47 protein-coding genes (2 of these 47 running past the window's edge) are annotated in these 57671 nt (G+C 59.1%); 24 read left to right on the top strand and 23 right to left on the bottom strand.

The features are described from left to right. From R2940_12535 to R2940_12505, 7 genes are all read left to right on the top strand, one after another. Positions 1 to 218: the 3' portion of a hypothetical protein gene (locus R2940_12535; protein MEZ4600607.1), read on the top strand. 316 nt of this gene lie to the left of the window's left edge; only the last 218 of its 534 coding nucleotides appear in the window; its start codon lies off the left edge, out of view; the stop codon is at positions 216 to 218. 15 nt (positions 219 to 233) lie between these two features. Next, a complete protein-coding gene (locus tag R2940_12530) occupies positions 234 to 3782 on the top strand; it encodes a DUF4815 domain-containing protein (protein MEZ4600606.1) in 3549 nt (1182 codons plus the stop codon). A gap of 12 nt (positions 3783 to 3794) precedes the next feature. Continuing rightward, positions 3795 to 4052 carry a VrlD gene (locus R2940_12525; GenBank protein MEZ4600605.1) on the top strand — a complete coding sequence of 86 codons (258 nt, stop codon included), beginning with the start codon at positions 3795 to 3797 and terminating at the stop codon, positions 4050 to 4052. A gap of 249 nt (positions 4053 to 4301) precedes the next feature. Further along, on the top strand, positions 4302 to 5264 hold the full coding sequence (locus tag R2940_12520) for an amidoligase family protein (GenBank protein MEZ4600604.1): 963 nt from the start codon (positions 4302 to 4304) through the stop codon (positions 5262 to 5264). Positions 5265 to 5275: 11 nt separating this feature from the next. After that, positions 5276 to 5797, top strand: a complete 522-nt coding sequence (locus R2940_12515) for a DUF5049 domain-containing protein (GenBank protein ID MEZ4600603.1) — start codon at positions 5276 to 5278, stop codon at positions 5795 to 5797. Then, the gene (locus R2940_12510; GenBank protein ID MEZ4600602.1) at positions 5782 to 6579 is read left to right on the top strand and encodes a glucosamine 6-phosphate synthetase; all 798 of its coding nucleotides are present in this window, start codon (positions 5782 to 5784) and stop codon (positions 6577 to 6579) included. The genes R2940_12515 and R2940_12510 overlap by 16 nt, the downstream gene beginning before the upstream one ends. Next, positions 6576 to 7094, top strand: a complete 519-nt coding sequence (locus tag R2940_12505; protein ID MEZ4600601.1) for a gamma-glutamylcyclotransferase family protein — start codon at positions 6576 to 6578, stop codon at positions 7092 to 7094. Before R2940_12510 ends, R2940_12505 begins: the two co-directional genes overlap by 4 nt. Here R2940_12505 and R2940_12500 read toward each other — a convergent pair. Next, entirely contained in the window at positions 7091 to 7441 is a 351-nt protein-coding gene (locus R2940_12500) for a helix-turn-helix transcriptional regulator (GenBank protein MEZ4600600.1), read from the bottom strand. The genes R2940_12505 and R2940_12500 overlap by 4 nt on opposite strands. Positions 7442 to 7738: 297 nt before the next feature. Here R2940_12500 and R2940_12495 point away from each other — a divergent pair, with 297 nt between their 5' ends. The 6 genes from R2940_12495 (at position 7739) to R2940_12470 (ending at position 18895) form a co-directional block, all read left to right on the top strand. Beyond that, complete coding sequence (locus R2940_12495) at positions 7739 to 8770, top strand: aldo/keto reductase (GenBank protein MEZ4600599.1); 1032 nt, start codon at positions 7739 to 7741, stop codon at positions 8768 to 8770. Between the two features lie 755 nt (positions 8771 to 9525). Next, positions 9526 to 11661 carry a class I SAM-dependent DNA methyltransferase gene (locus R2940_12490; protein ID MEZ4600598.1) on the top strand — a complete coding sequence of 712 codons (2136 nt, stop codon included), beginning with the start codon at positions 9526 to 9528 and terminating at the stop codon, positions 11659 to 11661. Then, the gene (locus R2940_12485) at positions 11658 to 12689 is read left to right on the top strand and encodes a hypothetical protein (protein MEZ4600597.1); all 1032 of its coding nucleotides are present in this window, start codon (positions 11658 to 11660) and stop codon (positions 12687 to 12689) included. The genes R2940_12490 and R2940_12485 overlap by 4 nt, the downstream gene beginning before the upstream one ends. Next, positions 12689 to 14827 (top strand): NADAR domain-containing protein, encoded by a 2139-nt coding sequence (locus tag R2940_12480; GenBank protein ID MEZ4600596.1) that lies wholly within the window; start codon positions 12689 to 12691, stop codon positions 14825 to 14827. The genes R2940_12485 and R2940_12480 overlap by 1 nt, the downstream gene beginning before the upstream one ends. Beyond that, positions 14814 to 15857: a PDDEXK nuclease domain-containing protein gene (locus tag R2940_12475; protein MEZ4600595.1), complete on the top strand. Its 1044-nt coding sequence runs from the start codon at positions 14814 to 14816 to the stop codon at positions 15855 to 15857. Before R2940_12480 ends, R2940_12475 begins: the two co-directional genes overlap by 14 nt. Beyond that, a complete protein-coding gene (locus tag R2940_12470) occupies positions 15854 to 18895 on the top strand; it encodes a type I restriction endonuclease subunit R (GenBank protein ID MEZ4600594.1) in 3042 nt (1013 codons plus the stop codon). The genes R2940_12475 and R2940_12470 overlap by 4 nt, the downstream gene beginning before the upstream one ends. Positions 18896 to 19097: 202 nt before the next feature. Here R2940_12470 and R2940_12465 read toward each other — a convergent pair whose 3' ends face one another. The 11 genes from R2940_12465 to R2940_12415 form a co-directional block, all read right to left on the bottom strand. After that, on the bottom strand, positions 19098 to 20075 hold the full coding sequence (locus tag R2940_12465; GenBank protein ID MEZ4600593.1) for a lipid A deacylase LpxR family protein: 978 nt from the start codon (positions 20073 to 20075) through the stop codon (positions 19098 to 19100). Positions 20076 to 20134: 59 nt separating this feature from the next. After that, positions 20135 to 21256: an ABC transporter permease gene (locus R2940_12460; protein ID MEZ4600592.1), complete on the bottom strand. Its 1122-nt coding sequence runs from the start codon at positions 21254 to 21256 to the stop codon at positions 20135 to 20137. 3 nt (positions 21257 to 21259) lie between these two features. Next, positions 21260 to 24031, bottom strand: coding sequence for a ribosome-associated ATPase/putative transporter RbbA (gene rbbA / locus R2940_12455; GenBank protein MEZ4600591.1), 2772 nt, complete (start codon positions 24029 to 24031; stop codon positions 21260 to 21262). Positions 24032 to 24048: 17 nt separating this feature from the next. Then, complete coding sequence (locus R2940_12450; protein MEZ4600590.1) at positions 24049 to 25134, bottom strand: HlyD family efflux transporter periplasmic adaptor subunit; 1086 nt, start codon at positions 25132 to 25134, stop codon at positions 24049 to 24051. Positions 25135 to 25165: 31 nt separating this feature from the next. Next, positions 25166 to 25786 carry an NAD(P)H:quinone oxidoreductase gene (gene wrbA / locus R2940_12445; GenBank protein ID MEZ4600589.1) on the bottom strand — a complete coding sequence of 207 codons (621 nt, stop codon included), beginning with the start codon at positions 25784 to 25786 and terminating at the stop codon, positions 25166 to 25168. A 47-nt stretch (positions 25787 to 25833) separates the two neighbouring features. Further along, positions 25834 to 26508: a TetR family transcriptional regulator gene (locus R2940_12440; GenBank protein ID MEZ4600588.1), complete on the bottom strand. Its 675-nt coding sequence runs from the start codon at positions 26506 to 26508 to the stop codon at positions 25834 to 25836. Between the two features lie 107 nt (positions 26509 to 26615). Next, positions 26616 to 27224 carry a TetR/AcrR family transcriptional regulator gene (locus R2940_12435; protein ID MEZ4600587.1) on the bottom strand — a complete coding sequence of 203 codons (609 nt, stop codon included), beginning with the start codon at positions 27222 to 27224 and terminating at the stop codon, positions 26616 to 26618. 26 nt (positions 27225 to 27250) lie between these two features. Continuing rightward, positions 27251 to 27889, bottom strand: coding sequence for a methyltransferase domain-containing protein (locus tag R2940_12430; GenBank protein MEZ4600586.1), 639 nt, complete (start codon positions 27887 to 27889; stop codon positions 27251 to 27253). Continuing rightward, positions 27876 to 29342 (bottom strand): efflux transporter outer membrane subunit, encoded by a 1467-nt coding sequence (locus tag R2940_12425; GenBank protein ID MEZ4600585.1) that lies wholly within the window; start codon positions 29340 to 29342, stop codon positions 27876 to 27878. Before R2940_12425 ends, R2940_12430 begins: the two co-directional genes overlap by 14 nt. Next, on the bottom strand, positions 29339 to 32518 hold the full coding sequence (locus tag R2940_12420) for an efflux RND transporter permease subunit (protein MEZ4600584.1): 3180 nt from the start codon (positions 32516 to 32518) through the stop codon (positions 29339 to 29341). The genes R2940_12425 and R2940_12420 overlap by 4 nt, the downstream gene beginning before the upstream one ends. Next, positions 32518 to 33690 carry an efflux RND transporter periplasmic adaptor subunit gene (locus tag R2940_12415; GenBank protein MEZ4600583.1) on the bottom strand — a complete coding sequence of 391 codons (1173 nt, stop codon included), beginning with the start codon at positions 33688 to 33690 and terminating at the stop codon, positions 32518 to 32520. Before R2940_12415 ends, R2940_12420 begins: the two co-directional genes overlap by 1 nt. Before the next feature lie 1149 nt (positions 33691 to 34839). Here R2940_12415 and R2940_12410 point away from each other — a divergent pair. From R2940_12410 to R2940_12370, 9 genes are all read left to right on the top strand, one after another. Continuing rightward, a complete protein-coding gene (locus R2940_12410) occupies positions 34840 to 36057 on the top strand; it encodes an integrase arm-type DNA-binding domain-containing protein (protein ID MEZ4600582.1) in 1218 nt (405 codons plus the stop codon). Positions 36058 to 36806: 749 nt separating this feature from the next. After that, a complete protein-coding gene (locus R2940_12405; protein MEZ4600581.1) occupies positions 36807 to 37319 on the top strand; it encodes a hypothetical protein in 513 nt (170 codons plus the stop codon). Positions 37320 to 37613: 294 nt separating this feature from the next. Continuing rightward, positions 37614 to 38003, top strand: a complete 390-nt coding sequence (locus R2940_12400; protein ID MEZ4600580.1) for a hypothetical protein — start codon at positions 37614 to 37616, stop codon at positions 38001 to 38003. A gap of 35 nt (positions 38004 to 38038) precedes the next feature. Then, positions 38039 to 38464, top strand: a complete 426-nt coding sequence (locus R2940_12395; GenBank protein ID MEZ4600579.1) for a hypothetical protein — start codon at positions 38039 to 38041, stop codon at positions 38462 to 38464. 224 nt (positions 38465 to 38688) lie between these two features. Further along, positions 38689 to 38877 (top strand): hypothetical protein, encoded by a 189-nt coding sequence (locus tag R2940_12390; protein ID MEZ4600578.1) that lies wholly within the window; start codon positions 38689 to 38691, stop codon positions 38875 to 38877. 159 nt (positions 38878 to 39036) lie between these two features. Beyond that, a complete protein-coding gene (locus tag R2940_12385) occupies positions 39037 to 39495 on the top strand; it encodes a hypothetical protein (protein ID MEZ4600577.1) in 459 nt (152 codons plus the stop codon). Positions 39496 to 39750: 255 nt separating this feature from the next. Beyond that, positions 39751 to 40986: an IS21 family transposase gene (istA, locus tag R2940_12380; GenBank protein MEZ4600576.1), complete on the top strand. Its 1236-nt coding sequence runs from the start codon at positions 39751 to 39753 to the stop codon at positions 40984 to 40986. Then, entirely contained in the window at positions 40974 to 41753 is a 780-nt protein-coding gene (gene istB / locus R2940_12375; GenBank protein MEZ4600575.1) for an IS21-like element helper ATPase IstB, read from the top strand. Before istA ends, istB begins: the two co-directional genes overlap by 13 nt. Positions 41754 to 42161: 408 nt before the next feature. After that, positions 42162 to 42353, top strand: coding sequence for a hypothetical protein (locus R2940_12370; protein ID MEZ4600574.1), 192 nt, complete (start codon positions 42162 to 42164; stop codon positions 42351 to 42353). 200 nt (positions 42354 to 42553) lie between these two features. On the opposite strand, the gene R2940_12365 is transcribed toward R2940_12370, so the two are convergent. Beyond that, positions 42554 to 42937 (bottom strand): type II toxin-antitoxin system death-on-curing family toxin, encoded by a 384-nt coding sequence (locus R2940_12365; GenBank protein MEZ4600573.1) that lies wholly within the window; start codon positions 42935 to 42937, stop codon positions 42554 to 42556. 3 nt (positions 42938 to 42940) lie between these two features. Then, complete coding sequence (locus R2940_12360) at positions 42941 to 43168, bottom strand: hypothetical protein (GenBank protein MEZ4600572.1); 228 nt, start codon at positions 43166 to 43168, stop codon at positions 42941 to 42943. A gap of 585 nt (positions 43169 to 43753) precedes the next feature. Here R2940_12360 and R2940_12355 point away from each other — a divergent pair. Further along, the gene (locus tag R2940_12355) at positions 43754 to 44821 is read left to right on the top strand and encodes a hypothetical protein (GenBank protein ID MEZ4600571.1); all 1068 of its coding nucleotides are present in this window, start codon (positions 43754 to 43756) and stop codon (positions 44819 to 44821) included. A gap of 77 nt (positions 44822 to 44898) precedes the next feature. Here the strand turns inward: R2940_12355 and smpB are convergent, their stop codons facing one another. The 9 genes from smpB to R2940_12310 form a co-directional block, all read right to left on the bottom strand. Next, positions 44899 to 45351, bottom strand: coding sequence for an SsrA-binding protein SmpB (gene smpB, locus R2940_12350; protein MEZ4600570.1), 453 nt, complete (start codon positions 45349 to 45351; stop codon positions 44899 to 44901). Then, complete coding sequence (locus R2940_12345; protein ID MEZ4600569.1) at positions 45341 to 45814, bottom strand: SoxR reducing system RseC family protein; 474 nt, start codon at positions 45812 to 45814, stop codon at positions 45341 to 45343. Before R2940_12345 ends, smpB begins: the two co-directional genes overlap by 11 nt. After that, positions 45811 to 46506, bottom strand: coding sequence for a DUF502 domain-containing protein (locus R2940_12340; protein MEZ4600568.1), 696 nt, complete (start codon positions 46504 to 46506; stop codon positions 45811 to 45813). The genes R2940_12345 and R2940_12340 overlap by 4 nt, the downstream gene beginning before the upstream one ends. 3 nt (positions 46507 to 46509) lie before the next feature. Further along, entirely contained in the window at positions 46510 to 47811 is a 1302-nt protein-coding gene (locus R2940_12335; protein ID MEZ4600567.1) for an amidohydrolase family protein, read from the bottom strand. 80 nt (positions 47812 to 47891) lie between these two features. Beyond that, on the bottom strand, positions 47892 to 48287 hold the full coding sequence (locus tag R2940_12330) for an aspartate 1-decarboxylase (protein ID MEZ4600566.1): 396 nt from the start codon (positions 48285 to 48287) through the stop codon (positions 47892 to 47894). Between the two features lie 2 nt (positions 48288 to 48289). Continuing rightward, a complete protein-coding gene (gene panC / locus R2940_12325) occupies positions 48290 to 49144 on the bottom strand; it encodes a pantoate--beta-alanine ligase (protein ID MEZ4600565.1) in 855 nt (284 codons plus the stop codon). A 1-nt stretch (position 49145) separates the two neighbouring features. Next, on the bottom strand, positions 49146 to 49949 hold the full coding sequence (panB, locus tag R2940_12320) for a 3-methyl-2-oxobutanoate hydroxymethyltransferase (GenBank protein MEZ4600564.1): 804 nt from the start codon (positions 49947 to 49949) through the stop codon (positions 49146 to 49148). A gap of 304 nt (positions 49950 to 50253) precedes the next feature. Continuing rightward, complete coding sequence (locus R2940_12315) at positions 50254 to 54993, bottom strand: NAD-glutamate dehydrogenase (protein MEZ4600563.1); 4740 nt, start codon at positions 54991 to 54993, stop codon at positions 50254 to 50256. 7 nt (positions 54994 to 55000) lie between these two features. After that, positions 55001 to 56545 carry a GGDEF domain-containing protein gene (locus R2940_12310; GenBank protein ID MEZ4600562.1) on the bottom strand — a complete coding sequence of 515 codons (1545 nt, stop codon included), beginning with the start codon at positions 56543 to 56545 and terminating at the stop codon, positions 55001 to 55003. Between the two features lie 271 nt (positions 56546 to 56816). On the opposite strand from R2940_12310, the gene R2940_12305 reads away from it, so the two are divergent. Continuing rightward, a protein-coding gene (locus R2940_12305; protein ID MEZ4600561.1) for a hypothetical protein crosses the window boundary here: on the top strand, positions 56817 to 57671 show its 5' portion. It continues 48 nt past the right edge of the window; only the first 855 of its 903 coding nucleotides appear in the window; it begins with the start codon at positions 56817 to 56819; its stop codon lies beyond the right edge, outside the window.

The following is a 57671-nucleotide window of genomic DNA, read 5'->3' as shown; positions in this document are numbered from 1 at the left end:
ACGGCATCACCATCCGCGAATACGGCTTCTTCGGCGGCGACGTGCAGTACGTGCAAAGCGTCACCGGGGATCTCGCCATGGGCGGCGTGTTCCATCAGGACACCAACCCGACCGGCGAGGTGCTGCGCCCGGGCTACCTGTACGAGGTGAAGAACATTCCCGACTTCAACAAGATTTCCGACACCCGCGTGGAGCTGGTCGGGATCATCAAGATCTAACTGGAGGATTCAAACATGAGCATCTCACGCGAGACATTCGACCCGACCAAGAACTACAAGCGCATCCGCTACCATCAGGATCGCGACCTGCTGGATTCCGAACTCAACGAGCAGCAGGACATCATCAACCTGGAGCGGCGCAAGATCGCCGACATCCTGTTCAAGGAAGGCTCCATCATCATGGGCCTCGAGGTCAGCGCGGCCGCCAACGTCCTGACCCTGGCCCCGGGCGTGGTCTACATCGACGGCCATCTGGAACAGGTGAGCGGCGCGACCCTGACCTATGACCCGGCCACCACCAGCGGGGCCGATTACGTTTACGTGGAGCTGCTGAAGTACAACTACGGCTACACCCAGGACCCGGCCCTGATCAATCCGGCCACCGGCGAGCCCACCGCCGAGCGGGAAAAATGGGTTCTCTCTCTCAAGGCGACGGATACCAGCGGCCAGACGCTGCCCAACAACGTGGCCGAGCGCCGGGTGATCCCGATCTACAAGTTCGACCGCGAGAGCGGCGACGTCACGCCCACGGTGCAGGAGAAGTCCAACCTCTACCTGCGGGATCTGCTGGGCACGCTGCCGGGCAGCCGGATCACCGTCTCCTCGATCACCGAGGACCAGCTCTCCTTCGCCGCCGCCGAGGGGCTCAATTCCCTGATTCAGAACCTGGCCGAGCGCACCTTCGACCAGGCCGGAAGCTATCTGGTGCGGGGCTTCGACACCTTCATCGGCGGCGTCGACGACGACAGCGTGGAGGCGATCACCAACGCCGGACGCGCCTACATCCAGGGCTTCCGGCATCAGCGCGATCTGCCCACCTCGACCCTGGTGCCCAAATCCATCGCCACCAAGTCGGTGCGCGGCGAGCAGAAGACCTTCGACATCAACAAGCGCCGCTATCCGGTCAACTCCACGCCGCTCAAGGAGACGACCCAGGTGGAGGCCATCGTCGAGATTACCCGCAACGTCACTCGCGGCTCGGTGGGCGGCGGCGAAGACCTGCTCGACCCCAATCCCGTCGTGGACATCCTCGAGGTCAGCCAGGGGGCGACCATCTTCCAGGAGGGCGTGGACTGGCAGCAGTCGGGCAACCATGTCGACTGGCTCGGCTCCGGTAACGAACCGGCCATCGGCACCACCTACACGGTGCGCTGGACCTACACCAAGCAGATGGTCAAGGGCACCGACTACGTGGACAGCGGCTGGTTCGGACAGGCCAACCATCCGGCGGCCGGAAACTATTTCTATCTGGTGACCGCCTACAACGCCACCGGCGAGACGGCCTTCAACGCCGCTGCGGTCATTGCCCGGGCCACCGCCGCCGGGGAGATGAACAAGCTCTCCTGGCTGCCGGTCAGCGGCGCGACCGGCTATCGCGTCTACCGGGCCGCCACCAACGGCGCACGCACCGACTACAAGCGCCTGATGGAACTGGGCAGCGAGGCGCTCTCCTACGTCGACGACGGCGTCGAGGAGATCGGCACCGCTTCGCCTCCGGCCACCAACACGGCCGGACTCACCATGTCGCCGGTGCAGCTCGAGCTGGGCAACCTCAACGTGATCAACTTCGGGCGCGGCAGCCTCGGCGACCAGCCGGTGAACGGTTCCAACTGCAGCCTGGACTACGACTATTACCTCGGCCGCCGCGACATCGTTTACGCCACCACCACCGAGATCAAGCGGCTGGAAGGGGCTCCGGCCGATTTCCCGAAGCTGCCCATCGTGCCGGAAAACGCCCTGGGGCTGTGCAGCATCGACTGCCCGCCCAACTCCACCGACATGGAGATCCGCAACTTCGGCCTGACCCGCATCACCATGGACCAGATCCACGACATCATTCAGGACGTCGAGGACCTGAAGTACAACGATGCCCAGTACCAGATGAACAACGAGCTGCAGAACCGGGACGCCCAGACCAAGAAAGGCATCTACTCGGACGACTTCTCGAACACCGCCCAGTCGGACATCTACCACGCCGAATGGGACGCCCGGGTGAACGAGATCGCCCGCTTCGTCGCGCCGGACCGCATTCCGCACTCCACCGTGCTCTCGGTCGATCAGGCGGGCAGCAACGCCAGCTTCTTCGGCAGCCTGGCGCTGCTGCCGGGCAACGAGACCGTGCTGGTGGAGCAGAACGACTGGTCCGAGGAGCGCAACATCAACCCCTACGCGGTGTTCGACAAGCCCCCGGCCATGCTGCAGATCACGCCCAACCTCGGGCGGCGCGGCCAGACCGGCATCGCCGTCACCGGCATCAACTTCACCCCGAGCAAGTCCGGCATCGTGCTGCGCTGCGACGGCCAGGTGATGGCCAGCAACCTGATCAGCGACGAGGCCGGTCGGGTCAGCGCCTCCTTCACCATTCCGACCAACGCCCGCAACGGCAACCGCATCGTGGAGATGGCCGACGGCGTCTACTCGGCCCGGGCCAGCCTGCAGATCAACGATCCGCTGGTCATCACCCGCATCGAGCGCATCATCGAGAACCGCATCATCCGCGTGCCCGTGGTGCAGGTGGTCTGGCGCACCCAGACCATCTTCGTGCCCCGTGACCCGCTGGCCCAGACCTTCAGCTTCACCCAAAACCAGGTGATCTCCAGCATCGGTCTGCAGTTCACCGCCAGGGACCCGAGCATCCCGGTCACGGTGCAGATTCGCGGCGTCACCACCGGTCTGCCCAACGGCGTGGTGTTCGCCGAGAAGGTGCTGGCCCCGAACGAGATCAGCCTGAGCGGCGAGACCCGCATTCGCTTCGACGACCCGTTCTACGCCGAGGCCAACACCAGCTATTCCGTGGTGCTGCTGACCAACAGCACCAACTACAAGGTGCGCACCGCCACCCTCGGCAAGATGGGCCGCTGGGGCATCATCACCCGCCAGACCTACATGGAAGGTGTGCTGCTGGAGAGCTCCAACGCCGAGACCTGGACGCCGCTCAACGGCTCCGACCTGGCGATGAAGATCTACGGCTACAACTTCCAGTCCGAGGGGATGATCCGCTTCCAGCCGATCACCGGCGTGCAGTTCTCCGACATCAACCTCGACGAATACTCGGCCATCCCCCAGGGCACCGGCCTCGACTGGGAATACTCCACCGACGGCGGTGTGACCTGGGACGCCATGGTTCCCGCCGAGGAGGAACGGCTGCCCAACCTCGCCACCCGGGTCCAGATCCGCGTGCGCCTGAGCAGCTCGCTTGCCAACGACACCCCGGCCATCAACTTCCGCGACGTCAACCTGGTGGGCTACCTCAACAAGACCACCGGGGCCTACCTGACCCGCGAGAACGAGCTGACCCAGGGGGTGGAATCGACCAAGGCCTATGTGCAGATGCAAATCCCCAGCGGCACCACCCTGCAATGGTTCGCCAGCAACGACGGCGGCCTGACCTGGGAGGCGATGACCATCCAGGACACCCGGCCCATCGACGAGAACTGGACCGAGTACACCCTGGTGCGCACCTTCACCGACAACACCGGCAACAAGGTCCGCTACAAGGCCGAGATGACCGGCACGCCGCTGATCTACCCGCGCATCCATTCGCTGGGCGCGACCCTGAGCTAAGGAGGCACGGCCATGATCGTTCGACGCAAAGGCGGCCTGACCGAGTTCATCCCCACGCCGCAGGAGAAGCGCGACGGCCTGATCCGCGACCACGCCCTGGGCCTGCTGGAGAATCTGCACCAGCGCCTGGCGCGGCTGGAACGGGCGTCAAAGCTCCCGACCGACGAAGCGGAGGCCTTCACGGCGCTGCTGGCGCGGATGCGGGCCGACGAGTCGCGCAACCTCGAGCTGCACGCCAGCCTGATCACCTCTGATACCGCTTCCGGCTGACCGGCTCACTGCCACCGCCAACCCAGAAACCCCGGATACGGCCAGCCCGTTCCGGGGTTTCTGCCGCCTGTGCGCCGCCCAATCCGGCCAAACTCGCAAGTCATTGAAAATAAACGTGTTAAATGTCGGCTTCGGCTGTTCTTCTACTTGATTTGTGTCCGGAAAGAAGCATTCATTCATGGTGTAAGCGGAGGCTGAAAAGCCTTGCCAGACAACGACTTAGAAGCGCCACGAACGACGGAGGCACGCATGAACCTGAAAGAGATCCACTACGGGATCGAGATCGAGACCGTAAAACGCACCCGGGAGCAGATCGCCTGGGCCATCCACTCGGTGGTGGGCGGCACGGTCCGCCATGTCGGCATCCCCAGCAGCTATGACCCCTGGGAGGTCGAGGACCTGCGCGGCCGCGTCTGGAAGGTGGTGGGGGACGCCTCCCTGACCAGCGTCCCGGCCCATCTGCGGGCCGAGGTGGTCAGCCCGGTGCTCGGCTACGACGACATCCCGCAACTGCAGGAGGCGGTCCGGGCCATCCGCCGCGCCGGAGGCAAGATCAACAGCCAGTGCGGCATTCACATCCATATCGACGCCGCGCCCTTCGACGGCAGACACCTGGGTAACCTGGCCAAGATCATCTACAAGCAGGAGCCGCTGATCCTCCACGCCCTCGGCATCAGCCGCGACCGGCTCAACCGCTACACCCGGCCGGTCAGCGACGAGCTGATCCAGCGCATCGAACAGCATCGCCCCCGCACCAAGGACCAGCTCAACCGCATCTGGTACGGCTACCACAACCGCCAGCCCCAGCACTACGACAACAGCCGCTACCACGGGGTCAACCTGCACAACGTCTGGTACCGGGGCACGGTGGAGTTCCGCTGGTTCGAGGCGACCCTCCACGCGGGGCGGATCAAGGCCTACCTGCAGTTCTGCCTCGCGGTCGCCGCCAAGGCGCTCAACGGCCGGGCCGCCTCCAGCCGCAAGCGGGATTTCGATCCCCAGAGCGCCAAGTACGACTTCCGGGTCTTCCTGCTCCACCTCGGCCTGATCGGCGACGAGTTCAAGACCGCCCGCAAGCATCTGATGGCCAACATGCCCGGCGACGCCGCCTTCAAGAACGGACGGCCCAAACCGGAGGACGTCCTTCCGGACGAAACCGAAACCACCACTCTCACCAACGAGGCCGGGCAAGTTCCCGGCCTCACTGTTTAAGGAGGTGCCCCATGAAGATTCTGATCCGCTCCACCACGCTGGACGGCGAACCGATCCCCGGCAGCGGGGAAACCATCCAGGCCGCCGACTGCCTCGAAGTTGTCGAGCTGATGCGCGGCCAGACGCCGTTTACCGCCAGCCGAGCGCCCCGGGACTACATGACCGAGGTGCTCTCCGGCATCGAAGGCGGGCCGACCCAGCCGTTGCCGGAGGACGCCGCCGCTGCGGCCGCCGAGTTTCTCACCCGCCTGGCCCGGCACGGCCTGATCGAGTTTCTGCCCGACGACAAGGCCAGCGATCCCTGGCCGGAACGCTTCCTCGAAGCCCTGGAGACGGTGCGGCTCTCCGGGCGCACCAACATGCTCGACCACCCGGAGGTGACCCGCCTGACCGCCGAGATGGGTTACCCGGAGGTGGCCGAGTGGCTGGCGGACCACCGGCGCGAATACGCGGCCTTCGTCCTCGAAGGGACGAGACCGCTCGGCAAGAACTTCGGCGGCAAGGAGGACCCGGCTCCATGTGCGGACAAGTAGGCATCATCTTCGGCCGCAAGCGCAGACGGCCCGACGAGCGGGATTACCTGCGCGAGCTCTTCATCCGCATGCTGCTGCACAGCGAGGAGCGCGGCCCGCACGCCTCCGGTCTGGCCTGGCTCAAGACCGACGGCAGCCACCGCATCTTCAAGCGGCCGATGCGGGCGCACGAGCTGGTCTACGAGAAGCCGTTCCAGGAGCTGCTCGGGCAGGTCGACAACGAGACCACCATCCTCATGGGCCACACCCGCTGGCGCACCCGGGGCAACGAGTTCAACAACCGCAACAACCATCCCATCCGGGCCGGGATCGTCATCGGCACCCACAACGGCACCATCTACAACGCCGATTATCTGTTCCGCCGTCTCGGTCTGCCGCGCTACGCCGAGGTGGATAGCGAGCTGATCTTCCGCCTGGCCGACCGCTTCGCGCCCGAAGGCCCCATCGACCAGGAGGGCCTGAAGAAGGCGCTTGCCCTTTGTCGCGGCCAGATGAGCGCCGTGCTGGCCTCGCGGCTCGACCCCGGCACCATCACCGTGCTCAAGGGCAACAAGCCGCTCTGCCTGCGCATCCACCGCCAGCACCGGGTGGTGCTTTACGCCTCGGAGGCCGCCTTCATCGACTTTGCCGTGGACTTTGATCCGGGCTGGCGCGAGCTGGAGGTGCCGCCCATGACCATGCTCACCATCCGCCACGAGGATGTGCGGGCCATCGAAAACAGCGAATTCCGCTTCATACCCCAGGAGCGCAAAGGGACACTGCCCGAAGGAGTGAATGCATGAACATTGGAGACACCGCGAAGCTGAACACAAACCCGGAAGACAGTCCCGAGACCATCCTCCGGCTCTTCGTCTACGGCACCCTGAAACGGGGCTACTGGAACCATCAACGCTTCTGCGCCCAGGCCCGCAGCATCGAACCGGCCGTGGTCTGGGGCAGGCTCTACCACCTCCATGCCGGGTTCCCGGCCCTCGAGGTGCCGGAAGGTCTGATCCTGGCCCGAGGCACCGCCGATCCGCTGGCCGACGCCCGCAGACAACAGGAGATCGGCATACCACGATTCGGCCGCCCGACCGGTGACTGGGATCTGATCCATGGGGAACTGGTGACCTTCACCGACCCGCAGCGCGACCTGCCGCCCATCGACCGGCTGGAAGGATTCCGGCCCGGCGGGCACAGCATGTATCAGCGGGTGATGGTGGCCGCTGGATGCCGGAACGCTTCAATTGCGGTGTGGATTTACAGGATGGCTCGGGTTACAAATGGGGAGCGAATTGACCGGGAGTGGCGGGGCTAATGGGTGTTGGCCTTGATGCTTTCGGCTGCCTGGATGAGGCTCTTGATCTCATCCTCGGTAAAGCTGGCTTCCTTGATGTAGCGAAGCAAATTCATGACTTCGGGTTGGTCATGAAGGTAGTCGACAACTTCCGGGTCCGTGGACGAGGACAAACGGAACAGCACGTCGGGATCGGCGGCCAGCACCTTGGCCAGCTCTTTGATTACCTCTGGCCTTGGCGGACGCTCCTTGCCACGCTCTATGCGGCTCAGGTAGGCGGGGGAGATGCCTGCCTTGGTCGCTGTCTCGCGCAGCCCGAGGTCTTGGGCGACTCGAAGGTCGCGGATGGTTTCACCAAAGTTTTTCATAGCGTCTAATATACCTCGCTGTTTAGTGTTTTGCAACACAAAATTCCTCTGGCAATCTTTGGCGTAATTTGGTATATTCTGGTTGATTTTTACTCAGAGGCAGGTAACTTACCCCTGTTCTGGCACTGTGCCTTGACGGCCAACAGCCCTGCAGGAGAGGCGACATGAGCAATGAAGAGGTTTTGAAACTAGATGATGTCGCTATTTATATTGCTGTGTGAAAAGAGTTGGAAGAGGTATAGTTTTGGATTAGCGACGGGTCTAACACGATTATTTTGATAAAAAAGGAGGTCAGTTATGCAGTATCGTCAATTGGGTCAATCCGGACTGTTGGTATCTGAATTGTGCTTCGGCACGATGACGTTCGGCGCCAAGGGCTACTGGGAAGTGGTCGGCGGCCTGGATCAGGCGGCGGCGCAGCGCCTGGTCGATATCGCCATCGACGGCGGCATCAATTTCTTTGACACGGCGGATGTCTATTCCCACGGCCTCTCGGAGGAGATTCTCGGCAAGACCCTGAAGGGCAAGCGTGATCAGGTGGTGCTGGCCACCAAGGTGCGTGGTCGCATGAGCGCCAACATCAACGACGTGGGTCTGAGCCGACACCACATCATCCAGAGCTGCGAGAACAGTCTGAAGCGTCTGGGCACCGATCATATCGATCTCTACATTGTCCACAGCTTCGATTTCATGACGCCGCTGGAGGAAACCCTCTCGGCGCTCGATCACCTGGTGCGACAGGGCAAGGTGCGCTATCTGGGCTGCTCCAATTACTTCGCCTGGCAGCTCATGAAGGCGCTGTCGATTTCCGAGCGCAAGCACCTGGAGAAGTTCGTCTCGCTGCAGGCCTACTACTCACTCGTTGCCCGCGACGTAGAATACGAATTGGTGCCCCTGTGCGAAGACCAGGGCTTGGGGCTGACGCCTTGGTCGCCGCTGGCCGGGGGTTTCCTGACTGGCAAGTACCCTCGGGGGAACCCGAAAGCGCAGGAAGGTCGCCGTAGCCGGGAAGAACAGAACTTCATCCAGTTCGACGAGGACCGCGCTTATGCCATTCTGGACGAAGTGCAGCGAATCGCCAGGGAGCGCGGCGTAAGCCCTGCCCAAGTGTCTCTCAACTACCTGCTGCGTAAGCCAGCGGTGAGTTCGGTGCTGATTGGCGCCACCAGGCCGGCGCAGCTCGAGGACAACCTCAATACCGTGGCTTGGTCACTGACGCCGGACGAAGTGGCCCGGCTCGATGCGGTCAGCGAGCCTCCGCGCATGTATCCCAAGTGGATGCTGGATTTCACCCGTCTCGATCGGGACGATCCGCAAATGATGCTTTGATCGTGAGGTCCACGGGGGCTGGCTGTGTAAACCCATGAGGTTGTACACGTTGAATCCCAAGCGGCTAACCGGGGGGTGGTGGTTCAGACGGGCATTCTTGTGGTTCTTTGTCCGGGCCTCTTGGAGGGCTGGCTTGGTCCGCACCTCCAGTTTTCCGGCTAGGTTCCGGACGAACAAACTACTGAGAGATCACAGATAGAGGCCCTCGTGAGAGCTGGTTCTGGTGTCGTCTTCAGCCTGCCCTTGAAGGACAGGCTGAAGCTGCCCCTCTCCGTGACGACTAAGGACCAGGTTGAGATCCTGCTTCCCTGACTGCCAGTGCCGCTGCGTACGGGAGGCGGTCGAAATCTATCGCCGCAAGGGCACCATCCCGGCCATCGAACGCGACTTTGACGTGCTCGGTTGGCAGGGGGAGCTCGAGGAAACCTTCCGCTTGGCTCTGCGTCTCAATGCCCGCTCCAGATCCAGCAAGTCTCGGCATCGACCCCGAGCAGTTCCAGGATCGGCTTCTCGATCACCAGCGCCAGGCTGTTGCCGTGCTTGGTCAGGGTTTTGATCACGGCTGCCTCCGTCATTGTTGGTTGCAACATCATCAGTAAAGACGAAGTCGACGAGTGGGTCAAGGCTGGCGGCGCGGCCGAGCCTGCGGACAAATCGCCGGGAGCGATTTTGGACGTCCGAAGGACGCCCGAAGGGTGAGCGCCACGGATGGCGCGAATCAAACCGACAAGAAGCGCAAGGAGTAACGACGGGCTATGAACCATGTGATCCACAACAGCATCGTGAATTTTATCTGGGGCATTGCCGACGACGTGTTGCGCGATGTCTACGTGCGCGGCAAGTACCGCGACGTGATCCTGCCAATGACGGTCATCCGCCGTCTCGACGCGCTTTTGGAGCCGAGCAAGGAAAAAGTCCTCGGCATGAAGAAGCAGCTCGACGGGGCCGGGATCGCCAACCAACACGCCGCGCTCTGCCAGGCCTCCGGCGAGGCCTTTTACAACGTCTCGCCCTTTACCCTGCGCGACCTGAAGAACCGCGCCAAACAGCAACAGCTCAAGGCCGATTTCGAAGCTTATCTGGACGGCTTTTCACCCAACGTCCAGGAGATCCTGGACAAGTTCAAGTTTCGCAACCAGATACCGACCTTGATCGAGGCCGACATCCTCGGTCACCTGATCGAGAAATTCCTCGACGGCCGCGTCAACCTGAGTCCCAAGCCGGTGCAGGACGTGGACGGCAACGAGCTGCTTCCCGCGCTCGACAACCACTCCATGGGCACCATCTTCGAGGAGCTGATCCGCCGCTTCAACGAAGAGAACAACGAAGAGGCCGGAGAGCACTTCACGCCCCGCGACGTGGTCAAGCTCATGGCCGACCTGATCTTCCTGCCGGTGGCCGACGACATCGAATCCGGAACTTATCTCGTCTATGACGGGGCCTGCGGCACCGGCGGCATGCTGACCGTGGCCGAGGAGCGTCTAGCCGAACTGGCCGAAAGCCACGGCAAGGATGTCTCCATTCACCTCTACGGCCAGGAGGTACAGCCGGAAACCTACGCCATCTCCAAGGCCGACCTGCTGCTCAAAGGCGAAGGGGCCGAGGCCGAGAACATGAAGTACGGCTCCACGCTCTCCAGCGATGCCTTCCCGTCGCAGGAATTCGACTTCATGCTCTCCAATCCGCCCTACGGCAAGAGTTGGAAAACCGACTTGGAGCGCCTGGGCGGTAAGGGGGACATCAAGGACCCGCGCTTTTTAACCCAGCACGCTGGCGACCCGGAATACAAGATGATCACCCGTTCCTCGGACGGGCAGCTCATGTTCCTGGTCAACAAGCTCTCCAAGATGAAGCACACCACCCGCCTCGGCAGCCGCATCGCCGAGGTTCACAACGGCTCGTCGCTCTTCACCGGCGACGCCGGTCAGGGCGAGAGCAATATCCGCCGCTGGATCATCGAGAACGACTGGCTGGAGGCCATCATCGCCCTGCCGGAGAACATGTTCTACAACACCGGCATCGCCACCTACATCTGGGTGCTCACCAACCGCAAGAGCGAAGAGCGTAAAGGCAAGGTTCAGCTCATCGACGCCACCGAATGGTACGTGCCGCTGCGCCGCAACCTCGGCAAGAAGAATTGCGAGTTCTCCGAAGAACATATCCGCACTATCTGCGACCTGGTGGTGAATCCGGTCGAAACCGAGAAATCCAAGATCTTCCCCAACGAGGCCTTCGGCTACTGGAAGGTGACGGTGGACCGTCCGCTGCGCCTCGCCGTCGACCTGAACCCGGCCCGGCTGGAACGGTTCGAGCGGGCCTGCGCCAAGGCCAAGGAAGAGCCGCTGGCGGGCCTTGCCCGCCGCGTGGCCGAGACCATCGGAGCCGGTACGCACCTGGACTTCAATGCCTTTATAGATGTCTGCGACGCCGATGCCGACAAACACGGCGTCAAGCTCACCGCCAAGCGCAAGAAGCTGCTGCAGAGCGACCTCTGCGACACCAGCGAGGACGCCGCGCCGGTGCTGAAGAAGGTTCACAAACCGGGCAAGGCCACGTCTGATCCCATCCACGGCCTGTTCGAAGCCGAGGTGGGCGGCAAGACCTGCGTGGTTGAATACGAGCCGGATACCGCCCTGCGCGACAGCGAACAGGTGCCGCTGCTGGAAGAAGGCGGTATCGAAGCGTTCTTCCGGCGCGAGGTGCTGCCCTACACCCCGGACGCATGGATCGACCCGGGCAAAACGCTGGTGGGCTACGAGATCTCCTTCACCCGCCATTTCTACCGGCCCGCGCCCATGCGCACCCTCGATGAGATCAAGGCCGATATCTACGCCCTGGAGCAGGAGACTGAAGGGTTACTCGATGATATTTTGATCGGAGGAAAACAATGACGGAACGACATCGCCTTCTCGATTCAATTACCTCGACAATTGCCGATTACCGTGAGGGAGACCTGCCCGCGCCAACTCCGGATCATGTTGAGCGATGGGTTCGTCAATTCGATGAGGAGGTCCGCGTTCCAATTCTTCGGGAGATGGATCACGTCCTCAAAATGACCTATTTTTCCAGGAAGGATACAAAGAAATTTCTTGCTGGCCTATTTCAAACTGAAAAGCTTGTTGGTGACGATCCTTGTGGTTTTTGGCAAGGCGTCAATTTCCTTGATATTCAAGGTGGGGGCGCGAGCCAGAAGGAAATGCTGGCGCTATTCAGCAAAATTCTGAAGAAGAAATGCGGTTTTGAAGTGGAGAACTGTGGCCGGTCACAAGATGTTTTCCTTTATATAGACGATGCCGTTTTTACCGGAAATCGGGTTCGCAGGGATTTGGAAGCCTGGATAGCCGAAGATGCGCCTTCGACGGCAAAATTGCATGTAGTTGTCATTGCAACCCACGAAGGATCTTACTACCACCGGAATAAAGTGAATGAAGCGGCAAAGGCCGCTGGAAAAACGATCAACATAACCTGGTGGCATGCTGTAAACCTTGAAGATCGAAAAAAATATACCGACACGTCGGATGTGCTTCGCCCCACGGTTATCCCGACTGAGCCAGGCGTAACCAGGTACGTCCAGGCCATGAACTACAAGCCGCAGCTTCGCAATGCCGGTCAGGTAGGTGAAAAAGGGGTTTTTTCCAGCGATGCCGGACGCCAACTTCTGGAACAAGAATTCTTGAAGGCGGGAGTTCGCATTCGCCAGATTTGTCCATACCTGAGTGAATCCCAGCGTCCGTTGGGGCACACTTCCCTTGAGTCATTGGGCTTCGGCTCCCTAATCGTGACATTTCGGAACTGTCCCAACAACGCTCCCCTTGCACTGTGGGTAGGTGATCCTTGGTATCCGTTGTTTCCACGGACGACCAATACAGATACATCGCTCAAGCGGTTTATGGCTATGTTGGCTAAGGATATTTTCTGATGAGTCAGGGTAATCAAATTCGAACCTATAGCCCATCAGCAGCCGCTGTCTTTCTGAAGACGAACGAAAAGTATGGTGGGCTATCCAACATGGCACCAGGCTTTCCGCTTTGTGTAAATGGGGTTCGAATCCGCACTTCTGAGGCTCTTTATCAAGCGTGCCGTTTCCCGCATCTGCCCGATATACAACGCCAGATCATTGATGAGCGAAGCCCAATGACGGCAAAGATGCGGATCAAGCCGCTAAAAAATAGGTCACGTCAGGACTGGGATTCTGTGCGCGTAAAAATCATGCGCTGGTGTCTCAGGGTCAAACTGGCGCAAAACTGGCGTACCTTTGGTGAATTGCTGCTATCGACAGGTGATCTGCCTATTGTTGAGCAGTCCCGTAAAGATGATTTTTGGGGTGCAAAAGTCTCCAAGGACGGTTCTTTGGTTGGCATGAACGTTTTGGGCCGCTTGTTAATGGAATTACGAGAGCAATTGAAATCGGGTGACATAGAAGGACTAAAACTCATAGAACCACCACCTATCACAAATTTTGTACTGTATCATCACCCAATTGAAGCGGTTCGTCCTGCTGAGACATCCTCCGACATGGACATTGGCGTCAAAAAGAGGGGCATCCCGCCAACGCAGATTAAACCTGTGCAGCCGTCTCTTTTTGCACCGTCAACAAGACCTCAAGTGCACAACAGCTCGACAAATGACTCCCCCAGAAATGGAGTGACGATAATAAAGGGTTATCCGGAATATAAGGATTCCGGGCAGCCGTTCCTGGGCGTAATTCCAGCTCACTGGAATCTGTTCAGGAACGGCCGCCTTTTCTCACAGCGCAACGAGACCGGGTTTGGAGAGTTACCCATTCTTGAGGTCTCCTTGAAAACCGGTGTCCGCGTGCGCGACATGGACAACCTGAAGCGCAAGCAGGTGATGTCCGACCGGGAAAAATACAAGCGAGCGGCTCAGGGGGATATTGCCTACAACATGATGCGCATGTGGCAGGGAGCCGTGGGCGTTGCCCCCGTGGACGGGCTGGTCAGTCCAGCTTATGTCGTTGTACGACCCTTTCCCGAGGTGGACTGCCGCTACTTCAGCTATCTGTTCCGCACCGCGTCCTATATGAACGAGGTGGACGCCTTTTCTCGGGGCATCGTGAAAGACCGTAACCGGCTTTACTGGCAGGATTTCAAGCGCATGACGTCGCCCGTTCCTTCGATTGAGGAGCAGCGGCACATCACCAGATTTCTTGATGCGGCCGGCAGTAAGGCTCAGCGGTTCATACGCAACAAGCGGCGGCTCATCGAACTGCTCAAGGAGCAGAAGCAGAACGTCATCAACCAGGCCGTGACCCGGGGGCTTGATCCCAAGGTCAAGTTCAAGCCCAGCGGCGTGGAATGGATCGGAGATATTCCGGAGCACTGGGATGCCACGAAGCTCAAACGCGTGGTTAGCTTCAATCCATCGAAATCTGAGACACGAGCGAATCCGGCGGATGAAGAAAAGGTTGTCTTTCTTCCCATGGAGAACATCTCCGTCAATGGGGATATCGATTGCTCCGAAAAACGCACGCTGTCCGAAGTCTGGAATGGCTTTACCTATTTCCGACGCGGGGATGTGGTTGTCGCGAAAATCACTCCCTGTTTTGAAAACGGCAAGGGAGCTTACCTCAAAGGGCTTGAGTCTGATTTCGGCTTTGGTACTACCGAGTTGATTGTTCTTCGCCCTTCAAAGGCCATCGACGGCGCTTTTCTCCGGTTCCTCACATCAACCAAACAGTTCCTGTTACTGGGCGAGCAATACATGACTGGCGCGGCTGGCCAGCAGCGGATTCCATCGGATTTTGTGAAAAATTATCCAATTGGTCTGCCACCAATTGAGGAGCAATTGGAAATTCTTGAACACATCCAGGAAAAGTCGGCCGAGATCGACCAGGCCATTTCTCGCGCCCAACGTGAGATCGAACTGATGCGCGAATACCGCACCCGGCTGATTTCCGATGTGGTCACAGGCCAGGTGGATGTGCGCGGCATCGAAGTGCCGGAGGTTGTCGAGGAAGAGCTGCTGTCTCTGGATGAGGACACCGGTGAAGCCGATGACGTGATCGATGACGAGGGGGACATGGATGAAACCGACTGACAAAACCCCAAAAAACAGCCTCGGCAAACCGCAGGACTACCCGCGCCTGCTGTCCGAGATCAAGGAGCGCATCCGCTCCGCCCAGTATGAAGCCCTCAAGGCGGTCAACAAGGAGTTGGTCGGTCTGTACTGGGACATCGGGCGGATGATCGTGGAGCGGCAGGATGTTGAAGGCTGGGGCAAGGCGGTGGTGGAACAGCTCGCCGCCGATCTGCGGACGGAGTTTCCCGGCGTGGGGGGCTTTTCGGCTTCCAACCTCTGGCGGATGAAGGCTTTTTTCGAGGCGTACACCGGCCTGGAAAAACTCGCACCACTGGTGCGAGAAATCGGCTGGAGCCACAACCTGGCCATCCTGGAGCGCTGCAAGGACCCGCTGGAGCGGGAGTTCTATCTGCGCATGACCCGCAAGTTCGGCTGGTCCAAGAACGTGCTCGTTCACCAGATCGATAACCAGAGCTATGAAAAATCCCTGCTGGGCCAGACCAATTTCGACCAGGCGCTCACACCGGAACTTCGCGCCCAGGCCAAGCTGGCGGTGAAGGACGAATACACCTTCGATTTTCTGGAACTGGGCGAGGAACACAGCGAGCGGGAGCTGGAGCGGGCGCTCATCGCCCGGATCGAGGATTTCCTCCGGGCCATGGGCGGCATGTTCGCCTTCATGGGCAGCCAATACCGGCTGGAGGTGGACGGCAAAGAGTTTTTCATCGACCTGCTGTTGTTTCACCGCCGTCTGCGCTGTCTTGTCGCCATTGAATTGAAAGTCGGCGAATTCCTGCCGGAGTTCGTCGGCAAGATGCAGTTTTATCTGGCGGCGCTGGACCGGCAGGTCCGCCAGGAGGACGAGAACCCCTCCATCGGCATCATCCTGTGCAAGGAGAAGAGCCGCACAATTGTGGAATACGCCCTGCACGACGCCCGCAAGCCCATCGGCGTGGCCACTTATGAAATCACCAAGACCCTGCCCAAGGCGCTGAAAGGCCAACTGCCGTCGCCGAAGGACATCGCCCATTTGCTGGAGGACCTATGAAACCGACCGACACCAGCGAAAAGGGCCTGGAATCAATCGTCGTCGCCTCCCTCGTGGAGGAGGCCGGATACGTTCAGAGCGACCCGCAGGACTATGACCGGGAACACGCCGTCGACCTGGCCAAGCTGTTGCAGTTCCTCGCCGCTACCCAGCCCGATAGCTATGAGGCTCTCGGCATCGACGAGGAAGGCCCCAAGCGTACCCAGTTCCTGCACCGCCTGCAGGGCGAGATCGCCAAGCGCGGCGTGGTAGACGTGCTGCGCGGCGGCATCAAGCACGGCCCGGCCCATGTGGACCTTTTCTACGGCACGCCGACGCCGGGCAACGTGAAGGCAGCGGAACGGTTCGCGGCCAACATCTTCAGCGTCACCCGCCAGCTCCGCTACAGCCGCAACGAGACCGCGCTCTCCCTCGACATGGCCGTGTTCATCAACGGCCTGCCCATCGCCACCTTCGAACTCAAGAACAAGCTCACCAAGCAGACGGTGCTCGATGCCGTGCAGCAGTACCAGCGTGACCGCGACCCGAAGGAGCTGCTGTTTCAGTTCGGCCGTTGCGTCGTTCATTTTGCCGTGGACGATCACGAGGTGCGTTTCTGCACCCACCTCAAGGGCAAGGGCTCGTGGTTTCTGCCCTTCAACAAGGGCTACAACGACGGCGCGGGCAATCCTCCGAACCCCGCCGGGCTCGCCACCGACTACCTGTGGAAGGAGTCCCTCTCCAAGGCAGGGTTGACCGACATCCTGGAAAACTACGCCCAAGTGGTGGAGGAAAAGGACGAGAAGACCGGTAAAAAGCGGTACAAACAAATCTTCCCCCGCTACCACCAGTTGAAGGTGGTGCGCATGCTGCTGGCCAATGCCGCCGAGAGCGGCGTCGGCAGGCGCTACCTGATCCAGCACTCGGCGGGCAGCGGCAAAAGTAACTCCATCGCCTGGCTGGCGCACCAGCTTATTGGAATTGTGAAGGGTGAAGCGGGAAGTGTGAAAAAAGAGAATTCACCCCTCACCCTTCAAACTTCAAACTTCGTCTTCGACTCGGTCATCGTGGTCACCGACCGACGGGTGCTCGACAAGCAGATCCGCGACACCATCAAGCAGTTCGCCCAGGTTTCCGCCACCGTCGGCCATGCCGAGCATTCCGGCGACCTGCGCCGCTTCCTCAAGGCCGGGAAGAAGATCATCATCACCACGGTGCAGAAGTTCCCGTTCATCCTCGATGAGATCGGCGATGAACACCGTAGAGCCAAGTTCGCCATCATCATCGACGAGGCCCATTCCAGCCAGGGCGGCAAGACCACTGCCGCGATGAATCGTGTGCTGGAAGAGACCGCGCCCTACGGCGGCTCTGATGACGAGGGGGAAGAGACGGTCGAGGACAAGATCAACAAGATCATGGAAGGCCGGAAGATGGTGAGCAACGCCAGCTACTTCGCCTTCACCGCGACCCCCAAGAACAAGACCCTGGAGATCTTCGGCGAGCCGGACCCTCAACCCGACGGCACCGTGAAGCACCACCCGTTCCACAGCTACACCATGAAACAGGCCATCCAGGAGGGCTTCATCCTCGATGTGCTGAAGAACTACACTCCGGTGGAGAGTTATTACCGTCTGGCCAAGACCGTGGAGGACGACCCGCTCTTCGACGCCAACAAGGCCCAGAAAAAGCTGCGCCGCTATGTGGAGTCCCATGAGCACGCCATCCGCGAGAAGACGGAGATTATGGTGGACCATTTCCACGCCCAGGTGATCGGCCACCGCAAGATCGGTGGCCAGGCCCGGGCGATGGTCATTACCAACGGCATCGTGCGGGCCATCCAGTATTTCCATGCCTTCAAGGATTACCTCAAGGAGCGCAAGAGCCCTTACGCGCCCATCGTGGCTTTTTCCGGGGAGCACGAGTACGGCGGAAAAAAGGTCACCGAAGCGACCCTGAACGGCTTCCCCAGCCGCCAGATCCCGGACAAGGTGCAACAGGACCCGTACCGCTTCCTGATCGTCGCCGACAAGTTCCAGACCGGCTACGACGAACCGCTGCTGCACACCATGTACGTGGACAAGGCGCTCTCCGGCATCAAGGCGGTGCAGACCCTCTCGCGGCTCAATCGCGCCCATCCGCAAAAGCACGACACCTTTGTGCTCGATTTCTACAACGACTCGGAGACCATCCAGAAGTCGTTCGAGCCCTATTACCGCACCACCATCCTCAGTGACGAGACCGACCCCAACAAGCTCCACGACCTCAAATCGGATCTGGACGGCTACCAGGTCTATTCGCAGGCGCAAATCGACGATCTGGTGGGGCTCTACCTGAACGGCGCGGACCGCGACAAGCTCGACCCGATCCTGGACGCCTGCGTGGCCACCTACAACGCCGATCTTGATGAGGACGGCCAGGTGAACTTCAAGGGCAAGGCCAAGGCCTTCGTCCGCACCTACGGCTTTCTGTCCTCGATCCTGGCGTACTCGAATGCCGACTGGGAAAAGCTGTCGATCTTTCTGAATTTCCTGATCCCGAAGCTCCCCGCGCCCAAGGAAGAGGACCTCTCCCGGGGCATCCTCGAGGCCATCGACATGGACAGCTACCGTGTCGAGGTGAAAACCAGCCTGAAGATAGGCCTTCCGGATCAGGATGCCGAAATCGGACCGGTGCCGACCAGCGGAGGTGGCCGCAAACCGGAACCGGAGCTGGACCAACTGAGCAACATCATCAAGGCGTTCAACGACCAGTTCGGCAACATCGATTGGAAGGACGGCGACAAGATCCGCAAGGTCATTGCCGAGGAGATCCCGGCCAAGGTCGCGGCGGACGCGGCCTACCAGAACGCCATGAAGAATAACGACAAGAAAACCGCCCGGATCGAGCACGACGCCGCGCTGCAACGCGTCATGATCGACCTCTTGTCCGACCACACCGAGCTGTTCAAGCAGTTCAGCGACAACCCGTCGTTCAAGAAATGGCTGGGCGACACCATCTTCGGCGTGACCTACCAGCAACAGGCCGGACAATCCGCAACGGGGGCGAGCCATGGACGTTAAAACGGCCGCCATTCAGGTTTTGCAGCAGGCCGGAACGGGCGCTACACGCCCAACACCTTTGAGGCAAGGTGGGCATCATGAGGCTTAGGTTCGTTTCTTCCCTATTGATTTTCCTGAGATGCTGGTCGGACGGAAACGCTGAACAAGTCAGTGCGAGAAGGCGCGAAGTCCGCAATAACTGTTGAGCGCATCGACGATTCCATCAAAACTGGATAGAAAGGCTGACAGCCCCGAACTCGCTGGTCTTGCCCTGGGTTTTGAACTCCCGGGTGCGCAGCACGTGGGTATAGCCGAGGCGCACGTCGCTCCAGGTCAGCGCGAAGCCGAACTGGAGGTCGCCGACCAGCGGCTCCTTGTCCACGCTGCGGCTGTCGCGGAAGGTGTTGCCATCGAGAAAGATGTTGCGGGCGACCGCTCTTCCCTCCACGCCGGCGAACAGATACCAGCCGAACCCGTTCTGCGGCACGAAGAAGCCCGAACCCGGCAGGCTGGGTTGGATGCGCGGCGGGCCGTAATCGTGCGGCAGGCGCCGGCCGAGGCGCAGCGTCAGGCCGGCATTGGCGTAAGTGAACACATTGCCAATGGCGCCGCCGGCGTGGGGCGTCATGTCGAAGGTGTTGCCAAGCGCCGTTTCCTCGATGAAGCGGCGCCAGTTGCGCTGGTAGGTGAGAGTAACACCTGGCTCATTCTTGAGCTGGGTGTCCCAGCCGCGCGGCTTCGCCGAGTCCGTGATCTCGTGGACGAACTTCTGGGTCTGCTCGGCAAGCGAGGCCGGTCCGACCATTCCGAGGGTCAGCTCCAGCTGGTCGAGGCGCCGGCCGGTCTCGGCGATCAGCCCGATTGAGCCGTAGAGCCAGCCGGCGTAGGGCTGGTCATCGCGTGGTGGATTCGGGATCTCGATGTCCTCGGGGGTGTACATGTTCTGTCCGATGGCGTAGCTGGTGCGCACGGTGCCGTCCTCGGGAAAAAAGGGGAACCGTCGGGCCGCCCGCAGCGCCCATTCAGGCGCTTTTTCCGGAGCCGACAACCAGGCGGCGCGCACGCCGTTGGTGTAGTTGCGGTCAGTGTTGTAGAAGAGGTCGTTTTCGAGTACGAGACTCAACGTACCGTTCCCGCTCTGCCCCGACGCCAGCGCCGGGAACAACCACAAACCCACCAGCGAGAGGATCAGAAGATTCATCCCGCGGAGAAACCCTCGCGCAGCCCTCCCGAGTGATCGTTTGCTTCTCGTCCGCATGTTCAGCCCATGGTGGCGATGGTACGGCGGAAGCGCAGGAGCGTGAGGCCGAACAGCGCCGACCCGATGACGGCGATGGCGAGGAACTGGGGCCAGACGACAGCCAGCCCGGCGCCCCGGTAGAGAATCGCCTGGGCCAGCATCACGAAGTGGGTGTTGGGCGCGGCCAGCATCACGAACTGGACAAACTCCGGCATGCTCTCGCGCGGCGTGGTGCCGCCGGAGAGCATCTGCAGCGGCAGCAGCACCAGCATGAGCAGCAGGGCGAACTGCGGCATGGAGCGGGCGACGGTGCCGAGGAAGATTCCCATGGAGGTGGTGGCGAACAGATGCAGCGCCGCCCCGACCAGAAACAGCGCCAGCGAGCCTTCGACCGGCACTGCGAGCCAACCCTGCACCACGACGATCAGGGCGACCGCCGTGGCGGCCAGCACCACCAGCCCCATCGACCACACCTTGCTGCTCATGATCTCGAAGGGGGTGACCGGCATGACCAGCAGGTGCTCCACTGTGCCGTGCTCGCGTTCGCGGATCAGCGCCGCGCCGGTGAGCACGATGGAGAGCATGGTCACGTTGTTGATGACCTCCATGATGGCGCCGAACCACGATTTGTTGAGTTGGGGATTGAAGCGCGCCCGCAGCGCCAGTTCGACCGGCAGCTCCGGCACGTCGCGATAGCGCTGCGCGAAGGCGCGCACCTCGTCGCCGACGATGGCCTGGATATAGCCGCTGCCGGTGAAGGCCTGGCTCATGCGCGTGGCATCGACGTTGAGCTGGATGGTCGGGCGCCGCCCGGCCAGCAGGTCGCGCTGGAAATTGGGCGGGATATCGAGGGCGAAGGTCGCGAGCCCGGCGTCCAGTCGCGCATCCATCTCGGCTTGATCGATCAGCTCGGGCGGCATGAAATAAGGCGGATAAAAAGCGCTGACGATACGCCATGACAGGGGTGACTGGTCTTCATTGACAATGGCGATCGGCGCCTTGTTGAGGGATTCCGGCATGGCCGTGGCCGCGGTGTAGACGCCGACTGTGAACGCATAAACGATCAGCACCAGCATGATCGGATCACGAACGAGACTGTAGAGTTCCTTGATGCCCAGATGGAAGACGTTGGTCACGCGCATGGTTTAGCGCTCCTGTTTCTTCAGCAGCACGGCAGCCAGCCCGAGCAGGATCGGTACGGCCAGCGCCAGCGGCATGAAGGCGGCCTTGAGGTCGGCAAAACCGAGCGCCTTCGAGAAGGTTCCGCGGGCGATGTTCAGGAAATGCGTGGTCGGATACAGCTCGCCGATCACGCGTCCCGCCCCTTCGAGCGATGACACCGGATCGATCATCCCGGAGAAGTTGACCGCCGGCAGGATGCTTAGCAGGGCGGTGCCGAAGAGCGCCGCGACCTGGCTGCGCGTGAAGGTCGATATCAACAGGCCGATGGCCGTGGCGGCGCCGACATAGAGCAGCGCGCCCGCGGCAAGCGTCGCGAAACTGCCCTTGAGCGGCACGCCGAAGACGGTGACCGCCAGCAGGGTCAGCAGGAGAAAGCTCAGGAAGGACAGGACCAGATAGGGAAACTGCTTGCCAAGCAGGAACTCCAGCCGCGTGGTGGGCGTGACGTAGAAGTTGGTGATCGAGCCAAGTTCCTTCTCGCGCACCACGCTGAGCGCGGCGAGCATGGCCGGGATCATCATCAGCAGCAGCGGGATCACCGCCGGCACCATGGCCACCAGGCTTTTCACGTCCGGGTTGTAGCGGAACCGGGTTTCGATGTTGGCGAGGCCCGCCAAAGCCTCGCCGTAGCCGGCCTCGCGCGCCTTGGTGGCCAGCCAGTGGGCGTGCATGCCCTGCACGTAGCCGCGCACGGTCTCGGCGCGGGTGGGCATGGCGCCGTCGATCCAGGCGCCGATCTCGACCGACCGGCCGCGGGCGAGGTCGCGGGCGAAGCCGGGTGGAATCTCGATGGCCAGGTTCAGTTCGCCCGAGCGCATGCGGCGGTCGAGTTCGGCGTAGTCGGCGATCGGCGGTCGCTCGATGAAGTACCGTGATCCGTCGAGATTGAGCGTGTAATCGCGGCTGACCGTGGTCTGGTCGCGGTCCAGCACCGCGAAGGTCAGGTCCTCGACATCGAGGCTGATGCCGTAGCCCATCACGAACATCAGGATGACGCTGCCGAGTAGCGCCAAGGTCAGGCGGATGGGATCGCGGCGCAGTTCCAGGGCTTCGCACAGAGCGTAGCTCGCCATGCGCCGCGGGTCGAAAAAGCGTCGCCAGCCCTGCGGCTCGGCATGGATTCGCGGCGCACCGTCGGTCACGGGCGCGGCGGGGAGGGCTCCCGTTTCGCCGTTTCCCCCGGGACCAGTCGCGGCCGCATCTTCGAGGGAGCGGATGAACGCGTCTTCCAGTGTGCGCACGCCCCGCTGCTCGGCAAGGGCGGCGGGGGCGCCGGTGACGAGCACGCGGCCGGCGTGCATCAGTGAAATGCGGTCGCAGCGCTCGGCCTCGTTCATAAAATGGGTGGAAATGAAGATGGTGACATTGTCGCGGCGCGAGAGTTCGACCAGGATGCGCCAGAAGGCGTCGCGCGCCACGGGATCCACGCCCGAGGTCGGCTCGTCCAGGATCAGCATCTCCGGTTTGTGGATCAAGGCCACCGCGAGCGACATGCGCTGGCGGTGGCCCAGCGGCAATCGGTCCGGCAGGCTGTCGATGACGGAAGCCAGATCGAAGCGCGCCACCATCTCCTCCACTCGCTGCGGAATCTCGGCGGCGGGCACATGGAACAGCCGCGCGTGCAGCGCCAGGTTCTGCCGCACCGTCAGCTCGGTGTAGAGCGAGAAGAACTGCGACATGTAGCCGACGCGCCGGCGGGTCGCCAGATCGTGCGGGTCCACTTCGTGTCCGAACAGCCAGGCCCGGCCTTCGCTCGGCGGCAGCAGGCCCGTGAGCATTTTCATGGTGGTGGTCTTGCCGCAGCCGTTGGAGCCGAGAAAACCGAAGATCTCGCCGCGGGTGATGCGCAGGCTCACATGGTCCACCGCGGTGAAATCGCCGAAGCGCATGGTCAGATCCCGCGCCTCGATGGCAACCTCGCCGTCGGCCCCGGCGGGGCGCGGCGGGATCTCCACTTCCCGATAGTCCCGGCGCTTGTCTTCCGGCAACAGGCGGATGAAAGCGGCTTCCAGAGAGGCGGCGCCGGTGCGTTCGAGCAGCGTCGGAGGGGCGCCGGTCCCCAGCACCCGCCCGCCATCCATCGCCGCCAGCCAGTCGAAGCGCGCCGCCTCCTCCATGTAAGCGGTGGCCACCAGCACGCTCATGCCGGGTTGGTTCGCGCGGATGGCGTCGATCAAATCCCAGAACTGCCGCCGCGAAAGCGGGTCGACGCCGGTGGTGGGCTCGTCCAGGATCAGCAGGTCGGGGTCGTGGATCAGCGCGCAGCACAGGCCGAGCTTCTGCTTCATGCCGCCGGAGAGCTTGCCGGCCAGGCGATCCAGAAACGGGAACAGGCCGGTGGCACGGGTCAGCGCCTCGATGCGCCGCCGGCGTTCGCCGCCGGCGTGGCCGAACAGCCGGGCGAAAAAATCGAGGTTTTCCCGCACCGACAGGGTGGGGTAGAGGTTGCGACCCAGTCCCTGCGGCATGTAGGCGATGCGCGGGCAGGTTGCGCGACGATGGCCGGCATCGGCCATGTCGCCGCCGAGCACCTCGACCCGGCCGGCCTGGATGGCGCGCGCGCCGGCGATGAGCGCCAGCAGGCTGGACTTGCCCACCCCGTCCGGGCCGATCAGCCCGGCCATGCAGCCGGCCGGGACGTCGAGGCTGACCTCGTCGAGCGCGCAGGTCTTGCCATAGCGCACGCCTACCTCGTGCAATCGCGCCACCGGCTGGGCTACCGGCCCGCTCTCCATTCCGCGCCGATTCGCGTTCATTGCGGCAGCCGGACCTGCAGTTCAGGGGGCCAGTCGGCCTGCGGGTCGAGCCGCACGTAGGCCATGCCCGGCAGGCCGGTCTTGACCTGGTGGAGATGCCGCTTGAGCAGGTCGGGGTCGATCCGCGCCTTGATGCGGAACATCAGCTTCTGGCGTTCTTCCGCCGTTTCCACCGTCTTGGGCGTGAACTGGGCGACGTCGGCGACGAAGGAGATTTTGGCCGGGATCACGTATTGCGGGGCGGCATCGAGCACGAGCCGTGCCTCGGCCCCGAGCGCTACCCTGCCGGCCTGTTGCGTCGGCAGGAAGAAAGTCATGTAGACCTCGGTGAGGTCGACCATATTCAATACCGTCCCCCCGGAGGCCATCACTTCGCCGGGCTGGGCCACACGGTATTGCACCCGCCCTTCCCGCGGCGATTTCAACACGCTGTCGTCAAGGTCCGCCTGGATCCGCTCAAGAATGGCCCTGGCTGCCTCGACATCGGCCCGTGCGCCATGCACCTGCGATCTGGCCGTGGCAATGGCTGCATCCGCCCTTGCGACATCGGCCTCACCGGCACGGAGCATGGCCTCGGCGCTGAGAAAAACGGCACGATCATCTTCGAATTTCTGCTGTGAGACCGCTTTGTCGGCGACCAGCGATTGCGAACGCTCCAACCGCTTCTTGGCAACCTCGACCTCGGCTTGGCGTTGCGCGACCACCGCCTGCGCGGCCTTTTTCTCGCTTTGGCGCTGCACGACCAGACTGTTGGCGATATGTACCGCGTTCTCCGCCTGCCGCAAGCGGGCCAACGTCTCTTTTTGCTGCGCTTCCAGAACGGCGGTGTCCATCTTGGCCAGAACTTTTCCGACCGGGACATAATCGCCTTCGTCCACAAAAATCTCCTTGATCTTTCCGGCCCTCGGCGTGGCGATATCGATTTCCACTGCCTCGATGCGGCCGTTGCCGCTGGCAATACGCTCATCCAGTCCGTCACCCTGGAAATGACGCCAAAGCAACAGGCCCGCTACCGCTGCCATGCCAACGAGCAACGCGCTCGTACCCCACTTTTTAAATTTTACGTTCAATGACATCTTCATCCATTCCTCATTCCTAAACGATCATGGATCATCAAGCGCCTTTTTTGAGTTTCCGTGCGATTCGCGCCACATGGGCGCCCTGAAAACGGGCGCCGTTCAGTTCATTGTCGCTGGGCATCCTCTCTCCCTGGCCTCCGGCGATGGTTGAAGCGCCATAGGGCGATCCGCCGCTGATTTCGGCGATACCCATTTGACCGGCGAAAGCATAAGGGAGACCGACCACCACCATGCCATGATGTAACAGCGTAACATGAAAGCTGAGGATGGTCGTCTCCTGACCGCCATGCTGCGTGGCGGAACTGGTAAAGACACTGCCAGGCTTGCCGATCAGGGATCCTTTCCGCCAGAGGCCGCCGCTGGCATCCAGGAATTGGCGCATTTGGCCGCACATATTGCCGAAGCGGGTCGGGGTGCCGAAGATAATCGCATCCGCCTCCTCAAGGTCATCCATCGTGGCCACCTGGATATGGGCCTGCCTCTTTTGGAACTCCACGGCGTCCATCATCTCCAGTACTTCTCTTGGGAGGGTTTCCGGAACCCGCCTGACCAATACTTCGCATCCTGCGACCTTTAAAACACCTTCCGAGACCGCTTCCGCCATTCTGAAAACGTGGCCGTGCAAACTGTAGTAAACGATCAATACCTTGCACATGGTTTGTTCCTCCCTTTTTCTCGCCTGGCATCAAAACCAGCTGGATTTCATTGTTTTTCCTCGCCGGGACAAGGGGCGCGCATACCGCTTGTTATGAAATCCAGTAACATATCCTTTACTGTCCCGAGATCGTTTCCCGGCTGGGAAATTTCGGAAGACGGCAAACCGGCGCTGCACAGGCGCATGCAATGCGTCATGGCGCCGATGGCAAAATGGAGCCGCCAGAACAGTGCATCCTCCGCCAGGTCGGGAAGGGCATCATGCAAGACCTCGAACAAAAGTTTGAAGGGCGCTTTAAACTGATTGATGAAAATGGTTCTGATGGCAGCATCCGGTTCGGAAAAGGCATGCGCCGCCAAGGCAAGAAAACATCTTTTCTCCCGCGTGAGCATGTCCGACGTAAAAGCCGGTTCGATAAAAGCGCGCAAGCATTCCCTGACCAAGAGCCCGGTGTCCTTCAGGACGGCGTTTGCCCTGATAGCCTCCAGTCTCTCGATGCGCTGTTGATTAATCGGCCGCCACCGGCGTTCAACGACCTTTTCGATCAAAGTCATCTTGGAGCCAAAATGATAATTGACCGCCGCCAGATTAACCTTTGCCTCGGAAGCAAGTCGCTTTATGGAAGTGCGGTGGAAGCCGTCGCGCGCGAAAAGGCGTTCCGCCGCGTCCAGAATGCGCAGCTTGGTGTCCGATTGAAGGCTTTCGCGTGACCTGTTCGTCATTACCTGTTCGTTCGTGAGGAGAGGGTCTTTTTGTTCATCGGCTCCATGGACATGTGCTTAATATCGCGACAAATAGCGATATCTCCCTGCTTCTTTTCTTCATACGGTCATTCAAATCGGATTTTCCCTTCCTTGACCCCTCCCAGCAGCAGGCGCACCACATGCGCAGCCACCTCTTCCGGGGAGTCATGATCCGGGGAGCTGCCCAACAGATGCCGCCGCAGGGGAGTTATCTGGTAGTGATAGGCCATCAGGCCAACTATGGAGATGGCCAGCATATGTGAGTCATAGCCGGGGGCGAGCTCACCGCAAAGGGAGAGGAGCGACGTGAAAAATTCATGAAAAACCTGGTCCGCCAGCAGTTGCAGGCGCTTGTTATCTTCCGCCAATATTTCCCGCTGGATCAACTTGTTGAAATCAGGCTCGTCATGGATGAGCCGGCAAAGAGCCTCGGCAAACTTTTTCAGCCGCTGCTCGGGGGGGGCATCCGCGCCCAGGGCCGCCGATAATGTCTCGGCCCTTCGGGCAAACGCATAAGACATGGCGGCCATGTAGAGAGTATGCTTGTCCTGAAAGTGATGATAGAGGGTTGCCGGATTCAGGCCGACTTCAGTGGCGAGGCTGCGCATGGAAACGCCATTGAAACCGGCTTCGGCAAAAAGGGGGATAGCGGCTTCCAGGATTTTGACTTTATTTTCCGGAAAGTTCGATTGCATTTATTGTCGCCTTCTCTCTTTTTCCTTTACTTGGTTGACAAGGGCACGAACAAAAACGGGCGGTACAGGCTGCCCCTTTCATTCGTGTTGCCGTCACCTTTTCGATAAAGAGACAGGTAATGATATGGCCCAATCTCGATTTCTTGTTTTATCGCTGGGATAAAGCCCGCGCAACGGAGTGTCTCATCAAGCTCACCCGGAGCGATACGGATTTTGACGGGGGGCCCGGGAGTGCCGACTATTTTTTTATACTCTATCACCGCCAAGGTTCCGCGAGGCTTCAAAACCCTCTTGATTTCGCGTAGCGCCTCCTGGTCGCTGCCTTGTGAAAACAAGTCATGGAAAACCTTGGTCAAGAGACACAAATCCATGGTTTCGCTGCCAAGAGGTAGCGAACCTGAAGTGACGACATTGGGGATGATGTTGGTGATGGCGCTATCCGAAATCTCCTCAATGAAACGTTCGAACCCTTCCTCCCGCAGATAAAAGACAAAGATCTTGCCGTGCGGGCAGAGCGATGCCATGGCAAAGGTATAGGCGCCAAAGCCGCCCGCCATGTCCAAGATGGCGCTGTCACTGCGAATCGGCAGGAAAGCAAGGAGTTTTTCAGGGTCTATCCTGTCAGAACCGCTTTTGCCATCAGTGACTGACTTATTGTTGTCCATCCTTTCTTCCTGTCTCCGAGGAATTCTCCGATACATCAGGTTCGTTATTTTTTTCCGATACTCCGCCTCCCAATACAGCGTAAAGCCGTACCCGGTTTGCGAGTTTGGCCAGGCGCAACGTCACCAGCCCCTGCTGGGCGGCAAAGTGAGATCGTTGCGCGTCAAGGACCCCGAGGTAACTGTCGATTCCATCCGTATAGCGTATGTCGGCGAGGCGATAGGTTGCCGCGGTCGCGGTGACCAGGGAGAGCTGGGCCGCGATCTGCTGATCGATTGTTCCCTGTAAGGCAAGAGAATCCGCTACTTCCCTGAAGGCGTTCTGAATGGCAAGCTCATACTGGGTCAAAACAATTTCCCGATCGGACTTGCTGACCCTGAGCGCTGCCCAGACTCGGGCGTCGAAAATCGGCGCCACGACCCGCGGCGTGAAACTCCAGGTGCCCGTTCCGGAACCGAAGAGACCGGAGAGGTCGTCACTGGCCGTCCCCACTGCGGTAGTCAGCGCAATCCGGGGGAAAAAGGCCGCCCGTGCCGCGCCGATAAAGGCGTATGCTCCCTTGAGCCGATGCTCCGCCGCCATGATGTCAGGCCTCTGCAAGAGGATTTCAGAGGACAGGCCCGCGGAAATTTCCGCGGGCGGGGTAACGCCTTCGAGGTCAATCGGCAGCAACTCATCGGGAACCGGTATGCCGGCGAGGAGATTCAAGGCGTTTTGATCCTGGGCCACCAGCTGTGTAAAAAGGGCGACGTCTCCCCGGGCCGTCTCCACCGGTATCTGTGCCCGCCGCAGATCCAGTTCGTTGGCGAGACCTGCGTCATACTGTTTTCGCACCAGACTGTAAGACGCCTGCTGCGTTTCCAGGGTGGACCGGGCCAGTTGCAGATTTTCCCGGTCCGCGGCAAGGGTCAGATACACGCGGGCGACCTCGCCAACCAACGCAATCTCGGCGCTCCGCCTGGCCTCCTCGGTTGCCAGATACTCCTCCAAGGCCTGATCCTTCAGGCTGCGGATCCGCCCGAAAAAATCGATCTCCCAGGATGCAACCCCCAGATCGAGGCTGTACTGTTCCCTCGTGCGGGTATCCCCCGGTTTCACAAGATCGGATGACAGGCCTTGCTTGCCTCCCTCGCCGCTTGCCTGAACCGCCGGAAACAGCTCGGCCCGTTGCACGCCATAGAGAGCCCGGGCCCGTAACACGTTCTGGGCGGCTAGCCGCAGTTCCCGATTATTTTCCAGGGCGATGCCGATGACTTTTTGCAGCTTCCCGTCGGTGAAAAACTCTTGCCGGTTCAGGTCCGGGGCAATCGGCGATTCGGGTATGGCCTGGTATGCCTCGCCCTTCGGCCACTCCGCCGGGATCGGCGCTTCCGGCCGCAGGTATTTGGGAGCAAGAGAACAACCTCCGGCAATAAGACCGATGCCGGTCAGCAAAATTGCTAATCGTCTGTTCATTTATTTCCCTCCGCCATGGCGCTTTCCTCAACATAGTCCATGGTTACTTCTTTTCGATGTTTGCCAAGCGCCTTGTAGATCATGACGTAAAAGAGCGGCGCGAACAGGATAACCAGTAAGGTTGAAGTAACCACGCCCCCGAGAACGCCGATGCCGATTGCCCGTTGCGCTCCCGATCCTGCTCCGGTGGCCAACGCCAGGGGCAGTACCCCGAAACCGAAGGCCAGCGATGTCATAATGATCGGCCTGAGCCGCAGTTTGGCGCCTTGGAGTGTCGCTTCGATCAAGCCCATGCCTTCATCGACCTTTGCCCTGGCGAATTGGACGATCAGGATGGCGTTCTTGGTGGTGAGCCCCAGGGTGATCAGCAGGCCGATCTGAAAATAGACGTCGTTGGGCATCCCGCCAGTGCTGGTGGCGATCACGCCGCCGATGGCGCCAAGGGGCATGGTCAGCAGGATGGCGATGGGGATGGGCCAGCTTTCGTAAAGGGCCGCCAGGCAGAGGAAGATGGCGAAAACCGAAAAAGCATAGAGCAGAGGGGCCATGGAACCGCCCTGCCGTTCCTGGTAGGAAAGTCCGGTCCAGTCGGCGGCGATTCCGGTCGGCAGTTTGGCGACAATCTCCTCGATGGCGGCCATGGCCTCGCCGGTGCTGTGGCCTGGAGCCGGCTCGCCCCAGATATTGATCGACGGAAAGGCGTTGAAACGCTCGAGCTGTGGCGAGCCGGTCGCCCAGCGCCCCTCGGCAAAGGATGAGACGGGGACCATTTTGCCGGAGGTGTTGCGCACATAGAGTTTTTCCAGGTCGTGCGGCAGCATGCGATAGGGCGCGTCCACCTGGGCATATACCTTTTTGACCCGGCCGGCCTGGATAAAATCGTTGACATAGGCGCTGCCGAAGGCGGCCGAGATGGTGTTATGAATGGAGTCGATGGGAATCCCCAGAGCGCCGGCCTTGTCCCAGTCAACATCGAGGTGGTATTCGGCCACATCATTCATTCCGTTGGGCCGGACCCTGATCAGGCGGGGGTCTTGGGCCGCCATGCCGAGGAGTTGGTTGCGCGCCTCCATGAGTTTATCGTGGCCCAAGCCTCCACGGTCCACGAGCTGCAGGTCGAAGCCGGTGCCCATCCCCAGTTCGATGACCGGGGGGGGCGGGAAAGCGAAGACCATGGCTTCATTTATCTGAGAAAATGCCCCCATGGCGCGGCCGGCAATGGCCTTGACTTTCAGGTCGGGCCGCTGGCGAAGCTCCCAGTCCCTGAGCTTGACAAAGCTCATGGCTATATTCTGGCCCTCGCCGCTGAAGCTCCTGCCCGCGATGGTAATGAGTGAATCCACCCCCTCCTTCTCGTTGGTCAGAAAATGATCCGTGACTTTGGCCATGACCGCTTCCGTCTGCTCGAGCGTCGAGCCGGAGGGGAGCATGGCCTGAACCAGGAGGATGCCTTGATCCTCATCCGGAATATAGGATGTGGGCATGCGCTGGAACAGATAGCCCATGGCCACGACAATCAGCACGAAGACAAACAGGTAGCGGAGTTTTTTCGCCAACACGTGGCCAACCAGCCGCACATAAAAATCCCTGGACCGGAAGAAGAACCGGTCGAACCAGCGGAAGAAAGGCCGAAGGAACCAAACGGCGCCCTCCGAGGGTTCATGCCCCTTGGGAATCGGCTTGAGCATGGTGGCGCAGAGCACCGGGGTCAGGACCAAGGCCACGACCACCGACAGGAGCATGGACGAAATGACGGTGATGGAGAATTGGCGATAGATGACCCCGGTGGAGCCGGGGAAAAAGGCCATGGGGCCGAATACCGCCGAAAGCACGAGACCGATGCCGATCAGGGCGCTGGTGATCTCGTCCATCGATTTGGCGGTGGCTTCGCGGGGGGAGAGCCCTTCCTCGGCCATGATCCGCTCGACGTTCTCCACCACCACGATGGCATCGTCGACCAGAAGACCAATGGCCAGCACCATGGCAAACATGGTCAGCATGTTGATGGAAAACCCGAAGAGCCCCAGGATGCCGAACGTGCCGAGCAGAACCACGGGCACCGCGATGGTGGGAATAAGAGTGGCTCGGAAAGTCCCCATGAAGATGTACATGATCACAAAGACCAGAAAGACCGCTTCAAAAAGGGTCTTGACCACCTCGTCGATCGCCACCTGGGTAAAAGGTGTCGTGTCGTAGGGGTAAACAACTTTCATTCCAGGGGGGAAATATCTGCTCATTTCCTCCAGTTTCAGTTTGACGGCATCGGCCGTTTCCAAGGCATTGGCGCCAGCGGCCTGGCGAATAGCCATGGCGGCGGACGGTTTGCCATTGTATTTTGAAACGCTGTCGTAACGTTCGCTTCCCAATTCAGTGTAACCAATGTCACTGACGCGCACCACGGAGCCGTCCGGATTGGTGCGGACAGGAATGGCCGCGAATTCCTCCGGCGTCTGGAGCAGGTGCTGCACAACGATGGATGCGTTCAGGCGCTGCCCATCGACGGCCGGCGCCCCGCCCAGCTGGCCGGCGGACACCTCGACATTGTAGGCCCTGAGCGCCCCGATGACATCCTCCATGGTCAGACTGTAACTGATCAGCTTGTCCGGATTGACCCAGACCCGCATGGCGTACTGGGAGCCGAAACTCATCACTTCGCCAACGCCGGGCACCCGGGAGAGCACTTTTTCCAGGTTGGATTGGGCATAATCCTCCAAATCACTGCTGTCCATGCTCCCGTCTTCGGAAGTAAGACCAACAATGATCAGGAAGTTTCTGGTGGATTTGCTGACCTTGACGCCCTGGCGCTGAACCACGTCGGGGAGGCTGGCCATGGCAAGCTGCAGCTTGTTCTGTACCTTGGACCAGGCTACATCCGGATCGGTTCCCGGCGCAAAGGTCAGCTCGACCCTGGCGGCTCCTGATGATGAGCTGGTGCCTGCGAGGTAGAGCATGTCGTCCAGACCGGTCATCTTCTGCTCGATGATCTGGGTGACGGTGTTTTCCACGGTTTCGGCCGAGGCGCCGGGAAAGAAGGCGTCTATGGCGATGGAGGGAGGCGCTATCGGCGGATACTGCGCCACCGGCAGGTTATAGATGGCCAGCCCGCCCGCCGTCATCATGATGATGGCGATAACCCAGGCGAAAACCGGACGGTCAAGGAAGAATTTTGACAGCATCACTTTCCTCCTTCACCGCGATTTTGCGATGGATTATCGGAACGGTTCGAGGGACCAGACCCGTCTGCGTTTTTTTGTTCGGCAGGGGAAGGTTCGAAAGGGACGGCATTTACCGGCGTACCCGGGCGCAGCATGGTCAATCCTTCCACGATCAACTTGTCGCCCGGAGAGAGGCCGGCCGAAACCAGCCATTTATCGCCGATGGCCCGGTCGAGAGTCAGCGGCCGAAATGCGGCTGTGCTTTCCGCGTCGACAACCAGGGCGTAGGGATTGCCCTTGGGATCGCGGGACACGCCCTGCTGGGGAACGAGGATCGCCCGTTCGTTGACGCCTTCCCTGACCACGGCCCTGACGAACATGCCGGGGAGCAGTATGCTCCTCGGATTGGGAACAACCGTTCGCAGGATGACCGAGCCCGTGGTCGGATCAACAGTGACATCACTGAATTCAAGGGTTCCTGCTTCCGGGTATGGAGTGCCGTTCTCCAGGATAATATCGACTGCATTGTGATCCGTTCCGTTTCGCGTAAGGCGGCCGTCTTCGAGGCGCTGCTTCAAACGCAGCAATTCGGTGGTCGATTGAGGCACATCCACAAATATCGGGTCGAGCTGCTGAATGGTCGCCAGGGCCAGAGGCTGGTATGCCGTGACAATGGCGCCGTCGGTCACGTTGGACTTGCCGATGCGTCCCGAGATGGGCGCGCTTATTTGGGTGTAATTCAGGTTGATGCGCGCTGTTTCCAACGCCGCCCGGTAAAATTCGATATCTGCCTCGACCTGGGCCAGGGCGGCGGCCGCGTCATCGTAAGCCTGCTGGCTGACGGCCTTGTCGGCCAGTGATTTTCTGTAACGCTCCGCCTTCGACCTGGTCGCGGGCAGATTCGCTTCGGATCGGCCAAGGGCGGCCTGTGCGTTATCGAGCGCGGCTTGAAACGGCGCGGGATCAATCTGGTAAAGTACCTGTCCGACTGTGACCAGGGAGCCTTCTTCAAACAATCGCTTCAGGATCAGGCCACTGACCTGGGGCCGGATTTCCGCGACCCGGAAGGGTGAGGTGCGGCCCGGTAATTCGGTTGACAATGTGATTTTCTCCGGCTGCATCGCCACAAATGAAACTTGTGGAGTCGGGTGAGGCGGCGGGCCCTGCTGCGCACGGTCGCAACCGCCGAGCACCAACCCGGAAAGCAGCAGCAAGAGCGGCAGGCCTGACAAAAAATGACGAAGACCAGGGTATGTGGTTTCCGGCCAGACCTCTCTCAGCGATGATCCTTTTCTTCGCGAATTTTGCCTCGTTGACATAAATCCTCCGTAACTACTCCTCGGTAATGTTATTTTCTTGGCAATCCGACTCATCAGCCCCGTTGAAGACAAAGTCCGCATGGTCACCTCAATTAATTTAAATCGTTAACCAATAGTCCAAGTGGACATACGGTTTCTTTCCCGATTATCCACGGGGAAAATCCTGCAAACCATCCCAAACAAACGTTTGATTAAACGTATCAGCGCAAAAAAAAATTGTCAACTGGTATCTGCTTGCCCAAAGCGGGGGGCGGTCAAATCTGGAGGCGATCTGATCAGGGGCGTTCGCTGTCGTGCAACCGGGTTGTTTGGGGGTGCAGAATGTCAGGAATAAAACGTTGCACAAGTCAGTGCGGGAAGCGGGCGCGAAGTCCACACGAACCGTTGTGCGCTACCTCGCGGAACAGGGCGTGGGGAAGAAATCAGGCGAACTGCCGAAGGAAACAGTCAGGTCGGCGGACAAGCTGTCGCTGGCCGCTAAGGGAACGAAGCAGGGGGGGCGGCCCAGTCCGGTTCGCGGCCGATTTCATCGACGCCGAAACGGATCAATGGCCGCTGCTTCTCCCGTAATAACGGCGTCCTTGATGCAATTCGATTCCGTTTTGGGAACCGAACCGGCGTCCGAAAACCGGATTTGAAGTTGTTGCGGCTCGACGCCAGGTATTCGATTTTACTGCAAACCCGTCACCCTCGTCCAGTGCCGGGAAATCAGGGGAGAAATTCGTTTCTCTGGTCGGGTTGTCGGGAAGTGGTTGTGCAAGATGACTTCGGCGTTTATTATCAAGGAGTTACGAGGAGCGCGGGCTTTGAGGCTGTTTTGCGGTAGGTCGTCGTTCCCTCCACCAATTCAAAATCCATAGTAAGCCAATATGGTCAGGAAGCCCGCTAAATCAGCGGGCTTTTTGTTTATCTAGTGTCCAGTAGTGCCCATTAAAATATATTGACATCCGGGGGTAACAGGGGTAACTTTTGGCAATAGTTACCCCGAGAGCGAAACTGTTACCCCCAAAAGGAGGACTTGCCATGCCCCTGACCGATGCAAAAATCCGCAACGCCAAACCCGGCGCAAAGCAGGTGAAGCTTTTTGATGGTGACGGGTTGTTTTTGCTGGTTGCTCCCAATGGGGGTAAGTGGTGGCGCTTCAAGTACCGCTTTGGGGGTAAGGAAAAATTGCTGTCCTTTGGCACTTACCCCGAAGTTAGCCTAGCCGACGCCAGAGAAAAGCGTTTTCAGGCCCGCAAGCAGGTAGCGGCGGGGATTGACCCTGGCGAAGTCAGAAAAGCGCAACAGGCGGCAAATGCCGAGCAAGAGGACACCTTTGAAGTCGTGGCCCGTGAATGGCACGGCAAGTATGCCCCTACCTGGTCCCCCAGTCACGGCAAAACCACTTTAAGGCGGTTAGAGGCTGACGTTTTCCCGGTCATGGGAACGCGGCCCATTGGCGAAATCAAGGCCCCTGAAGTTCTGAAAATGCTGCGGCGGATTGAATCAAGGGGGGCGCTTGAAACTGCCCACCGGATAAGAACCATATGCGGGCAGGTTTTCCGCTATGCGGTTGCCACCGGACGGGCCGAAAGGGATTGCACAGCCGACCTTAAAGGAGCACTGCCACCCTATAAAAAAGGCCACCTTGCGGCAATTACCGATCCGGCCAAGGTTGCCGAACTGCTGAAGGCCATTGACGGCTTTCAAGGCTCTTTCGTAGTCAAGAGCGCCATGCAATTAGCCCCGCTGGTTTTTGTCCGTCCTGGCGAATTGCGGCAAGCGGAATGGTCAGAAATCGACCTTGACGCGGCAGAATGGAACATTCCCGCCGAACGGATGAAGATGAAAGAGCCGCACCTTGTGCCCCTGTCGGCGCAAGCCGTGGAAATCCTGCGGGAACTGCAAGCCCTGACAGGCCGGAGCCGCTACCTTTTCCCCTCTGCCCGCTCAAATGCCCGGCCAATGAGCAACAACGCCATAAATGCGGCCTTACGGCGCATGGGCTTTGAAAAGGACGAAATGACCGGGCACGGTTTCCGGGCAATGGCCCGAACTATTCTTGATGAAGTGCTGCAATTCCGTCCTGATTTCATCGAGCATCAGTTAGCCCATGCCGTGAGAGACCCTAACGGGCGGGCATACAATCGGACAGCCCACCTTGCCGAGCGTAAGAAGATGATGCAGCTTTGGGCTGATTACCTGGACGGCTTGAAGGCAGGGGCGAAGGTGATTCCGATCAGTCGGGCAAGGGGGTAACTTCCCCTACCGGAAAAGGTGCAGTGTGTAGAAATTCTACACAAGGTAGCGGCAAGGGTACGGGGGGGACCTCGCCCCCCTTCGCCCCGTGGTCGTCGTTGTTGCTGTCAGTCCCCCCGCTCACCGTCATAATCACAAAAGGGGTTCTGGATCGGCCTGAACCTCTGATTTTCCACAAAATGCAGTAAAGGGCAGTCTAATTGAAGCTATCCACAAAAGGAGGGTAAGACCATGAAAGACGTTCTTTATGTAGTTGTCTGCAATTCCCCGGAGTGTGTTTACTCGGTCAATGGCAGTTGTCAAAAAGATTCTAGTTTTGAGGTTGGCGACATAAAAGTTGTTGACGGCAAGTGCCAGTCCTTCAAGAGGAAAAGCTAGTCTCTTCTTTACTACAACAGGAATCCCCTCCGGCAAAGCCGGGGGGGACGTGCTAAGGAGGGGAATCCAGTGAATATTATATTTGTTATTGGCATTGTGTTTATTCTGATTTTATTGATTGGTATTTATTCGGGTATATGTACCTTGATAACATTGATTGAAAAACACAACGAAAATAGAGGTATAGACGCAAGGAACATATTAGAGTTACTTGGAAAAATAGGGAGGACCTTGACTTAGTTTAGCAAATTGTTTGTTCCCCGCCTATCGGGACGCCGAGAAAAGCCGAATACCTTCAACGGCATGGCGGGGTTCTTTTTTAAAGGTTTGTTATGGAAAATATAGATTGCGAAAGGCAGGAAGAAAATTGTTTGAACAATGAGATTCGAAGCCTGAGACTCCGGGTCAAAAAGCTCGAATCGGAAAACCAACAGCTCAAAAAGCGCATTGAAGAGCTGTATGATGAGGCTGACGACGCCCAGGGAGTTATAACCATGTATTCGGGTATGGTCGCCGATTTGTTTTCCCAGATAGAGGGGTTTGTAAACGTGGCTCATAGGAGCAAAAAGCGCAATCGACAGCCCGGGCCGCTAGGGGTAGAGATTATCAACTTTCTCCAGAAAACATATGGTAAGCGCGAAAGCATGCCGGCTCTCTCAACTCTATTTGAGTTGTTTATGCAGCATGTTCAAGGGCTTTGTGAGCAAGGGCACGCGCATTTTCTTGACCTGGAAGAGAAAGACAGCGAAGAGAAAGACAACAAATTCGATCTGTACCTGCATGGGAGCGACACCCCAATTAAGGCTGATACCATTTATAAAAAATTAAGTCGCTACGTAAAACAACTCCAAAAGGAAGGCTTATTGCCGCCGTCAAGACGTTAAGAAGAAACAATATTCACGCTTATTCCTTTAAGTGTGAATCCCGCCTCGAAGATGGCCTCCGGTAGATCACTTTAGATTACAGGAGGCCATTAATGAAAAAGCAAATCCCTACCAACGAAAAACTGCTTCGATTGCCACAAGTTTTAGCGATCATCCCAGTTGGCCGGTCCACTTGGTGGAAATGGGTCGCAGAAGGTAAAGCGCCTCAGCCAGTGCGACTAGGTAGCCGCTGCACTTGCTGGCGTGAAAGCGATGTGCTCGCCCTTTGTGATTGATACCGAAAGGAGGTGAGCTATGACCGGAAGCGACATAGCCCAGCGCCAAGAAGCGCCCCAAAATCCCCAGACCGAAAAAGAACTAATCCCGCCCGGCATCTATCAAGCTGAACTGACGCGAGTGCTGAGGTATCAAACCCTCACAAGCAAACGGGTCGGCTTTGAGTTTACTATTCGGGGTGGACCGGCTGACGGCGCGGTGATTATTCAGAGTGCCGTTATCAACTACAACCCTAAAAGCAGGCTCACGGCGACAATCAAGGCACTATGCGGCAATGAGCAAGTTCGCCCGTCCAAGCTGCGCTACCTGGTCGGCACAAAACGGCCCGTCCTGGTCATTCAGGGCAAAAGTCGGCATGGAACGATCTTCAACTATATCGACAGGATTCTTCCCGCCGAAACGGTCTGAGGGCAACAGCATAGCGCTGAACGGGAGGCAATAAAGTGCCAAAGGGTACATTCATTGAATATGATTTGTTGGAATCTGCCGCCTATCGCCAACTGACAGCTACGGCAAGGGACGTATTTCACCGTTTCCTGAAAAAGCGGCAACTCAAAAAGCGGAAAGGGTCCAAAAAGAACGAATGGATTGTCGCAAATAACGGCGAAATTATTTTCCCCTATTCTGAGGCCGAAAAGATGGAAATTTCGCGGGCAACTTTTGCGCGTTGCTTGGACTCTCTTATTGAGTGCGGTTTTATCGACATTGAACACAGTGGCGGGGGCGGTCCGGGAAAAGATGTTTCACTATATGGCCTCAGCGAGCGATGGAGAAAACACGGCACTCCTGAATTTGAAAAGAGGGTTCGACCTAAGGATACCAGACAGGGGGAAGCGTTGGAAAGATACCACCGTGAAAAAAAACGTTAGTTTCAAAACTGAAACTTAGATCAGTTTCAATCCTGAAACATCATCCGGCACAATCAAGGGTGGTGGAGTTTCAAGAATGGTCTTGACCTTTTGCGCGGCAATCAAGCCAACCTATTAAATAATAAGCATTTATCATTCATCGTCAGAACGGACAATACTGAAGGAGTGATGTTTCAAGATTGAAACTATTCTATAGATTACCAGTATCCGGAGAAAGAAGAGGCTTGATCAAGGACAAAAAACAGAGTGAATGGCTATGGCTGGAAGGCTTTATTCTCTGGCGGGCGGCTTGCCGAATTACGGACATGAAAAGGGATCATTTTGTAGCCGCAAGCCATGACCTTTCCAAAAAGAGTTCTTCAAAAAATCGTGAGCAAGGCCCCTTATTTTTGACAAGGAGAAGGAAAAAATGAAGACAGGGTTAACCCCAATCAAAGCTATCAGGGCAAAGTGCTTATCCTGCTGTTGTGACTCGGTAAAAGAGGTCAGGGAATGCACCGTTAAGGATTGCCCGCTTTATCCTTACCGGATGGGCAAAAGACCAAAGCCCGAAGCTGAAAAAGGTGGTGATTATGGCCGCGAAGAGGAAAGAGAGACGAGGTAAGCCAAACCCTGCCAGCAAAAGCCAGTCAACCGGCAAATCGCTTAACCGAATTGCAAACCCAAATCAAAACAAAAAAATTGATCTGGCGGTTGCTGTGAAAATGTATTTGCAGGGGATAAGTCAAGCCGACATCGCCCGGTTCTTCAACGTTACTAAGGGCGCTGTTTCCCTGGCTCTGAAGCCGTTCAAGGTGCAAAACCCTGGAGCGGTCAAGGCATACGCTGAAAATAAAGCGGCGATGCTGGATAGTTTGGAAAATTCGGTCCTTGCTGCCCTAACTCCGGGGAAGCTAAAAAAGGCATCGGGCCGCGACCTGGCAATAATTTTCGGGACACTCTACGATAAAAACCGCTTGGAGCAAGGCAAGTCCACAGCCAATATAAACACGTTTTCACGGCTGATTGTCGAGGATGAGGACGACCTTTGAGGCAGAATTTAGAAGTCTCAGGGGTAATTTTGGGGGTATGGAGAAAATAAACAGTTTAAAAAAGTGCTAAAAAACAATTGGTTGTGAGGTTAGTTTGATAGACGCCACCCTTAAAAAGGGTCTGTCGCACTAGCTGTCACTGGTAAAGCAATAATGTACCAATCGCGGTAACGAAAAGTGTACCACCCTGGACCCCATGGTATCCCTTCTCTTAAGGGGAAAGGAGGGATGCCGATGATCTCCACGGAGGTGTACATGGACATTATTGCTCTCAAACGTCAAGGTCACAGTGTTCGCTGGATCGCCAAAAAACTCGGCATCCACCGCAAGACTGTAAAGAAGCATCTGGAAAACAATGCCTTCCCAGGTTACCACCGCCAGACCAGCAAGCCCACCATCCTCGAGCCGTATCACCAGGTTGTCCGGGATTTCCTCGATGAGGATGACTACCAGGCGACCTGGATCTTCGAGCGACTCAAGCGCATGGGCTACACCGGCAGTTACGACACCCTCAAGGTCTTTGTCCGCTCAATCAAGGAGCAAAAGTGCCGCATCGCCTATACCCGCTTCGAGACAGAGCCGGGTCTCCAGGCCCAGGTCGATTGGGGCGATTTCAAGATTGATGACGGGTCGGGAAAGACCACCACGATCTATGCCTTCGTCATGGTTCTGGGTTTCTCCCGCGCCATGTACGTCGAGTTCGTCGAACGCTGCACAATGGAGACCTTTATGGATTGCCACCTGCGCGCTTTCCGTTCTCTTCGTGGTGTGTCCGCCGAAATCCTTTACGACAACATGAAGCAGGTCGTTATCGGCAGGGACAACGGCAAACCGAGCTTCAATGTCGAGTTTCTCCATTTTGCCAAGCACTACGGGTTCACTCCCCGGCTCTGCCCGCCCTATAGCCCTTGGGTCAAGGGAAAGGTGGAACGCCCGATGGACTATCTACGCGAGAGCTTCTGGCGCGGCTACGGCTACCGCTCACTTGCCCAGACCAATCAGGATGTCGCTACCTGGCTGGCCGAAACGGCTCACCAGCGGATTCATGGCACTTACCGGCAACAGGTCATCCTGCGCTGGGAGCAGGAGGTTCCTCATCTGGGTTCCCTGCCGGAGGCCGATTACGACACGTCGCTCAAATTCTTCCGCAAGGTGTACAAGGATTGCCTGCTCTCTTTTGCCGGCAACCGTTACTTTGTCGCGCCGCAAGCGGTCGGCAAGCACGTCCTGCTCAAGGTCAAGAACCATGTCCTTCGCATCTATCATGATGCCGAGCTGCTGGCCGTCTATCAGATCCCGGACACCAAAGGGCAAACCATCGGCCTTCCGCCACGGCCCTCCCGGACACCTCAACAAACCCCGCGTTACGGCCGGGACAAAGGCAAGGCCACGCGAGGTCTGGTCACCGGTACCCTTTACCCTGAGGTCTATCAGCGGCCCCTGGCCGAATACGACCGCTATGCCGCCGGAGGTGTCTCATGGACCAACTGACCTTTGATCGCCTGCAGGACAACCTGAAACGGCTGAAACTCTTCAAGGCGGTGGAAATCCTCGATGATGTCGCAACCCTCTCCCAAGCTAACGGCGCCTCCTATCTCAGCTTCCTCGACCAGCTTTTGGAGGAAGAGGTGGCGGCCAAAGACAAGCGGCGCGTCGATACCGCCATGAAGATAGCCGGCCTGCCCATGGCCAAAACCATCGAGGAGTACGACTTCACCTTCCATCCTCATCTGGACAAAAAGGCCGTCATGGAACTCTTTGATCTGACCCTGCTTGCCAAACACGAAAACGTCATCTTCCTGGGACCGCCGGGCGTTGGCAAAACCCATCTGGCGATCGCTTTGGCCATCAAGGCCTGCTACCACGGCTTTCGCGTCTACTTCACCACCATGCACACGCTGATCGCCAAGCTCAAGGAGAGCCAGGCCAAGGGAAAGGCCTACCTCAATTCCAGTCTCGTCATCGTCGATGAGGTCGGCTATCTTCCCGTCACCAGCCAGGAGGCGTATCTCTTCTTTCAGTTCGTCACCTACCGCTACGAGAAGAGCTCGACGATCATCACGTCCAACAAAAGCTTCTCCGACTGGCAGGAACTCTTCGGCGATCCGGTCATCGCCTCGGCCATTCTGGACCGGCTGCTGCACCATTGCCGGGTGATCAACATCAAGGGCCACAGCTACAGACTTCAAGGCCATGCATTCGCCAACCAACTCTCCCAGAAAGGAGGTGATTCTTCCATCTCATCGTCCCCGGATTGAAAAGGTCTCTCCCTGCAGGTGGTACACTTTTCAATTCCCGTAACTGGTACACTTTTCAGTTCCCATTGACACTAGCGGCAGGCCCTTTTTATATGTTTGATGCGGAATCGAAGCGGAGCGAGCGCTGACTAAATGTCAGAAAAGCGGCCAGGGATGGCCGCGTCAGCGAGCGGAGGGGAGCCTACGCAGGAGGGAACAGGATGTGCCCGACGTAGTAGGCGATTCCCGCCAAGGGTCTGTCGCCTGATCTTCGAGCACCAGGCCAAAGCACCCAAAAGACCGATTCCGCGCCCTTCATCGCCTTCATGTTGCGGATGATTTTGGATACGGTGACCAGCTTCACCCCCCCAAGTCAGCCCTCAAGTCACCCCCCAAGTCGGCGAGCTGCTGGCGGCGATCCAGGGCGAAATGGACCGAGAGACGCTGCAATCCGCCCTGGGGCTTTCAGACCGCAAATCCTTCCGCGAGCGCTACCTTAAACCGGCCCTGGCCGACGGCCTGATTGAGATGACCATCCCCGACAAACCCAACAGCCGCTTGCAGAAATATCGCCTGACCGACAAGGGCCACCAGGTGTTGGCCCAACACGGCGGCAGATAATTTCCGACAAATTTGCCTGGAGCAAATTTGGACAGCCGAAAGGCCTGTCTCAAAGGGACGGCCCTGTTCGTTTTGGCAGCCGGTGTCATTCACCCCTGGCGTGTCGGAAAAAGCAAATGGTTTTTCGAAACGTCGGGCGATTTTGTTCAATTCCATTTTCGAAAACCGAACCGGCGTCCGAAGGCTTGATCAAAGGGAATCTACAGCGCTTTGCTCCAGCGGCGGTTGAACACCGCCACCTCGGCCTTGTCGATCTCGCCCCGGGCGACAGACAGCACTGTCTCGGCAAGGTCATCCTCCGGCGCATCGAAGTCGTGGTCGTTCAGAAGCAGGAACACCAACGCCGTCACCGCGCCGACCCGCTTGTTGCCGTCGAGGAAGGGATGGTTCTTGACCAGATGAAACAGATAGGCGGCGGCCATCTCGTAAATGTCGGTGTGCAGGAATTCACCGCTGTAGGTCGCCATGGGCATACCAAGCGCCGATTTGAGCAGCTCAATATCCCTGATGCCGGTTGTGCCGCCGTAGCGGGAGATCTGGTCCCGGTGGATTGCCAGAACCTCGGTCAGGCTGAGGAATTTCACCCCTTACTCCGCCAGCTTCTTGAGTGCTTTAGGGTAGCGGGCATTGACCCTGTCGAGAGCGGTCGAGAACGCCTCGCTACGATCAGCATCCTTGATGGGGGAAAGAATCAGCACCTGGCCGTCGGTGGTGACGTCGAAGGGGGTCTCGGCATCGGCCCCGAGCAGTTCCAGTATCGGTTTTTCGATCACCAGCGCCAGGCTGTTGCCGTGCTTGGTCAAGGTTTTGATCATGGCGGCCTCCGTCATTATTTGGTTACAACATCGTACATACAAAGATAAAACCATTTTGAGGTTTAGTCAAGATGGATATCCGCAACCCAGCAGGTAACGTTCCCAGATCATGATGAGTTTATTGATGTATTTACATGGCGGATAAAAGAAAGGAGCGTTTACGCCGCTTCCTGCTCGTACCAGGCGACGATGCGGCCGAGGCGCTCCTATTCCGCCGGGTCGCAGCACTTCCACCATAAAAAAGGGTCTGTCGCACTGGGGGCAGACCCTTTTTATATGGATGATGCGGAATCGAAGCGGAGCGAGCAAAGACTTAATGTCAGTGATCGATATTCTTTTCAGTCCGACTCTGGAAAAAAAAGAGAAACCTGCTAGCTTTGCTGGAAGGCATCACTCTTGCCCGGTTCTTCAATGGCCCGTTCAATAAACTAATGAATTCACTGATTTTTTTCACGGATTACCTTTGTACCAGCATGCAGGAGACGAAACTTTCAGAGCTACCCCCTTCCTCGGATTCTGGAGGTCGATTTCATCGAGCCGGGCAGCAGTGAAAAGGATCTAAAAACCTGAAGCTGGGAGGTAAACATGAAAAAAACAGTTCTCGCAACCTTTTTGATCCCACTGTTGCTGGGCGGAATGGCTTTTGCCGCCCCCATCGCCCAAATCGTCGGCGGAGTCACCAGGGTCGACATCTCATCCGAGGCCCTTCAGGCCCTCGAGTCGATGGATATCGACCCGTCGGGCCTTGTGCCGGCGAAATTCGATAACCGGAATGCCACCTCAATTTTCCCGATTCCCGCCGGGGCCATCGATCAGGGCAATGCCAAGGGGGATATTTTTCATGGCGGCGGACTGACCCTCAAGACCTCCGACAGGAAAGTGTCCCTGCTCAACTTTATCATCAGCACCACGGGGGACAGCCCGGTTCTGACCGCTCTGGTCGCCGTCGATGACGACATCCTCGATCGTATCCCCCTATTCGATTTGGAGTTGCCCCGGTCCATTGAACCGGATGAGCAAGGATTGATCGTCATTCCCGATGTCAATCTCCGCCTGACCCAGAGGGCTGCCGAGGCCTTGAACGAAGCGTTCGGCACCGCTGCATTTCAGGAAAATTTCTCCTTCGGCAATGCCGATATAACGGCCCTGAGCCTGACGAAGGAAAAGATGGATGAAGAGGCGGTGAATGGGAAACCGGAGGAGCCGATGACTCCGGAACCCTTTGATAAGGAACCGGCTGCTATGGAGCCGGCCGGAATGATACCGGCTGCCGAGGAACCGGCCGATGAGCAACCGGCTGATGAGCAACCGGCTGATGAGCAACCGGCTGATGAGCAACCGGCTGATGAGCAACCGGCTGATGAACAACCCGCTGATGAGCAACCGGCTGATGAGCAACCGGCTGATGAGCAACCGGCTGATGAACAACCCGCTGATGAGCAACCGGCTGATGAACAACCCGCTGATGAGCAACCGGCTGATGAGCAACCGGCTGATGAGCAACCGGCTGATGAACAACCGGCTGATGAACAACCGGCTGATGAACAACCGGCTGATGAACAACCGGCTGATGAACAACCGGCTGATGAACAACCGGCTGATGAACAACCCGCTGATGAACAACCGGCTGTCGAGCAACCGTTGGTCGAATAGCGAAAAAGTGGTTCCCAACCGGAAGAACGGAAAACGCCCGACCCATCTGGGTCGGGCGTTTTTCATCGGAAGGGTGTTTACTGCCGATCCCGCACGGCCCGGGCCATTTCCCGGTCGGCTTCCTTCTGCTTCAGGGTGTGACGCTTGTCGTGGAGTTTTTTCCCCCGGGCCAGACCTATCTCGAGCTTGACCCGCCCTGCCTTGAAGTAGATCTTGGTCGGCACCAGGGAGAACCCCCTTTCGTCAACCTTGCGGATCAGTTTTTCGATCTCCTCGCGGTGCAGCAGCAGCTTGCGCACCCGGGTCGGATCGTGGTTCTCCCGGTTGCCGAATTCGTAGGGGGGGATGTTCATGTTGTTGATGAACACCTCGCCGTCCATGATCCGGCAGAAGGACTCCTTGAGGTTGACCTTGCCGAGGCGCAGCGACTTGACCTCGGTGCCGGTGAGCACAAGGCCCGCCTCGTAGACATCTTCGATGAAGTAGTCGTGGAAGGCCTTCTTGTTGTTGGCGATAATTTTAATCCCCATGGCGGTATTCTTCCTCCAGCAATTCCTCGGCGGGCAGGATTTCAATCAATTCGGGCATGAACAGGTCCGCCGGAACCGCCCTGCAGCCGATCCGGACCAGAACGAAGCATCCGGCCATGAGTCCCAACCCCAGCAGGGCCGCCAGCAGGTTCGGCGGGGCGTGGATCGGCAGATAGCTCCCGAGCAGCATGCCGATGAGGGCGCCGGCGAGAAGCCCAATCAGGGGCAGAACCCAGAGCAGAAACAACGCCAGCAGCGCTCTTCCGGGCCTGAGGGCGAGTCTGACCCGATCCCCGGTTTTGGCGCCGACGATGTTGAGTGCCCGGATCCGCAGATGGCGGCGGTCTTCTATTTTGCGGATACCGAGAGGGCCGCCGTGTGAACAGAAGAAGCTTTTCGGGCTGAGTACCTCGACGACACCGGGGTCCGGAATCTCGACCACAAGTCCCTTGACCTGCTTCATGGCAATTCTCCCGGCTCGAGGGCGTCCTCTCCAACCGGCCGTCGCCTCCGCCGGGGCCGCTCCGGGGGCGTCACCATGCCGCCGGAGATGATCAGTTTGAAGGCTTCCTCGACGGTCATGTCCAGTTCCTGGGCTTCTTCCTCCGGCACCAGTATGTACCACCCTGAGGTTGGATTGGGGGTGGTGGGTATGAAGACGTTGATCATATGCTGATCGGTCAATTTCTGCACCTCGCCCTGGCTGATGCCGGTGACGAAGCCGACGGACCAGATACCCCTGCGGGGGTATTCGAGCAGCACCACTTTGCGAAAGCCCTGGCGCTCGGCGCTCAGCACCGTGTCCGCCACCTGCTTGAAGAGACCATAGATTCCGTTGACCAAGGGGATGCGCGCCATCATCCGCTCGGAAAAATTGACCACCGACCGCCCGAAATAGCTACTGACGAGCAGGCCGACTATCAGGATTAAAAACAGGGTTGCGACCAGTCCGAGCCCGGGGACGGGAAAGCCGACCAGGGCCTCGGGCCAGAAGCGCTGAGGCAGAAACCGTATGAGCAGCCCATCCATGAGGGCAATGATCCATCGCACCACGAGCAGGGTCATCCCCAAGGGGATCACCACCAGCAGCCCGGCCAGAAAGGACCGTCTTATCTTTTTTCGAATCAGTCGCCGAAATGCCGACGATTTTCCCATTCGCTACTCCACTGCCAAAGGCGAAATTATATTATCGGGCCGGTTGGATTTCAAGACCCGGCGGCGCCCGTCCAGGTAGAGACAGCCCCCGCCCAAATCTCCGCCGCGGTGACAGAGAAAGGATTCCAGATCCTCGGGACCAACTGTTGAATTCAGCGGAAGAACCTGGAAATGAACACCCCAACCCGGTTCGAGCGCCCCCATCTCCCCCTGCAGACCGAGAGCCCGGGCTCCGTTGACCGTGGCCATGGCGAGCAGTTGCGCTGGAGACAGGAGGTCGCCGTAGATCCGGGCGGCACAGGCCAGTTCATCCCAAACCGAAAGGGACGGGCTGCTGGCGCAACTGTCGGTGCCGAGGGCGAGGGGGACCCCGGCCGCCAGGTAGAGCTCAACCGGCGCCCGGCCCACCCGCAGCCGGGCGTTGGATCGGGGGCAGAGGACCAGAGTCGCACCTTTGCGACCCAGCAGTTCGGCATCCTCCCGCGTCACCTGGACGCCATGGACCAGCAGCGGCTCGAGATCCAGGATCCCCTGGTCTTCAAGCCAACCGGTCGGCCGTCTGTGAGGGGCCGGCGGCACTGCTCCGTTCCAGCCGACTGCGGGGTAGAGTTTTTCGGCCAGGGCGCCGGAAGATGACTGGAGAAATTCACTCTCCTCGGCCGATTCGGCAAAGTGGATGCTCAAAGGCCTGTACCGGGCAGCCGAACGGATCGGCTCCATGACGGCGGCGGACATGGTGTAGGGAGCATGGGGAGCCAGTCCGGGGACGAGACGCGTCCCCGCCGGGCGCTGGTCAAGAATGGGTTGCAGCGTTTCGAGGCGGCTTTGAACCTGACCGGGATCGAGCCCCAGGATTTCGAGAAAGACCCGTCCATGCAGGGGGCAGTTCTGGTAGGCGGGGAAGATGTCCGGGCAGGAAAGAATGTCGCCGAGAGCCCCGGTGCCGGCCTGCAGAGACTGCTGCAGGCCGTCTTCCAGGGATCGACGGAGTTCGGCAGACGGTTGCCGGCGCTTGACCTCGATGAGATGGAGAATCCAGTCGACAAAACCGTCGGCGGGTGCCGAAGTCCGGTCGGCCTCTGCCGCCCACCGGGGGAAGCGGGTCAGATCGAGGTGGGTATGGGCATTGGCCAGGGGCGGCAGGATCACGGCATCGCCGAAATCGACGACTTCACCGCTCCATCCCGCCTGCAGTTGACGGCGGGTGCCGACGGCGGCGATACGCCCTTTTTCCACCTGCAGAGCGCCGTCCTCCAGGGGCGGCGCGGTCACGGATACCAGATAGCGGGCCAGATAGAGGGTCATCGATCTTCACAGCCGCAGGACACCGGCGGCATCGGGAAAACCGGCCTGCTGAGCCCGGCAATGGTCTGTTTCAAAAATCGTCAAATCGCCTTTCGCAGGCTGCCCTGTCCCGGGGTTTCTTTTTTCTGATCCGTGGGCACGTTGCTGTCGTCGACGAAAACCAGCTTCGGCTCGTGGCTGGCAGCTTTCTCGTCGTCGATCTCCAGCCAGCTGGCGATGATCACCTTGTCCCCCCTGGAGACCAGGCGGGCGGCGGCGCCGTTGATGCAGATGGTGCCGCTTCCGGGGAGGCCCTCGATGGCGTATGTCTGAAACCGGGTACCGTAGGTCACGTTCCAGATGTCCACCGCCTCATAGGGCAGGATGTCGGCGGCGGCCAGAAGGTCGGCGTCGATGGTGACGCTCCCCTCGTATTCGAGATCGGCGCCGGTGACCGTCGCGCGATGGATCTTGGATTTGAGCATTTTGCGCTTCATATTCAGCAGTCCTCCTCTTGAAGATAACTGTTGTCTATCAGGCGGGTGCGGCCGATGCGCACGGCGAGCAGCAGCACCGATTGGCGATCGATCTCCTCGACCTCGGCCAGGGTTTCGCCGTGGCATATCTGCACGTAGTCGATGACCGCATCCGGTTCCTGACAAATCCGTTCGGCGACCAGTTCACACAGGGTTGCAGCACTTTTCTCCCCCAGGCGGACAGCCTCTTTGGCCAGTCCGATGGAGGCGCTCAGGGCCAGCGCCTGCCGTCTCTCATCGGGTGCCAGGTAGCTGTTGCGCGAACTCATGGCCAATCCGTCCTCTTCCCGAATGATGGGCATGCCGATGATCTCCACCGGCAGATTGAGATCCTTTGTCATGCGGCCTAGAACCGCAAGCTGCTGGAAATCCTTCCGGCCGAACAGGGCGACATGGGGCTGCACGATGGCGAACATTTTGCAGACCACAGTGGTTACGCCGCGAAAATGTCCTGGCCGGCTGCGGCCGCAGAGGGTGTCGGTCAGCCCCTCGACCTCGACAGTGGTCGCATAGCCGCGGGGGTACATATCGCGGGCTTGGGGGGCGAAGAGCCAGTCGACGCCCACCGATCGGGCCATATCGGCATCCCCGGCGAGATCCCGGGGGTAGGACTCGAAATCCTCCCCCTGGCCGAACTGAGTCGGATTGACGAACAGGGACAGCACCAGCAGATCACCCCGCCGGCGCCCTTCACGGAGCAGGGAGAGATGCCCTTCGTGGAGAAACCCCATGGTCGGCACCAGGGCGATCCGTCGTCCCTGTTCCCTGGCTGCCAGGCAGCGGGCCTGCATCGCATTGACGTCGGTAATGATCTCCATGTCAGAAACTGTGTTCGGGCCCGGGAAACTGCCCGCCTTTGACTTCGCGGATGTAGGTCTCGATCCCTTCCTGAATAGTACCCGAAACGTCCGCATACCGTTTGACGAACCGGGGCGAATACTTTTCGCACAGGCCGAGTATGTCGTGAATCACCAGCACCTGGCCGTCGCAGTGGACCCCGGCGCCGATGCCGATGGTCGGGATGTCCAGAGCGGCCGTAATCTCCTTGCCGAGAGTAGCAGGAATGCCTTCCAGAACCACGGCAAAGGCACCGGCCGCCTGCACCGCCCGGGCATCCTCCAGCAGTTGCCGGGCCTGCTCCTGCTCCTTGCCCTGCACGCGAAAACCGCCCATGCGATGGATCGACTGGGGGGTAAGACCGATATGGCCCATCACCGGGATATCCATGTCGACGATAGCGCGGATGGTGGAGGCTACATTGATGCCGCCTTCCAGCTTGACCGCCTGGGCGCCCCCCTCCTTGACCAGGCGACCGGCGTTGATTCGCGCATCCCGCAGATCGGTCTGATAGGAAAGAAAAGGCATATCGCTGACCAGCAGGGCATTCTTCAGACCGCGGGCCACCGCCCGGGTGTGGTAGATCATCTCTTCCATGGTCACCGGCAGCGTATTGTCGTATCCGGAAACCACGGTGCCCGCCGAATCGCCCACCAGCACCATATCGATGCCCGCCCGGTCCATCAGCCGCGCGAAAGGAAAATCGTAAGCGGTGAGAACGGTTATCTTCTCTCCGCGGGTTTTCATCTGCTGAATGTCGATGATGGTTCTAGGTTTTTCGGCCACCCTCACCTCCTGGCCCGGGCTTTCCTGAATTCTTCGCCTTGAGCACTCATGAGGACTCCCGCGTTTTCCGCCGGCAAAAAAAAATCTTCCGGACCCCGTCCGAAAGACATGTTTGTGCCGCCGATGGACGCACCACCGGCTCTGACCGTCATTGTCTTCCGTCCCGGTCCCAGGGATCCAGGCGGTGTTTTTTTAAAATTTCAGACAGTTCCCGTCGCCTTGCTCGCTCCGGCACGAGTTCCGGGCGGGCTCGGGCTTGCCAAACCGGCGCAACGTATAGCACAGCTAGAAAAGGTTGTCCAGTTTATTCAGCAGCCAGCATCGCCTCCAGGGCGCCTGCCAAAACCGTGAAGGGGTGACAGTTGCCGGGCACCCCCTCACGCAGCCGGGACAGCAGGGAACGATAGTTCTGCAGGCTGCCGGGACGTCGCTCGAGAAAGGCTTTCAGATCACCGCCGCCGGTGTCCCAGACCGCCAGGCTGAGTTCAAAAGCCAGGGCATCCAACTTGACTTCGAGTTTCTGCCGGGCCATGCGGTCCCAGCGGTGGCGGATGGGCACACCGGCGAGCATCCGCAGTATTTCCGGCAGAGCGAACGTGGTTCGGATCCGGTTGAAGAGTCGGGTCAGGCTGGAAAAATCTCCGCCGGTTCTCCTTTTCATGCTGGCGACCGGCAGGAAGCCGTCCAGCCAGGACAGCCTGGCGGCCCGCCGGGCCAGGCCAGCGGGAAACCCCAGCTGCTCCAGGCGCTTTTCCTCGACCGATCTTTCCCGGCGCTGGTCTTCGGACAGCAGGGTTTCCATGACCTGGTCGTACTCGGCGATCTCCCGCTGCAGCGACTCGATCAGCTCCTTTTCCGGAACCGCCTCCAGCCTCTGAACCAGGGACCAGCGGGAGAGATATTCGAGCACGGATTCCAAACCTTCCAGCAAAGCCAGTTCTTCCTCTGCACTTATCAGTCCGCCCAGGGAGCGAACCTGGCGCCTCAGCTCCGGCCCCCGCAGGGCGAGGTCATAGGTCAGATAGGTTTTTACCGCCTTGACCGCCGGGGCCCCTGTCTGCTCCCAGATCCGGCTGATGAAGGAACTGCCGGCCTGATTCACGATGGTGTTGCCAATGGCCGTTGCCGCGATCTCCCTGCGCAGAGGGTGCTGCCCGAGATGGCCACGGAAGCGGCGGCGCAAAGGCGCGGGAAAATAACCGGCCAGAAAATCCGCGCCGATCCGGATGTCGGGGAGGTCGCTTTCGAGCAGGTCGTCGATCAGATCGATTTTGGCAAAAGCCATCAGCACCGCCAGCTCCGGCCGGGTGAAGGCCTTCCCGGGGCGAGCCAGAACGGCTTTTGGAGCGGGCAGATGTTCGATCTGGGGGTCGAGCCGACCGGCGTTTTCCAAACGCTCGGTCAATACGAAAAAGGATTCGAGCCGTTTTTCGCAGCGCCTCACATCGAGACTCAGACAAAGGTTCTGCTGGTAACAGTTCTCCAGCACCGAGGCGCAGACCTCATCGGTCAGATCCTCCAGCAACCGGTCCCTCTCCCCGGCCAGGGCGGATTCCTGTTCCTGAAGCTGCTGCAGCAGGATCTTGATGTTGACTTCGTGGTCGGAGCAGTCGACCCCGCCGGAATTGTCGACCGCATCTATGTTGATCCTCCCCCCCGTCAGAGCGTACTCGATGCGGCCACGCTGGGTGAACCCGAGGTTGCCCCCCTCGGCCACCACCCGCACCCGGAGCCGGCCGCCGTCCACCCGCACTGCGTCGTTGCCCCGGTCGCCGACATCCTGATGGGATTCCGTGGAAGACTTGACATAGGTGCCGATGCCGCCGTTCCAGAGCAGATCGGCTTTGGCGGTGAGAATCAGCCGGATGAGGCCGGGTCCGTCGATGGAGGTGTAGCGGCATCCGAGGAACCGGCGCACCTCGTCTGACAAGGGGATTTCCTTGGCATCCCGGCTGAAGACACCGCCGCCGGAGGAGAGCAGGGCCGGATCGTAATCGGTCCAGGAGGATTGGGGCAGCTTGAACAGCCTCAACCGCTCGGCATAGGACAGGGCCGGATCGGGATCGGGGTCAAGGAAGATATGCCGGTGATTGAATGCCGCCTGCAGTCGAATCTTATCCGACTGCAGCAGGCCGTTGCCGAAAACGTCGCCGCTCATGTCGCCGATACCGATGACGGTAAAGGGCTCCTTCTGGATATCGACGCCCAATTCCCGAAAATGCCGCCGGACCGCGATCCAGGCTCCACGGGCGGTGATGCCGAGTTTCTTGTGGTCGTAGCCGTGGGAACCACCGCTGGCAAAAGCGTCCCCCAGCCAGAAAGCGTACCCGGCCGCCACCCTGTTCGCTTCATCGGAGAGATGGGCGGTCCCTTTGTCCGCCGCCACCACCAGATAGGGATCATCGCCGTCATGGACCACAAGTCCGGGAGGATGAACAACCCGCCCTGCAATGCGGTTGTCGGTCAGATCGAGCAGGCCGCGGATGAACTCCCGATAGGCGGCGACGGCGGCACCGGACAGGCCTCCTCCCTCCCTTTTGAGAACAAAGCCGCCCTTCGATCCCGTGGGTACGATCAAGGCGTTCTTGATCACCTGGGTTTTCATCAGGTCGAGAATTTCAGTGCGGAAATCGAGCCGGTCGGAGAGCCGGATGCCGCCCCGGGACACGACTCCGCCCCGCAGATGAATCCCTTCCATGGCCGCACTGTGAACGAAGATTTCGTAAAGGGGTCTGGGGGCGGGCATGTCGATGATGCCGAGAGAGCCGATCTTGAAGGAGAGCGGGTGATCCCGCTGCCCCCGGAGAAAGAAGTTGGTCCTCACCGTGGCGTCGATGAAATTGAAGAAAGCACGAAGGATGCGGTCCTCGTTGATGTCCGCAACCTGTTCCAGAGAAGCGGACAGTTCCTCGCGCAGCGGCGACAGAGCCCCTTCACGGCCGGAGTCGGAATCATCATCGACAGGCCCGAACCGGGCCTCGAAGTAGCGAAACAGAAGATAGGCCGCATGGGGATTGCGGATCAGGGCCAGGGCTATCCGATCCCTGCTGAAGGGGGCTCCTAGCTGCAGATAGTAGTTGCGATACCCCCGAAACACGTCGATCTGGCGCCAGGAGAGCCCGCAGGCCAGCAGCATGCGGTTGAGAAGATCGTTTTCCACCTTCCCTTTCCGCACAGCGGCCAGGGCTTCGGTCAGCATCTCCCGATGCCGCTGCAGCCCGCCTGGCACATCTATCTCCGGACGGATGGAAAAGCTCTTGATGAAGGTGCGGCGAGACCCTTCGATCACTTCGAAATCGACATCCTCCAGCGCCGCCAGCCCGAAATTCTCCAGTATCGGCAGAATCTCATTGAGGGAACTTTCCCTGTCGCTGTAAAACTGGAGCCGCCAGAACTCCCCCTGCCCTCCCAGGGGTCCCCAGAGAGCGAAGATCTCCCCTTTCTCCTGCTGGACGTTTTCGACTTCGCGGACGTCCCGCAGGGCGAACCGTGGATGGACCAGGGCCTGATACTCCCGGGAAAAGGCGGACCGGTAGCGCTGCCAGAGGTAATAGCCCGTCTTGAAACCGAACTTTTTTTCCAGCAGATGCCGCAGCTTCATGGTCCATGGTCTGAAAATACGGGTCAGGCCGCTTTCCAGCCGTCCCAGGTCGACACAGACTCTCCCCTCGGGATTGCCGAGGCGCACGTGCAGGCTGACGAAATCGCCGGAAATTTGGATGACGCGAGCCTCCACGAAGGAGGTTCCGCAGCGGCGGCCGAGATAAGCTTCGAGACGCTGAACCGTCTCGGCCGAGTAAAAATCCCGCGGCATCATCACCACCAGGGTCAGCCCCTCCACCGCCAAACTCGGCACCGCCACGATCCTCACCGCTTCATAACGGTACAGAAGAGTGAAATTACGGGCCACCTGCTGCAGTTCGGATGGTTCCATGAAAAACAGTTCGACCTTGGGAAAGGTGTTCAGCAGATCGACCGTCTTGCGGAAATCGTGGCTGTCGGGAAGAATTCCGAGGGCGTCCAGGGCATGGCGAATGCGCTGCTGCAAAGGGGGGATATCCCAGTTGGATTGATGGGCGCTGCGGGGGGGGAAGACCCCGAGGAAGGCATGCTCTCGCCATCCTTCGACAGTTCTTTCGCGAAAACCCAGGTAGGACAGGTTTTCCCGCCAGTGAATGGGGCTGGGTCGTTCGGTGCGGAACACCACAACCGGAGCGGGACGAATCAGCTGATCCCGAAAAAGGGGGTTCAGTTCGGCGAGGGGGTGGGATTCGCAGCATTTCAGCTCCCGCGGATGGGAGGGCATGCCGAGGGCGCTGCCCGGCTCCTCACGAACCCAGCATTCGCCGCCCGGCAGTTCCCGCAAGAGCAGACAGCGGTAGGAAAAAGGGCGAAAGTTGCCGGCCCGCAGCCAGGACCAGAACTCGCTGAAACCTTCCTGGGCGGCGGCCGCCTGCAGGGAAGCCAGACGGCTGTCGAGCTGCTCCCGCTCGGACTCTAGATGCACCAGATCGACGATGCCGTCCCGCAAGCCTTCGACAAAGGTCTCCTCCCCGGCGTCGAGAAAACCACTCAGGGTAAAAACCATGAAGGAATTCCGCTCGGCGCCCTCGGCTCTTTCAGCGGTCAGCATTCGTCCATCCTCGGCGGGTCGGGTGAACACCAGGGGATGAGCCAGGACCTCGAAACGCAGCTCGGTTTTTTTCAGGAAGGTCTGGACGGCATCGAACAGAAAGGGAATATCACTGGAGCAGGTCAGCAGCAGGGACCGGCCGGGGCGATCGGCGGGCAACAGGCGAACCTCCGCGGAAGAGGTCCGGCTTTCGATGAAATCGAGAAACAGATTCAGCAGTTCGGCAATCCGGTGCAGGGATCGGCCCGACGTGAAGGAGGGGGAGGCGTTGAACCGGAATGCTACCGTCAACTGCTGCAAGCGGCGAATTCGATCCGGACAGGCAACCCCTCGCAACAGATCCAAAGCGCTTTCCAGGGTCTTTTCAAATTCTCCGCGGGGATCTTCTCCTCTGTCGACCCGAATTTTCATCGCCCCATCACAGCCCGAACCATTTCTTCTTACCGGAATAGACCACCACCTGGTTGCGCCCTTTTTTCTTGGCCTGGAAAAGCGCCTTGTCGGCGGCGCTGATCAACTGGTTTTTGTCCAGAGAATCGTCATCGAGACACATGCCGGCCACGCCGAAACTGGCCGTCACATGATGGCAGACAAAATCGTATTCGAAATCGTGTCCCGCCACTTCGCCGCGAATCTTTTCCGCCACCACCTGGGCGGCATCCACCGGGGTTTCCGGCAGGATGATTGCAAACTCCTCGCCGCCATAGCGGGCAAACAGATCATACTCCCGCAGTTTAAAACGGCAGACGTTGCAGAACTGCCGCAGCACTTCGTCCCCGGCCTGATGACCGAAGCGGTCGTTGAAGGACTTGAAATGATCGATATCGACCAGGATCAGGCTCAGGCAATGGCTGCGCCGCTTCGAGCGATTGATTTCCCGATCGAGAAAATCCTGAAAATAACGATGGTTGAAGGCCTCGGTCAAGCCATCGACATTGGCCAGTCGCTCCAGAAGTTTATTCTTTTTTTCCAGCTCGGCGGTCAAAAGCTCCAGTTTGACGGTTTTCTCCACCAGAGCCCGATTCATCTGTTCGTAACTGAGGTTGAGCACGCTTAGTTCGGCGTTGGCGATCTGCAGCACCTCGGCGACCGATTTCTGCTCTTCGATTTTCATATCGAAGGAACTGGCCGCCCGCGCCACTTCCTCATGAACATTGTCGAGAAAGGATTCCAACTGGCTTTCCTGCACCCCGAGCAGGTCGACCGCCCGTTTCTTGAAGAATTCTATCGTATTTTCCGGAGTTTTCGTCTCAAAAACCTGGGATACCAGGCCGGACAGAAAAACCACCTCGCACAACTGTTTCAGAAAGGGATCCGTCTCCTGACAGGACTGGGGGGAGTGGTGGTAGAGCAGCGGTTCGGAAAGCCTTTTGGGAAAACCCCAGCGGCGAACCACTTCATAGCCGATCGTGGGGTGATCGACACCGATGATGTCCCGTTCAAGTTCGCAGCGATCCGCCGCTTCGATTTCCAGGCTGCGTTCGATTCGCTTATAAAGAGATGGATAGGCGCGGGCCAGAATCAGAATGCCGAGATTCTGCAGCAGACCGGCCACAAAGGCTTCCTCGGCGGCTTTTTTGTCGACCAAACCGAACAGACTTCGGGCCGCAACCCCCTCGAACAGCGATTTTTCCCAGAAACGGGCATAATCGAAACCGTTTTTCTGCTGCTTGGCCGGAACCAGAAAGGAAAAGGACAATACCAGGCTGCGCAGGGCGTTGGTGCCGAGAATGCTGGCCGCCTGGTGAATGGTGCTGACCTGTTGCGGGAAACCGTAGAAAGCGGAATTCACCACCCGCAGGATTTTGGCCGAGAGGGAAATATCCCGGGAAATCAGATCGGCGATTTCGCCAATAGTGGTATCCTCATGGGCCGTCATCGAGATCAGCCGTGACGCGACAGGCGACAAAGTGGGCAAAACGTCCGACTCGAGGACCTGTTCGAGAACCGTTTCTTTTTTCATGGTCTTTACCTGTAGCCCAAGAAAAAGGTGATGTCGGGGCAATCCCTGGAAGCCTGAAACAAAACCTGAGGAGTTTCAACGAGATTCTGGATCAACCCCGCGACGAATCGAATTTGCCTTGCCTTTGCCTTGCGAATGGCATAAAAGCGTGTTGCACGATCGAACCGGGTTCCAGGCAATTTGAATCGGGGTCGGTCCAGGGATTTTAACACCACGACTCGACTCCGATACCGATAGCGATCCCGATCCCGATAAATTGAGGACAACAGGCATGTTTCGCAAACAGGACATGATTCTTCTTCTGGTCAGTTTCTCCTCCATGGCGATGGGCGTTTTTCTCCCCGCTCTCGCCAGACCTCTGACCTATGCGCCCATGTCCCTGGTCATGTTCCTGCTGTTTCTCTCGTTCCTTTCGGTGGATCTCCGGAGGATTCTGCGTCCGGTCCTGTCGGCCCCGGTGGGTACGGGACTGCTGTTGATCGGCAAATGTGTCCTGCTGCCTGTCGGGGCTTACGCTCTTTTTCATCTCTTCTGGCCGAAATTCGCGCTGGCAGCCCTGCTGTTGGCCGGAGCTTCGACGGCCGTACTGGCCCCATTTTTTTCCAATCTGCTGAAAGCGGACGTTCTGTTGACGGCCTCCATCGTCATCATGTCGTCCCTGCTGCTCCCTTTCACCCTCCCCCCGCTGGTCGCGGTCCTTTCGGGGGAAACCATGACCGTCAGCCTGATCCCGATGATGTCGATGCTGGCAATGATGATATTCGTTCCGGCTTTGGCCGGGCAGGCCTGCACGCGATGGCTGCCGGATTTGACCCGCTGGTTTCTCGGCCATCATTTTCCCCTGGCCCTGATCGCTATCGGAGTCACCAATATCGGGGTCTTTTCCCGCTACTCCCGATACTTTCTGGAAACGCCCCTGCTCGCCCTCGAAGCTCTTGCCGCCGCATCCCTGCTGGTGGTCCTGGTGCTGCTGATCAGTCCCTGGCCTTTGCTCCTGGCCGGATCGGCCTTCCGGGATACTGCCCTGATCTGCACCGTCTTTCCCAACTACATCCTGATTTTGGCTTTCAGCAGTCAGTTCTTCGGGCCCGTCGAAGCCACCTTCGCGGCCACCTACAGCATCCCC

This window comes from Syntrophotaleaceae bacterium (assembly GCA_041390365.1).
Classification (GTDB): domain Bacteria; phylum Desulfobacterota; class Desulfuromonadia; order Desulfuromonadales; family Syntrophotaleaceae; genus JAWKQB01.
This window is presented reverse-complemented; position numbering and strand designations above follow the sequence as displayed.

What these genes read in the sequence shown, in the direction of transcription:
- R2940_12510 (MEZ4600602.1), top strand. Translation starts at nt 5,782, where the DNA reads ATGTGCGGACAAGTAGGCATCATCTTCGGCCGCAAGCGCAGACGGCCC.
- R2940_12340 (MEZ4600568.1), bottom strand. Translation starts at nt 46,506, where the DNA reads ATGGGAAAATCGTCGGCATTTCGGCGACTGATTCGAAAAAAGATAAGA.
- R2940_12385 (MEZ4600577.1), top strand. Translation starts at nt 39,037, where the DNA reads ATGGCCGCGAAGAGGAAAGAGAGACGAGGTAAGCCAAACCCTGCCAGC.
- R2940_12500 (MEZ4600600.1), bottom strand. Translation starts at nt 7,441, where the DNA reads ATGAAAAACTTTGGTGAAACCATCCGCGACCTTCGAGTCGCCCAAGAC.
- R2940_12470 (MEZ4600594.1), top strand. Translation starts at nt 15,854, where the DNA reads ATGAAACCGACCGACACCAGCGAAAAGGGCCTGGAATCAATCGTCGTC.
- R2940_12315 (MEZ4600563.1), bottom strand. Translation starts at nt 54,993, where the DNA reads ATGAAAATTCGGGTCGACAGAGGAGAAGATCCCCGCGGAGAATTTGAA.
- R2940_12310 (MEZ4600562.1), bottom strand. Translation starts at nt 56,545, where the DNA reads ATGAAAAAAGAAACGGTTCTCGAACAGGTCCTCGAGTCGGACGTTTTG.
- smpB (MEZ4600570.1), bottom strand. Translation starts at nt 45,351, where the DNA reads ATGGGGATTAAAATTATCGCCAACAACAAGAAGGCCTTCCACGACTAC.
- R2940_12505 (MEZ4600601.1), top strand. Translation starts at nt 6,576, where the DNA reads ATGAACATTGGAGACACCGCGAAGCTGAACACAAACCCGGAAGACAGT.
- R2940_12360 (MEZ4600572.1), bottom strand. Translation starts at nt 43,168, where the DNA reads ATGATCAAAACCTTGACCAAGCACGGCAACAGCCTGGCGCTGGTGATC.
- rbbA (MEZ4600591.1), bottom strand. Translation starts at nt 24,031, where the DNA reads ATGGAGAGCGGGCCGGTAGCCCAGCCGGTGGCGCGATTGCACGAGGTA.
- R2940_12480 (MEZ4600596.1), top strand. Translation starts at nt 12,689, where the DNA reads ATGAGTCAGGGTAATCAAATTCGAACCTATAGCCCATCAGCAGCCGCT.
- istA (MEZ4600576.1), top strand. Translation starts at nt 39,751, where the DNA reads ATGGACATTATTGCTCTCAAACGTCAAGGTCACAGTGTTCGCTGGATC.
- R2940_12420 (MEZ4600584.1), bottom strand. Translation starts at nt 32,518, where the DNA reads ATGCTGTCAAAATTCTTCCTTGACCGTCCGGTTTTCGCCTGGGTTATC.
- R2940_12425 (MEZ4600585.1), bottom strand. Translation starts at nt 29,342, where the DNA reads ATGAACAGACGATTAGCAATTTTGCTGACCGGCATCGGTCTTATTGCC.
- R2940_12530 (MEZ4600606.1), top strand. Translation starts at nt 234, where the DNA reads ATGAGCATCTCACGCGAGACATTCGACCCGACCAAGAACTACAAGCGC.
- R2940_12410 (MEZ4600582.1), top strand. Translation starts at nt 34,840, where the DNA reads ATGCCCCTGACCGATGCAAAAATCCGCAACGCCAAACCCGGCGCAAAG.
- R2940_12495 (MEZ4600599.1), top strand. Translation starts at nt 7,739, where the DNA reads ATGCAGTATCGTCAATTGGGTCAATCCGGACTGTTGGTATCTGAATTG.
- istB (MEZ4600575.1), top strand. Translation starts at nt 40,974, where the DNA reads ATGGACCAACTGACCTTTGATCGCCTGCAGGACAACCTGAAACGGCTG.
- R2940_12345 (MEZ4600569.1), bottom strand. Translation starts at nt 45,814, where the DNA reads ATGAAGCAGGTCAAGGGACTTGTGGTCGAGATTCCGGACCCCGGTGTC.
- R2940_12490 (MEZ4600598.1), top strand. Translation starts at nt 9,526, where the DNA reads ATGAACCATGTGATCCACAACAGCATCGTGAATTTTATCTGGGGCATT.
- R2940_12330 (MEZ4600566.1), bottom strand. Translation starts at nt 48,287, where the DNA reads ATGAAGCGCAAAATGCTCAAATCCAAGATCCATCGCGCGACGGTCACC.
- R2940_12450 (MEZ4600590.1), bottom strand. Translation starts at nt 25,134, where the DNA reads ATGAAGATGTCATTGAACGTAAAATTTAAAAAGTGGGGTACGAGCGCG.
- R2940_12520 (MEZ4600604.1), top strand. Translation starts at nt 4,302, where the DNA reads ATGAACCTGAAAGAGATCCACTACGGGATCGAGATCGAGACCGTAAAA.
- panC (MEZ4600565.1), bottom strand. Translation starts at nt 49,144, where the DNA reads ATGGAGATCATTACCGACGTCAATGCGATGCAGGCCCGCTGCCTGGCA.
- R2940_12460 (MEZ4600592.1), bottom strand. Translation starts at nt 21,256, where the DNA reads ATGCGCGTGACCAACGTCTTCCATCTGGGCATCAAGGAACTCTACAGT.
- R2940_12355 (MEZ4600571.1), top strand. Translation starts at nt 43,754, where the DNA reads ATGAAAAAAACAGTTCTCGCAACCTTTTTGATCCCACTGTTGCTGGGC.
- R2940_12430 (MEZ4600586.1), bottom strand. Translation starts at nt 27,889, where the DNA reads ATGGACAACAATAAGTCAGTCACTGATGGCAAAAGCGGTTCTGACAGG.
- wrbA (MEZ4600589.1), bottom strand. Translation starts at nt 25,786, where the DNA reads ATGTGCAAGGTATTGATCGTTTACTACAGTTTGCACGGCCACGTTTTC.
- R2940_12485 (MEZ4600597.1), top strand. Translation starts at nt 11,658, where the DNA reads ATGACGGAACGACATCGCCTTCTCGATTCAATTACCTCGACAATTGCC.
- R2940_12400 (MEZ4600580.1), top strand. Translation starts at nt 37,614, where the DNA reads ATGACCGGAAGCGACATAGCCCAGCGCCAAGAAGCGCCCCAAAATCCC.
- R2940_12465 (MEZ4600593.1), bottom strand. Translation starts at nt 20,075, where the DNA reads ATGAATCTTCTGATCCTCTCGCTGGTGGGTTTGTGGTTGTTCCCGGCG.
- R2940_12435 (MEZ4600587.1), bottom strand. Translation starts at nt 27,224, where the DNA reads ATGCAATCGAACTTTCCGGAAAATAAAGTCAAAATCCTGGAAGCCGCT.
- R2940_12515 (MEZ4600603.1), top strand. Translation starts at nt 5,276, where the DNA reads ATGAAGATTCTGATCCGCTCCACCACGCTGGACGGCGAACCGATCCCC.
- R2940_12525 (MEZ4600605.1), top strand. Translation starts at nt 3,795, where the DNA reads ATGATCGTTCGACGCAAAGGCGGCCTGACCGAGTTCATCCCCACGCCG.
- R2940_12335 (MEZ4600567.1), bottom strand. Translation starts at nt 47,811, where the DNA reads ATGACCCTCTATCTGGCCCGCTATCTGGTATCCGTGACCGCGCCGCCC.
- R2940_12440 (MEZ4600588.1), bottom strand. Translation starts at nt 26,508, where the DNA reads ATGACGAACAGGTCACGCGAAAGCCTTCAATCGGACACCAAGCTGCGC.
- R2940_12475 (MEZ4600595.1), top strand. Translation starts at nt 14,814, where the DNA reads ATGAAACCGACTGACAAAACCCCAAAAAACAGCCTCGGCAAACCGCAG.
- R2940_12370 (MEZ4600574.1), top strand. Translation starts at nt 42,162, where the DNA reads ATGGACCGAGAGACGCTGCAATCCGCCCTGGGGCTTTCAGACCGCAAA.